Source organism: uncultured Microbulbifer sp. (assembly GCF_947498635.1).
In the GTDB taxonomy this organism is placed as follows: Bacteria; Pseudomonadota; Gammaproteobacteria; order Pseudomonadales; family Cellvibrionaceae; genus Microbulbifer; species Microbulbifer echini.
The window spans coordinates 1-56,461 of the sequence record NZ_CANMKV010000018.1; the positions used below are offsets into that span (position 1 = coordinate 1).

General features: G+C 55.2%; 57 protein-coding genes (1 of these 57 cut by a window edge). 27 read left to right on the forward strand and 30 right to left on the reverse strand.

Annotation, left to right across the window (positions count from 1 at the left end):
* Positions 1 to 162: 162 nt before the first annotated feature.
* Complete coding sequence (locus Q1A69_RS10925; protein WP_299585121.1) at positions 163 to 1,449, reverse strand: M48 family metalloprotease; 1,287 nt, start codon at positions 1,447 to 1,449, stop codon at positions 163 to 165.
* Between the two features lie 69 nt (positions 1,450 to 1,518).
* Between Q1A69_RS10925 and Q1A69_RS10930 the strand changes: the two genes are divergently transcribed.
* From Q1A69_RS10930 to Q1A69_RS10945, 4 genes are read left to right on the forward strand one after another with little or no spacing between them, the layout of a single operon-like run.
* Positions 1,519 to 1,998: a DUF4265 domain-containing protein gene (locus Q1A69_RS10930; protein WP_299585123.1), complete on the forward strand. Its 480-nt coding sequence runs from the start codon at positions 1,519 to 1,521 to the stop codon at positions 1,996 to 1,998.
* A gap of 60 nt (positions 1,999 to 2,058) precedes the next feature.
* Complete coding sequence (gene yaaA, locus Q1A69_RS10935; protein WP_299585125.1) at positions 2,059 to 2,835, forward strand: peroxide stress protein YaaA; 777 nt, start codon at positions 2,059 to 2,061, stop codon at positions 2,833 to 2,835.
* Positions 2,832 to 3,443 carry a DUF938 domain-containing protein gene (locus Q1A69_RS10940; RefSeq protein ID WP_299585127.1) on the forward strand — a complete coding sequence of 204 codons (612 nt, stop codon included), beginning with the start codon at positions 2,832 to 2,834 and terminating at the stop codon, positions 3,441 to 3,443. The genes yaaA and Q1A69_RS10940 overlap by 4 nt, the downstream gene beginning before the upstream one ends.
* A gap of 2 nt (positions 3,444 to 3,445) precedes the next feature.
* The gene (locus tag Q1A69_RS10945) at positions 3,446 to 3,805 is read left to right on the forward strand and encodes a hypothetical protein (protein WP_299585128.1); all 360 of its coding nucleotides are present in this window, start codon (positions 3,446 to 3,448) and stop codon (positions 3,803 to 3,805) included.
* Positions 3,806 to 3,827: 22 nt separating this feature from the next.
* On the opposite strand, the gene phoR is transcribed toward Q1A69_RS10945, so the two are convergent.
* The 4 genes from phoR to Q1A69_RS10965 all read right to left on the reverse strand — a co-directional run bounded on the left by phoR (position 3,828) and on the right by Q1A69_RS10965 (position 7,591).
* Positions 3,828 to 5,153 (reverse strand): phosphate regulon sensor histidine kinase PhoR, encoded by a 1,326-nt coding sequence (gene phoR, locus Q1A69_RS10950; protein ID WP_299585130.1) that lies wholly within the window; start codon positions 5,151 to 5,153, stop codon positions 3,828 to 3,830.
* A 137-nt stretch (positions 5,154 to 5,290) separates the two neighbouring features.
* Positions 5,291 to 5,995, reverse strand: coding sequence for a phosphate regulon transcriptional regulator PhoB (phoB, locus tag Q1A69_RS10955; protein WP_299585132.1), 705 nt, complete (start codon positions 5,993 to 5,995; stop codon positions 5,291 to 5,293).
* A 109-nt stretch (positions 5,996 to 6,104) separates the two neighbouring features.
* A complete protein-coding gene (gene ubiA, locus Q1A69_RS10960; protein WP_299585298.1) occupies positions 6,105 to 6,947 on the reverse strand; it encodes a 4-hydroxybenzoate octaprenyltransferase in 843 nt (280 codons plus the stop codon).
* 62 nt (positions 6,948 to 7,009) lie between these two features.
* Positions 7,010 to 7,591: a chorismate lyase gene (locus Q1A69_RS10965; protein ID WP_299585134.1), complete on the reverse strand. Its 582-nt coding sequence runs from the start codon at positions 7,589 to 7,591 to the stop codon at positions 7,010 to 7,012.
* A 147-nt stretch (positions 7,592 to 7,738) separates the two neighbouring features.
* Here Q1A69_RS10965 and Q1A69_RS10970 point away from each other — a divergent pair, with 147 nt between their 5' ends.
* Positions 7,739 to 9,058, forward strand: a complete 1,320-nt coding sequence (locus Q1A69_RS10970; protein WP_299585136.1) for a dicarboxylate/amino acid:cation symporter — start codon at positions 7,739 to 7,741, stop codon at positions 9,056 to 9,058.
* Positions 9,059 to 9,095: 37 nt separating this feature from the next.
* Here Q1A69_RS10970 and recG read toward each other — a convergent pair whose 3' ends face one another.
* Positions 9,096 to 11,198, reverse strand: a complete 2,103-nt coding sequence (gene recG, locus Q1A69_RS10975; RefSeq protein WP_299585138.1) for an ATP-dependent DNA helicase RecG — start codon at positions 11,196 to 11,198, stop codon at positions 9,096 to 9,098.
* The gene (locus tag Q1A69_RS10980) at positions 11,177 to 12,100 is read right to left on the reverse strand and encodes a hydrogen peroxide-inducible genes activator (protein WP_299585140.1); all 924 of its coding nucleotides are present in this window, start codon (positions 12,098 to 12,100) and stop codon (positions 11,177 to 11,179) included. Before Q1A69_RS10980 ends, recG begins: the two co-directional genes overlap by 22 nt.
* A 189-nt stretch (positions 12,101 to 12,289) precedes the next feature.
* Here Q1A69_RS10980 and Q1A69_RS10985 point away from each other — a divergent pair, with 189 nt between their 5' ends.
* Positions 12,290 to 12,550 carry a GlsB/YeaQ/YmgE family stress response membrane protein gene (locus Q1A69_RS10985; RefSeq protein ID WP_020413961.1) on the forward strand — a complete coding sequence of 87 codons (261 nt, stop codon included), beginning with the start codon at positions 12,290 to 12,292 and terminating at the stop codon, positions 12,548 to 12,550.
* A gap of 231 nt (positions 12,551 to 12,781) precedes the next feature.
* Positions 12,782 to 13,666 (forward strand): NAD-dependent epimerase/dehydratase family protein, encoded by an 885-nt coding sequence (locus Q1A69_RS10990; RefSeq protein WP_299585142.1) that lies wholly within the window; start codon positions 12,782 to 12,784, stop codon positions 13,664 to 13,666.
* A gap of 56 nt (positions 13,667 to 13,722) precedes the next feature.
* On the opposite strand, the gene Q1A69_RS10995 is transcribed toward Q1A69_RS10990, so the two are convergent.
* From Q1A69_RS10995 to Q1A69_RS11020, 6 genes are all read right to left on the reverse strand, one after another.
* The gene (locus Q1A69_RS10995) at positions 13,723 to 14,106 is read right to left on the reverse strand and encodes a Rid family detoxifying hydrolase (RefSeq protein ID WP_299585144.1); all 384 of its coding nucleotides are present in this window, start codon (positions 14,104 to 14,106) and stop codon (positions 13,723 to 13,725) included.
* Between the two features lie 117 nt (positions 14,107 to 14,223).
* A complete protein-coding gene (spoT, locus tag Q1A69_RS11000) occupies positions 14,224 to 16,341 on the reverse strand; it encodes a bifunctional GTP diphosphokinase/guanosine-3',5'-bis pyrophosphate 3'-pyrophosphohydrolase (protein WP_299585146.1) in 2,118 nt (705 codons plus the stop codon).
* A gap of 55 nt (positions 16,342 to 16,396) precedes the next feature.
* Complete coding sequence (rpoZ, locus tag Q1A69_RS11005; protein WP_299585148.1) at positions 16,397 to 16,660, reverse strand: DNA-directed RNA polymerase subunit omega; 264 nt, start codon at positions 16,658 to 16,660, stop codon at positions 16,397 to 16,399.
* 101 nt (positions 16,661 to 16,761) lie between these two features.
* Positions 16,762 to 17,382, reverse strand: a complete 621-nt coding sequence (gmk, locus tag Q1A69_RS11010; protein WP_299585150.1) for a guanylate kinase — start codon at positions 17,380 to 17,382, stop codon at positions 16,762 to 16,764.
* Between the two features lie 232 nt (positions 17,383 to 17,614).
* The gene (locus Q1A69_RS11015) at positions 17,615 to 18,859 is read right to left on the reverse strand and encodes a sterol desaturase family protein (RefSeq protein WP_299585152.1); all 1,245 of its coding nucleotides are present in this window, start codon (positions 18,857 to 18,859) and stop codon (positions 17,615 to 17,617) included.
* Between the two features lie 141 nt (positions 18,860 to 19,000).
* Positions 19,001 to 19,597 (reverse strand): TetR/AcrR family transcriptional regulator, encoded by a 597-nt coding sequence (locus Q1A69_RS11020; protein ID WP_299585154.1) that lies wholly within the window; start codon positions 19,595 to 19,597, stop codon positions 19,001 to 19,003.
* Between the two features lie 156 nt (positions 19,598 to 19,753).
* Here Q1A69_RS11020 and Q1A69_RS11025 point away from each other — a divergent pair, with 156 nt between their 5' ends.
* Positions 19,754 to 20,296 (forward strand): carboxymuconolactone decarboxylase family protein, encoded by a 543-nt coding sequence (locus Q1A69_RS11025; protein WP_299585156.1) that lies wholly within the window; start codon positions 19,754 to 19,756, stop codon positions 20,294 to 20,296.
* A gap of 83 nt (positions 20,297 to 20,379) precedes the next feature.
* Here Q1A69_RS11025 and Q1A69_RS11030 read toward each other — a convergent pair whose 3' ends face one another.
* The 3 genes from Q1A69_RS11030 to Q1A69_RS11040 all read right to left on the reverse strand — a co-directional run bounded on the left by Q1A69_RS11030 (position 20,380) and on the right by Q1A69_RS11040 (position 24,317).
* Complete coding sequence (locus Q1A69_RS11030) at positions 20,380 to 22,119, reverse strand: S8 family peptidase (RefSeq protein WP_299585158.1); 1,740 nt, start codon at positions 22,117 to 22,119, stop codon at positions 20,380 to 20,382.
* Positions 22,120 to 22,770: 651 nt separating this feature from the next.
* Positions 22,771 to 23,325 (reverse strand): rhomboid family intramembrane serine protease, encoded by a 555-nt coding sequence (locus tag Q1A69_RS11035; protein ID WP_299585160.1) that lies wholly within the window; start codon positions 23,323 to 23,325, stop codon positions 22,771 to 22,773.
* Positions 23,326 to 23,429: 104 nt separating this feature from the next.
* On the reverse strand, positions 23,430 to 24,317 hold the full coding sequence (locus tag Q1A69_RS11040; RefSeq protein WP_299585162.1) for a YicC/YloC family endoribonuclease: 888 nt from the start codon (positions 24,315 to 24,317) through the stop codon (positions 23,430 to 23,432).
* Between the two features lie 109 nt (positions 24,318 to 24,426).
* On the opposite strand from Q1A69_RS11040, the gene rph reads away from it, so the two are divergent.
* Entirely contained in the window at positions 24,427 to 25,146 is a 720-nt protein-coding gene (gene rph / locus Q1A69_RS11045; protein WP_299585164.1) for a ribonuclease PH, read from the forward strand.
* A 105-nt stretch (positions 25,147 to 25,251) separates the two neighbouring features.
* Here rph and Q1A69_RS11050 read toward each other — a convergent pair whose 3' ends face one another.
* A complete protein-coding gene (locus Q1A69_RS11050) occupies positions 25,252 to 26,019 on the reverse strand; it encodes an exodeoxyribonuclease III (protein WP_299585166.1) in 768 nt (255 codons plus the stop codon).
* 114 nt (positions 26,020 to 26,133) lie between these two features.
* Here Q1A69_RS11050 and pyrE point away from each other — a divergent pair, with 114 nt between their 5' ends.
* Both pyrE and Q1A69_RS11060 read left to right on the forward strand, forming a co-directional pair.
* Positions 26,134 to 26,784 carry an orotate phosphoribosyltransferase gene (gene pyrE, locus Q1A69_RS11055; RefSeq protein ID WP_299585168.1) on the forward strand — a complete coding sequence of 217 codons (651 nt, stop codon included), beginning with the start codon at positions 26,134 to 26,136 and terminating at the stop codon, positions 26,782 to 26,784.
* Positions 26,785 to 26,833: 49 nt separating this feature from the next.
* Positions 26,834 to 27,433: a hypothetical protein gene (locus tag Q1A69_RS11060; RefSeq protein WP_299585170.1), complete on the forward strand. Its 600-nt coding sequence runs from the start codon at positions 26,834 to 26,836 to the stop codon at positions 27,431 to 27,433.
* A 95-nt stretch (positions 27,434 to 27,528) separates the two neighbouring features.
* On the opposite strand, the gene slmA is transcribed toward Q1A69_RS11060, so the two are convergent.
* The 4 genes from slmA to coaBC all read right to left on the reverse strand — a co-directional run bounded on the left by slmA (position 27,529) and on the right by coaBC (position 32,946).
* On the reverse strand, positions 27,529 to 28,137 hold the full coding sequence (slmA, locus tag Q1A69_RS11065) for a nucleoid occlusion factor SlmA (RefSeq protein WP_299585172.1): 609 nt from the start codon (positions 28,135 to 28,137) through the stop codon (positions 27,529 to 27,531).
* Between the two features lie 128 nt (positions 28,138 to 28,265).
* On the reverse strand, positions 28,266 to 29,168 hold the full coding sequence (gene argB / locus Q1A69_RS11070; RefSeq protein ID WP_299585174.1) for an acetylglutamate kinase: 903 nt from the start codon (positions 29,166 to 29,168) through the stop codon (positions 28,266 to 28,268).
* Positions 29,169 to 29,328: 160 nt separating this feature from the next.
* Positions 29,329 to 31,710, reverse strand: coding sequence for a phosphomannomutase/phosphoglucomutase (locus Q1A69_RS11075; protein WP_299585176.1), 2,382 nt, complete (start codon positions 31,708 to 31,710; stop codon positions 29,329 to 29,331).
* Between the two features lie 24 nt (positions 31,711 to 31,734).
* Positions 31,735 to 32,946 (reverse strand): bifunctional phosphopantothenoylcysteine decarboxylase/phosphopantothenate--cysteine ligase CoaBC, encoded by a 1,212-nt coding sequence (coaBC, locus tag Q1A69_RS11080; RefSeq protein ID WP_299585178.1) that lies wholly within the window; start codon positions 32,944 to 32,946, stop codon positions 31,735 to 31,737.
* A gap of 152 nt (positions 32,947 to 33,098) precedes the next feature.
* Here coaBC and radC point away from each other — a divergent pair, with 152 nt between their 5' ends.
* The 7 genes from radC to Q1A69_RS11115 all read left to right on the forward strand — a co-directional run bounded on the left by radC (position 33,099) and on the right by Q1A69_RS11115 (position 37,804).
* On the forward strand, positions 33,099 to 33,773 hold the full coding sequence (gene radC / locus Q1A69_RS11085; protein ID WP_299585180.1) for a DNA repair protein RadC: 675 nt from the start codon (positions 33,099 to 33,101) through the stop codon (positions 33,771 to 33,773).
* Positions 33,774 to 33,988: 215 nt separating this feature from the next.
* Complete coding sequence (gene rpmB, locus Q1A69_RS11090; RefSeq protein WP_299585182.1) at positions 33,989 to 34,225, forward strand: 50S ribosomal protein L28; 237 nt, start codon at positions 33,989 to 33,991, stop codon at positions 34,223 to 34,225.
* Between the two features lie 36 nt (positions 34,226 to 34,261).
* Positions 34,262 to 34,417, forward strand: coding sequence for a 50S ribosomal protein L33 (rpmG, locus tag Q1A69_RS11095; protein ID WP_020413983.1), 156 nt, complete (start codon positions 34,262 to 34,264; stop codon positions 34,415 to 34,417).
* 90 nt (positions 34,418 to 34,507) lie between these two features.
* A complete protein-coding gene (mutM, locus tag Q1A69_RS11100) occupies positions 34,508 to 35,323 on the forward strand; it encodes a bifunctional DNA-formamidopyrimidine glycosylase/DNA-(apurinic or apyrimidinic site) lyase (RefSeq protein ID WP_299585184.1) in 816 nt (271 codons plus the stop codon).
* 62 nt (positions 35,324 to 35,385) lie between these two features.
* Positions 35,386 to 35,544, forward strand: a complete 159-nt coding sequence (locus Q1A69_RS11105; RefSeq protein WP_299585186.1) for a DUF5993 family protein — start codon at positions 35,386 to 35,388, stop codon at positions 35,542 to 35,544.
* Between the two features lie 13 nt (positions 35,545 to 35,557).
* Positions 35,558 to 36,103 (forward strand): disulfide bond formation protein B, encoded by a 546-nt coding sequence (locus tag Q1A69_RS11110; protein ID WP_299585188.1) that lies wholly within the window; start codon positions 35,558 to 35,560, stop codon positions 36,101 to 36,103.
* Between the two features lie 66 nt (positions 36,104 to 36,169).
* Complete coding sequence (locus Q1A69_RS11115; RefSeq protein WP_299585190.1) at positions 36,170 to 37,804, forward strand: amidohydrolase family protein; 1,635 nt, start codon at positions 36,170 to 36,172, stop codon at positions 37,802 to 37,804.
* Between the two features lie 53 nt (positions 37,805 to 37,857).
* On the opposite strand, the gene Q1A69_RS11120 is transcribed toward Q1A69_RS11115, so the two are convergent.
* The 4 genes from Q1A69_RS11120 to rsmD all read right to left on the reverse strand — a co-directional run bounded on the left by Q1A69_RS11120 (position 37,858) and on the right by rsmD (position 42,608).
* Positions 37,858 to 39,495, reverse strand: coding sequence for an NAD-dependent malic enzyme (locus Q1A69_RS11120; protein WP_299585192.1), 1,638 nt, complete (start codon positions 39,493 to 39,495; stop codon positions 37,858 to 37,860).
* A 160-nt stretch (positions 39,496 to 39,655) separates the two neighbouring features.
* Positions 39,656 to 41,374, reverse strand: coding sequence for a gamma-glutamyltransferase (gene ggt / locus Q1A69_RS11125; protein WP_299585194.1), 1,719 nt, complete (start codon positions 41,372 to 41,374; stop codon positions 39,656 to 39,658).
* 62 nt (positions 41,375 to 41,436) lie between these two features.
* A complete protein-coding gene (coaD, locus tag Q1A69_RS11130) occupies positions 41,437 to 41,913 on the reverse strand; it encodes a pantetheine-phosphate adenylyltransferase (protein ID WP_299585196.1) in 477 nt (158 codons plus the stop codon).
* Positions 41,914 to 42,008: 95 nt separating this feature from the next.
* Entirely contained in the window at positions 42,009 to 42,608 is a 600-nt protein-coding gene (gene rsmD / locus Q1A69_RS11135) for a 16S rRNA (guanine(966)-N(2))-methyltransferase RsmD (protein ID WP_299585198.1), read from the reverse strand.
* A gap of 271 nt (positions 42,609 to 42,879) precedes the next feature.
* On the opposite strand from rsmD, the gene ftsY reads away from it, so the two are divergent.
* From ftsY to trmB, 6 genes are all read left to right on the forward strand, one after another.
* Positions 42,880 to 43,998 carry a signal recognition particle-docking protein FtsY gene (gene ftsY / locus Q1A69_RS11140; RefSeq protein WP_299585300.1) on the forward strand — a complete coding sequence of 373 codons (1,119 nt, stop codon included), beginning with the start codon at positions 42,880 to 42,882 and terminating at the stop codon, positions 43,996 to 43,998.
* 32 nt (positions 43,999 to 44,030) lie between these two features.
* A complete protein-coding gene (gene ftsE / locus Q1A69_RS11145) occupies positions 44,031 to 44,717 on the forward strand; it encodes a cell division ATP-binding protein FtsE (protein ID WP_299585201.1) in 687 nt (228 codons plus the stop codon).
* Entirely contained in the window at positions 44,698 to 45,714 is a 1,017-nt protein-coding gene (gene ftsX, locus Q1A69_RS11150; RefSeq protein WP_299585203.1) for a permease-like cell division protein FtsX, read from the forward strand. The genes ftsE and ftsX overlap by 20 nt, the downstream gene beginning before the upstream one ends.
* A 223-nt stretch (positions 45,715 to 45,937) precedes the next feature.
* Positions 45,938 to 46,792 carry an RNA polymerase sigma factor RpoH gene (rpoH, locus tag Q1A69_RS11155; RefSeq protein WP_299585205.1) on the forward strand — a complete coding sequence of 285 codons (855 nt, stop codon included), beginning with the start codon at positions 45,938 to 45,940 and terminating at the stop codon, positions 46,790 to 46,792.
* A gap of 105 nt (positions 46,793 to 46,897) precedes the next feature.
* Complete coding sequence (locus Q1A69_RS11160; protein WP_299585207.1) at positions 46,898 to 47,275, forward strand: DUF423 domain-containing protein; 378 nt, start codon at positions 46,898 to 46,900, stop codon at positions 47,273 to 47,275.
* Positions 47,276 to 47,338: 63 nt separating this feature from the next.
* Entirely contained in the window at positions 47,339 to 48,130 is a 792-nt protein-coding gene (gene trmB, locus Q1A69_RS11165) for a tRNA (guanosine(46)-N7)-methyltransferase TrmB (RefSeq protein WP_299585209.1), read from the forward strand.
* 114 nt (positions 48,131 to 48,244) lie between these two features.
* Here the strand turns inward: trmB and Q1A69_RS11170 are convergent, their stop codons facing one another.
* Positions 48,245 to 49,249: a hypothetical protein gene (locus Q1A69_RS11170; protein WP_299585211.1), complete on the reverse strand. Its 1,005-nt coding sequence runs from the start codon at positions 49,247 to 49,249 to the stop codon at positions 48,245 to 48,247.
* Positions 49,250 to 49,455: 206 nt separating this feature from the next.
* On the opposite strand from Q1A69_RS11170, the gene Q1A69_RS11175 reads away from it, so the two are divergent.
* On the forward strand, positions 49,456 to 50,346 hold the full coding sequence (locus Q1A69_RS11175) for an outer membrane beta-barrel protein (RefSeq protein ID WP_299585302.1): 891 nt from the start codon (positions 49,456 to 49,458) through the stop codon (positions 50,344 to 50,346).
* Between the two features lie 88 nt (positions 50,347 to 50,434).
* On the opposite strand, the gene Q1A69_RS11180 is transcribed toward Q1A69_RS11175, so the two are convergent.
* Positions 50,435 to 52,351, reverse strand: coding sequence for an ATP-binding cassette domain-containing protein (locus Q1A69_RS11180; protein ID WP_299585213.1), 1,917 nt, complete (start codon positions 52,349 to 52,351; stop codon positions 50,435 to 50,437).
* 108 nt (positions 52,352 to 52,459) lie between these two features.
* On the opposite strand from Q1A69_RS11180, the gene Q1A69_RS11185 reads away from it, so the two are divergent.
* Entirely contained in the window at positions 52,460 to 52,960 is a 501-nt protein-coding gene (locus tag Q1A69_RS11185; RefSeq protein ID WP_299585215.1) for a TIGR02444 family protein, read from the forward strand.
* Between the two features lie 292 nt (positions 52,961 to 53,252).
* Here Q1A69_RS11185 and Q1A69_RS11190 read toward each other — a convergent pair whose 3' ends face one another.
* A complete protein-coding gene (locus tag Q1A69_RS11190; RefSeq protein ID WP_299585217.1) occupies positions 53,253 to 54,164 on the reverse strand; it encodes a hypothetical protein in 912 nt (303 codons plus the stop codon).
* Positions 54,165 to 54,612: 448 nt separating this feature from the next.
* On the opposite strand from Q1A69_RS11190, the gene Q1A69_RS11195 reads away from it, so the two are divergent.
* Positions 54,613 to 55,401 (forward strand): FKBP-type peptidyl-prolyl cis-trans isomerase, encoded by a 789-nt coding sequence (locus Q1A69_RS11195; protein WP_299585219.1) that lies wholly within the window; start codon positions 54,613 to 54,615, stop codon positions 55,399 to 55,401.
* A gap of 234 nt (positions 55,402 to 55,635) precedes the next feature.
* Here Q1A69_RS11195 and rsd read toward each other — a convergent pair whose 3' ends face one another.
* Complete coding sequence (gene rsd / locus Q1A69_RS11200; protein WP_299585221.1) at positions 55,636 to 56,097, reverse strand: sigma D regulator; 462 nt, start codon at positions 56,095 to 56,097, stop codon at positions 55,636 to 55,638.
* 168 nt (positions 56,098 to 56,265) lie between these two features.
* Positions 56,266 to 56,461, reverse strand: the final stretch of a protein-coding gene (locus tag Q1A69_RS11205; RefSeq protein ID WP_299585223.1) for an LrgB family protein. 494 nt of this gene lie beyond the right edge of the window; 196 of the gene's 690 nt are visible here — the last part of the coding sequence; the start codon falls outside the window, past its right edge; the stop codon is at positions 56,266 to 56,268.

Consider the following 56,461-nt stretch of genomic DNA (forward strand, 5'->3'; position numbering starts at 1 on the left):
ACGCAGATTTCAGGGAATGAAAATGGGGATAAATACGTATGGAAACCTGATTTTTGACTAAAAAACATTCATTTTTTTGCTGTGTGAAACCTAATGCAGAGTTAGAAAGCTATTTTTCAGAGTCTCCCTAAGTAAATCATTCAAGTTTTTTAAAATCCCTAGCTAACCCTTTCCTGTCAGGGTCTGAATTCTTGCCTGCGCCTTAGAACCAATCTCCCCTCCCGCCCCAGCTGCAGTTTGGTAGTGTTTGAAAGCACTTTGCTTGTTTCCCTGTTTTTCGTAGACCTCACCCAAGTAGTAGTGCGCATAGGCGGTATCCAGGTAGCGCAGCGAGCGGTTTAAGTCTCTCTCCGCCGCGGTGTAGTCTTTTAACTGCGCACTGGCCATGCCGCGCTTTAACCAATGGGAAAACAGTGCTGGATTTTTTTGTACCGCACGGTCGTAGGCTTGATGCGCCTTATCGAACTGATTTTTATGGGCGAGTAGATCCCCTTCCAGGGCGAAAAAATGAGCTTCTTTCGGCTGTTGCTTTTGGGCCTTGCGTGCCAAGTGTAATGCCGTGTCGAATTGTTTTTTGTTCGCCGCCTTTAATGCATCATCGTAATTTTTGTAGGCGTCGGCATCGCGCTTCAGCTGGGCTATCGCTTTTTGATAGGCAGCGCGATTGGTGACGCCGCCCTTGGGCAGTGATTTACTGTGTTCAATATTCGCACTCACGCGAGATTGTGATGGCGGGTGGCTGGCGAAGAGGGCTTCCAGGCTATTGCTTTGACGCCCTTTGGAAAGTTCGACGAACTTGCGTTGCAGGCGCACGGCGCCCTGGGAGTCGTAACCCGCTGCGGTCATATATTTCATGCCGTATTTATCCGACTCCAGCTCGTTGCCGCGGCCGTAGCGGGCGATGTAGGCGGATCCCCCCAGTTGGCTACCGGTAGAGATCAGATCTGCATAGGCGGAATCTTTGGCGGCGACGCCTAGGACTGCAAGTCCAGCACCGAGCACCTGTTGTTGGGACATGGCAGTGGCGGAGTGGCGCGCGGCGGCATGCACTATCTCATGGCCGAGCACTGCGGCGAGTTCGGCCTCATCCTCCAGCAATACCAATAAGCCCCGGTTTATCGCGATTTTGCCTCCTGGCAGTGCCCAGGCGTTGGGCACGGAATTGTTCAGCACCACAAATTCGTAAGGGAGTTGCGGCTGGTCGGAGACCTTTGCCAATTTTTGCCCGACTCGGTTCACATATTCCTGCAAGCTGGGGTCTATGGTGTATTGGCCGCCCTGTTGCTGTTGGTTTATCGGGTATTGCTGCTGTCCTAAGTTCAACTCTTGCTGAGTTGATAGGAGGGAGAGCTGTTGCTCCCCGGTAACTGGATTAGTGACACAACCATTGAGAACTGAGGTTGCTGTCAGCGCCATAGCCGCGAAGAAAGCCTGGTTGCGCGAGATCATTGCTTGCCTCCCTGTATAATGCCGGTTATTCAACGATCACCCATTGTACACAGTCCGGGAATAGAGGTTATGACGGCACTTCAGGTAATCGAATTATTTGCAGGCAACAACCCCGATGGCGAGCCGGTGGTGGAGCGCTTACAGGTGCGTGTCAACGAGGATGACAGCTGCCAGTTGGTGCGTTCTCCTGCATTTATAAAAGGCATCGCCAGTGGCGATAGCATTAAAGTCGATAAGGATACACAGCAGTTTGAACTGGTAAAGCGTTCCGGCAATTTGGCAATCCGCATCTTTTGTCGCGGAGACAGTGCCGAACTCTCTGACCGCTTGAGCCCGCAATTGGAGAAACTTGGAGGAGAGCTGGATCTGGAAGTTCCGCGTATGCTGGTATACAGCATCCATGTCAGCTGTGGTTTCGATAAGATTGAGAAGATTCTCAATAGTATCTGCGATGGGGCCAATAGCGTCTGGTACTACGGTAATGTTTATGATCCTAAGGATGGCCAGACACCGCTCAATTGGTGGCAAGACATCTTGAAACCCGAGTAGAAACAGAACGGGCCAGTAGAGTTAAAACCGGTAGCAAAGCAGCGATAAGTAAGGCATCCGATGTTAATAGTGATTTCTCCAGCCAAGACGCTGGATTATGAGAGCGATATTCCCGCGCTGGAAACTACCCAGCCGAACTTCCTCAAGGAGTCTGCCGCGTTAATTCAGGAATTGCGCGCACTGAGCCCACAACAGATCTCCAGTTTGATGAAGGTTTCCGACAAACTCGGTGTTTTGAATTACGACCGCTTCCAGACTTGGAGGCGCCCTTTCACCGATAAGAACGCACGACCGGCCCTGCTTGCCTTTAAGGGGGATGTCTATACGGGGTTGGCCGCTGAGACTATGGGGAAGCGGGATTTCAGCTATGCGCAAAAGCACTTGCGGATGCTTTCCGGACTCTACGGTCTGCTGCGCCCGCTGGACTTGATGCAGCCCTATCGCCTGGAAATGGGTACGAGGTTTGCCAATAGCCGCGGTAAGAATCTGTACGAATTTTGGGGCGAGGAGATCACAGAGGAACTCAATGAACAGCTGCACAAGTTAAAGAGCCGCGAACTAGTTAACCTCGCGTCCAATGAGTATTTCAAGTCTGTCAAACCCAAGGTACTCAATGCTGAGGTGATCACGCCTCACTTTAAAGACCTAAAAAATGGCCAGTACAAAATGATCAGCTTCTTCGCCAAAAAAGCGCGGGGTATGATGAGTCGCTGGGCTATTGATCAGCGAGTAAAGAAAGCGCAGGAACTCAAGGGCTTTGATGTGGCGGGCTATCAATTCAACCCGGACATGTCGAGTGAGCGCGATTGGGTTTTCACTCGGGATGAAGCGCAATGAGTGACGCGAGCTTGCCGGATGCGCCGGCCTGTGCGCGCAATCGTGATCCAATTTTATCCCACCTGCGTCGCTTGTTGGCCAATAGCCGCCAGGTGTTGGAGGTCGGTAGCGGTACGGGCCAACATGCAGTCTATTTTGCCCCGCGCCTTCCCCATTTGATTTGGCAGACCTCGGAGCGGGCTGAGATATTGCCCGGTGTGCGCGCCTGGCTGGATAGCGAACCCGCACCAAACCTGCGTCAACCCCTGACCTTGGATGTCGATGCGGAATGGCCCGAGCTCAGTTTCGATAGTGTCTTTACCGCGAATACTTTGCACATCATGTCGCGGGAGTCAGTGCAGCTTTTTTTCCGCAAGCTGGCCAGGATACTGCAGCCCGCTGGATTACTGGTTGTGTATGGCCCCTTCAAGATAGGTGGTGGCTTTATTGGGCCCACAAATGCCGATTTTGATGCGCAGCTTAAGGCGCGCAACCCAAACAGCGGTCTACGCGATCTGGAGTGGCTCGATCAACTGGCAGCTGAGGCGGGTATGTGTCGTGAAGAATTCAATTACTTGCCCGCCAACAATCAACTGGCCGTTTGGCGCAAAGATGATAATAAGGAGTGATTATGCCGGTGTGGTTTGAAGTATCCGTTGTTGTGGCATTTGCCATAGGGGCAGTGTTCTTTTTCGCTAAATACCGCGAAACCGCGGCCGCTCTACACGAGAGTGAGCGTATGAAAACGCGCCTCTCCAATGACCTGAATCGCTACAAGGACGTGCCGCGCCTGCGCGCTCTGCGCGAGGCGCTGTTGGGCGCTAAGCCCCTGCCCATAGATGATGATGGCAATGAGCATCTGTTGTTGCGGGATGGCGATTTGCAGTTGCACCATTTGATTCTGCGCCGGGAGAGCACACCGGTGCACGATGAAGAAGAGGCTACTTACCTTAAAAATGGTGAGCCGGTAAAACTATCGGAGTTTGAATAGTTTCAGGGGAGTGGGGAGCGGATCAGGAATCCGCCGCCATTTCCTGTACCAGTGCAGGCGTTTTTTCTAGCTTCCCGTAGGGAAAGTGCAGGGTGAAAGTACTGCCCTGGGCGGGGACGCTCTGCACACTCATCTCTGCGCCGTGGCGTATCAGCACATGCTTGACGATGGCGAGGCCCAGTCCGGTGCCACCGCTGTCCCGCGAACGACCGGGATCCACCCGGTAGAAGCGCTCCGTCAGGCGCGGAATATGAATCGGGTCTATACCGATGCCCTGATCCCGCACACTGAAGTGCCCGCCGCGATCGTCCAGCCACCAGCACAGCTGGATCTCCCCTTGTCCCGGACTGTATTTCACCGCATTTTGGGCCAGATTAGCAAAGGCGCTGTGTAATTCGCTGGCATCGCCGCGGAGGCTGCAATCCCCTTTGCAGTCCACACTGATCTGGTGGCGATCGCCACTAAAGCTGCGCGCCTCCCGCGCAACTCGCTCCATCAATTCGCGCACATTCACAGAGACATCACCGCTTTTACGCTCTGAAGTCTCCAGTCGTGCGAGTAACAGCAGATCGTTGACCAGGGTAGTCATGCGCGCGGCTTGCTCTTCCATCTGTTCCAGGGGGCGCCGCCAAGCGGGGGGCGCCATATCGCTGCTTTGCAGAGTCTCCAGATAACCCGCGATCACGGTCAGGGGGGTGCGCAGTTCATGGGAGACGTTGGCAACGAAGTCTCGGCGCATCTGCTCAAGGTTGTGTAATCGGGTGATGTCGCGGACGATCACCAGCGCTTCGTCCTTACCGTAACGGGTGACTTCCAGCTGCAGGTGCAGGGCTTCATTGCCCGGTGAGGGCAAAGTCAGTGGTTCGCGGGGGTTGCTGTCCTCGCTGTGCATATAGCTGACAAAGCCGGGATCGCGCACAAAGTTCACCAGGGATTGTCCCTGATCGCTGGATTGCAGGCCGAGCAGTTCGCCGGCGGCGGGATTCCACCAGGCCAAGTGGTCGCCATTTTCCAGTGCCACAATACCTTCGCGCAGGGCACTGGTACTGTCCTGAACCCGGCGCAGCATGACGTGTAGCTTCTGCCTTTCGCGGCGATGGCGGCGCTGCATGCGGTAGAAGTCGTCGTAGATGTCGCCCCAGATACCAAAAGCGGTGGGGGCTGGGCCGCGGCGGCCATTGGCCAACCAGCGATTGAAGCGGTGCTGTTGCAAGAGCACAGAGATCAGGTAGATTGCCAGCCCCGTAATCAAGGCGAGCGTCCACTCAGCGGTACTGAAGCCGAGGGTCAAGCAGCCCAGAGTAATGATTAAAAAGCGCGAAAATTCGCCAATACTGCGATCCAACATAGGCTTGCTGTGTTACCTGGCGGTCGTCGGGAGGGCTGAAGTCAACCCCCCGCACTCAGTACATCTTAGAAACCCGGCCTACTGTGAGTAAATGACCAAGGGTTGTCGCGAGAGTCAGTGTCGATCCTGAGGGATTGTCACACTTTTTCGACAGTTTGCACAGAAAACCGATAGCCGGTGCCGCGTACTGTTTGGATATATCGGTCGTGACCATCCAGTGCCAAAGCTTTGCGCAGACGCCGAATATGCACATCTACGGTGCGCTCCTCCACATAGACATTGCCGCCCCAGACGTGATCCAGCAACTGGGTGCGGGTATAGGCGCGCTCTTGGTGAGAGAGGAAAAAAGTCAGTAGGCGAAACTCGGTAGGACCCATCTCCACCGGCTGTCCTTTAATGGTGACTCTGTGACTCAGTGGATCGAGCAGTAATTCGCCGGCGCCGAGGGGGTCTTCCGGGGTGGCCGGACCCGCGCGGCGCAGCACCGCCTTAAGGCGTGCGACCAGCTCGCGGGGGGAGAAGGGCTTGGTGATGTAATCGTCGGCTCCCGTCTCTAACCCTTTGATTTTATTATCTTCTTCGCCTTTGGCGGTGAGCATGATAATGGGGATTGAGGTGGTCAGCTCGTCGCGCTTAAGGCGCCGAGCGAGCTCGACGCCGGATACATCGGGCAGCATCCAGTCGAGAAGAATCAGGTCTGGCTTTTCATCGATGACCAGGGCGTGGGCCTCCTGGGCGTTTTCCGCTTCCAGGCAGCGGTAATCCGCCATTTCCAGTGCCACACGCAACATATCGCGTACTGCGGTTTCGTCGTCGACAATCAGGATCGTTTTACTGTGCATTTGGCTGCCATACCCGTTCTGTTGTCAGAATTTCCCATTTATGGGCGGGGATTAAACGGGATTTATATGACAAATATATGACGGTCTCGTCTGAACCCCCAGACCGGGATCAACTCAGGACATAATGCAAAGATATTCCGGCAAACAGCGCCAACCCAACCCAATTGTTGTGGAGAAATGCCTTGAAACAGGCATCTCGGTCGCGATTGCGGATCATCCACTGTTGCTGGGCGAAAAGTACTGCTACTACAGCCATGGCCAAGTAGTAAACGGCGCTAAGGTCGAAGCGCTGACCGATCAACAGCAATGCCAGCAACACCAGCAGTTGCAGGGCCGCCGTCATGGCTCTATCCATTTCGCCGAACAGGATTGCCGTGGATTTAACGCCGATTTTAAGATCATCATCCCGGTCCACCATGGCGTAAAAGGTGTCGTAACACAGGGTCCATAACAGGTTGGCGGTATAGAGCAGCCAGGCCTGGGGCGGCACTTCGCCGGTGACCGCGGCAAATGCCATAGGAATCCCCATACTGAACGCCGCCCCTAATACCACCTGTGGCAGGTGCGTATGGCGCTTGGCGAAGGGGTAGCAAAAGGCCAGTAACAATGCTGGCAGCGACAATAAAATTGTGAGCGGATTAGTCGTGAGCACCAGCAGGAAGGCTGCCAGGCTGAGCCCGCCAAATAAGCCCAGGGCCGCTTTGGGTGTGATCTGGCCGGTAGCTAAGGGGCGCGTCACGGTGCGCTTTACATGACCGTCAATCTCCCGGTCGGCGAAGTCATTCACCGCGCAGCCGGCCGCACGCATCAGGATCACCCCCAGGGTGAATACCGCAAAGAGGTGGATTCCAGGCCAGCCACCTGCGGCGAGCCACAGCGCTGCCCAAGTGGGCCACAGCAACAGCAGGGAACCGATGGGCCTATCCATGCGCGCCAGCTGCCAGTAAGGCATGGCGGCGGGCCAGCGTGTGGCGATTTGTTGGCTGATCACGGTGGCTTCTCTCTCTGTGTCGTTTATTGGTTATTGGAAACTATGGGCGGACCTTCGGGGCGGAAATGCGAGAGGAAAGCTTCGGCGACCAGCAGGGGTTTATCCCGCAGCCAGAAAGTCGAGCGGCGTCCCCAGGCACAGTTGTCCTTGTCGCAGAGCCCCTTCAGTTGCAGGTCGGTGTTACGTCGCAACTGGTTCAATTCTATCTCGCCGCGGCGGATACCCGGCTCACTGAAAAGCAGCTCGCCCAGGGGGCGGTTATCCAGGCTGCGCAGATTGCGGGACTTCCCCTGCAAGCTGCGCAGGGGTAGGACACTGCGGGCGTAGACCCAGGGTTGGCCGCAGCCCAACAGTAATACTTCCCGCACCAGGGCGCGGCTGCGGCGCCTTAAATGCAATGCATGGCACTCCTCGGGGCGAGGCAGTTGCCAGCTCTGGCCGAGCACCTGCACACTAAAATCCCCTCCGCTTAAGTGCTTCAGTGCAGCCGTGAGTGAGCCGGTGTACGCCAGCCATGGCAGCAGGTATTGCGGTGGCTGGGGTTGGGCCGGCTCGAAGGGCTGCCCACGCCAATCACCCGCAGGTACAAATGGAGATTGGTGCAACGATAACTCCGTAGTCTGGAAAAGCCGCATTGTACCCTGCCCGCTGACGGCTGGCGCCTCCCCGTTGGATTTTTGCTCACTGGGGCGGCAATGGATATAGTGCTGCCTTTAATGAAAACAATGAATGCATAAAAAGAGAAGCTTGTTATGGGGCTTACGACCAAAATTCTCCTGGGGATGATTGCGGGCATCTTACTAGGGTGCCTGTTCAATTTCTTGAACATGAGCCAGTTGCTTGGCGAGGGTATAACCAGCGCCATTAATCTCTACCTCACCGAAGGCCTGCTCGATATTATTGGCCGTATCTTTATCGCCTCGTTGAAATTGATGGTAGTGCCACTGGTACTGGTTTCCCTGATTAGTGGCGCCTGTGCCCTATCGGAGGGCAGTCGAATCGGGCCACTGGCCGGAAAAACGGTCCTGCTCTATATGCTGACTACTGCAATCGCCATCACTTTGGCGCTGTGTTTGGCACTGATCTTCCAGCCAGGTGTTGGAGTGAGCGAGGCGGCGGCCACGGTGAACTCCAGTTTCCAGCCGAAGGAATCCCCGCCCCTTTCCGAAGTACTGGTCAATATCTTCCCTACCAATCCGGTAGCGGCTATGGCCGAGGGCAATATGTTGCAGATTATTGTGTTCGCCCTGCTGATGGGCTACGCAATCTCCCGCTGTGGTGAGCCGGGTCAGCGTATAGCCGCTTTCTTTAACGACCTCAATACGGTTGTTTTGCGCATGGTGGGGGTACTGATGGTGTTTGCTCCCTATGGCGTTTTTGCGCTGTTGGCGAAGACCTTTGCAGACCTTGGGTTCAGTGGCTTACTACAGTTGGGCAAGTACTTCTTGGTGGTATTGTGCGCCCTCCTACTTCATGCGCTGGGCGCTTACTCCATTCTTCTGAAGCTGTTGAGCGGGCTGAATCCGTTGGAGCTGTTTAAGAAAATGTGGTCCACCATGGTGTTCGCTTTCAGCACGGCCTCTTCTGCGGCGACCATTCCGGTGACCTTGTCGACAGTGGAGAAGCGTCTCGGAGTGGATAACAAGATAGCCGCTTTTACCGTTCCCCTGGGCGCGACAATTAATATGGATGGCACGGCAATTATGCAGGGTGTGGCCACCGTATTTATCGCCCAGTTCTATGGCATCGATATCGGTCTGACGGGTTATCTCACTGTTATTTTGACCGCAACCCTGGCCTCCATTGGCACCGCGGGTGTACCGGGTGTGGGTCTGATTATGCTCGGTATGGTGCTGCAGCAAGTGGGGCTGCCATTAGAAGGTATCGCCATTATTATCGGGGTCGACCGCCTGCTGGATATGGTGCGCACCGCGGTGAATATCACCGGCGATGCGGTGGTGAGCAGTGTGGTGGCGAAGAGTGAGGGCGCGCTAAATGAGGAAGTGTACTATGACTCCAACTACAACAGCGTAAATGCCAATGATCCACAGAGTACGATTGGCGCCCATTGACTCCGCTCAATAGTGCCCTGCGAACAGGGCGACGCCATCAAGCCTCGGCGAAACGGGGCTTGTTTTGCAGCCAGCGTTTGATCAGCAGGCGTTGCATCTCCTGATCGAGCACCGGGGATGCGGCAATTCTCTGTACCAGTGGCAACAGCTCGGCGTCTCGCTGCAGGTCGGCGATACGGTGCTGGATTTCGCCGGTCTGGCGGGTGCCGAGAATCTCACCGGGGCCGCGCAGGCGCAGATCTTCTTCGGCGATGGCGAAGCCGTCGCTGTGCTCGCGCAGCGCCTGCAAGCGCGCGCGCCCGTTTTGCGACAGCGGCGTACCGTAGAGCAGCACGCAGTGGCTGGCGATAGAGCCGCGCCCCACCCGACCGCGCAGCTGGTGTAATTGCGCCAGGCCGAGTCGCTCCGGATTCTCGATAATCATCAGGCTGGCATTGGGTACATCAACCCCCACTTCGATTACGGTGGTGGCCACCAACAGGTCGATTTCTCCCGCCTTGAAGGCGCTCATTACCTGCTCTTTCTGCTTCCCTTTGAGGCGCCCGTGTACCAGTGCCACGCTTGCGCCTTCGAGCATCTCCGCCAATTCCTCGGCGGTGGATTCTGCCGCCTGGGCCTGCAGGCTTTCGGACTCCTCGATCAGGGTGCAGACCCAGTAGGCCTGGCGCCCCTCGGCGATGGCACTGTGCACCCTTTCCATTACCTGATCGCGCCGGTCGTTGGAGATTGCCACGGTGTTGATGGGCTGGCGCCCCGGGGGGAGCTCATCGATGATGGAGCAATCCAGGTCGGCAAAGGCCGACATGGCCAGAGTACGCGGGATAGGCGTTGCGGTCATGATGAGCTGGTGGGGTTGCAGCCTGCCGGTGACACCGCTGGCGGCGCCCTTCTCGCGCAGTTCCAGGCGCTGGCGCACGCCGAAGCGGTGTTGTTCGTCGATAACCACCAGGACCAGGTTATGGAAAACCACCTCTTCCTGAAACAGCGCATGGGTGCCCACCACCAACTGGGCTTCGCCACTGGCAATCTTTGCCAGCTGCTCGCGCCGCTCCGCAACCTTCAGGCTGCCGGTGAGCTGGGCCACCTCTACACCAAGGGGCTCGAGCCAGTTATAGAAATTGATCCTGTGCTGCTCGGCGAGAATTTCTGTGGGTGCCATAACCGCTACCTGGGCCCCCGCGCCGATGCCCTTCAGCGCCGCCATAGCGGCCACCAGGGTTTTGCCTGCACCGACATCCCCTTGTAAAAGACGCATCATAGGGGTGCTCTGGGCGAGATCTTCGGCGATTTCTTTGCAAACGCGCTGCTGCGCGCCGGTAAGTGAGAATGGCAGTCGTGAGAGAAAATCCCTCTCCAGGGACTCATTCGCGGGTAGTGCGGGTGCCGCAACCCTGGCGCTGTTGCGACGCAGCTCCAGCAGGCTTAAGTGGTGGGCGAGTAACTCTTCCAGTGCCAGGCGCTGTTGGGCTGGGTGTATGCCAGCGGCGAGTTGTTCGAGCTGGGTCCCAGCAGGGGGGGAATGCAGGTATATCAGGGCGTCTCTGAGGGGGTAGCGCAATGTCTTGGGCAATAACTCTGCGGGGAGGAGTTCGGTAACTGCTCCGCCCTGTAAAAGTTTGATGGCTTGTTGCATCAGCCCGCGCATGCGCCCCTGGCTTACCCCTTCGGTTAAGGGGTAGATCGGGGTCAGGGTTTCCTCCGTGGTCGCGTTTTCACTACCGACCACTTCGGTTTCCGGGTGGTAGAGTTCCAGCCCGGCGGCGCCGCGGCGGGCTTCGCCGAAGCAGCGAAGGCGCACACCGCGCACAAACCGATTTTTCTGTGCCGCAGAAAAATGGAAAAAACGCAGGGTGATAGAGCCGCTCATATCCTGCAGTTTCACGACCAAGCTGCGTCGGCGGCCAAAGACGATATCCGCCGCGCTCACCTCCCCCTCAATTACCGCGTCCATGCCGGCGGTCAATCCGGCAATCGGTACTACGCGTGTGCGATCCTGGTAGCGCAGAGGCAGGTGAAACAGCAGGTCCTGCAGGGAGTGGATCTGCAGCTTGGCCAGCACCTGGGCAAACTTGTCCCCCACCCCTTTGAGGGCGGTGACCGACTGATCCGCAAGACTGCTTATGGCTCGATCAGATGACACTGGCTGATAGCCTCACGCAATATATCAATAGCACGGTGGCGTGGAAAACTGGCGCGCCAGGCCAGGGCAACGGTGCGGCGTGGGCCGGGCGCAGTAAAGGGGCGAGTCTCCAGTAGACCGCTGGCGTATTGTGAGGCATTGGCTGCGGAGAAGGGTAGTATCGTGATGCCGAGCCCAGATGCCACCATGTGTCTCAGGGTCTCCAGTGAGCTGCCGTCGGCCGCCGTGCGAATACCGCCACCACCACTCTCTTTCTCCATGGTTACCTGCAAATGCGGGCAGGCCTCTAGCACCTGGTCGCGGAAACAGTGGCCCTCACCGAGCAGGAGTACATTGTCTTCGGTGAGTTGTTTGGGGTCGATATGTTCATATTGGGCGAGAGGGTGTCCCGCCGGCATCAACACTACGAAGGGCTCGTCATACAGGGGCTGGGTGACGACATCGGGCTCGGTAAAAGGAAGCGCGATAATAATGGCATCCAGCTCTCCCTTGCGCAGTCGCTGGCGCAGAATTGCCGTGTACCCCTCTTCCACGTACAGGGGCATATCGGGCGCCAAGTGCTGTAACTGCGGGATAAAGTGTGGGAATAAATAGGGTCCGATGGTAAAGATGGCCCCGACCGAAAGGGGGCTCGCCAACTGGTCCCTGCCCTCGCTGGCGATATCTTTGATGGTCGCGGACTGCTCCAGGACCAATTGGGCCTGGGCCACGATGCGTTCCCCCAGTGGGGTGGCCTGTACCCGGGTCTTGGAGCGTTCGAAGAGAGCTACACCTAGCTCTTTTTCCAGCTTTTTTACCGCGATAGATAGGGTTGGTTGGCTGACGAAACAGCGCTCGGCCGCGCGGCCAAAGTGTTGTTCCTGAGCGAGGGTAACGATATAGCGCAGTTCATTGAGAGTCATGGTAAAGACAATTAGCTGGTCTGATTTGATAGCTATTATTCATAAATAATAGCCTCTGGCCAATAGTGCGCTTGAACCTGTCTCCTAAAGCACAAAGTTGGAAAAAAATACCAATTGTGGGCGCGCATATGGGATTGAGGCGCAAAATTTTGCTATATCTTATGGGGGGCAACAGAATGGAGAAACGCCATGGGAGTTTTATCCTGGATTATCCTTGGACTGATAGCCGGCGCCTTAGCAAAATGGATTATGCCGGGTAAAGATCCCGGTGGTTGGATAGTGACCATGGTGATTGGCATTATCGGTGCCTTTATTGGCGGTTGGCTGGGTGCTCTGATCGGGTTCGGTGGACCCGTGACCGGTTTCGGGTTTGGCGACATAATAACAGCCACCATTGGTGCGATTATCTTTCTCGCTGTCTACCGCCTACTCAAACGACGCGGTAATTAGTTCAACACCAGAGAGGCAGAATGAAATGGCGAGGCACAAGTTGCCCCGCACCAGTATTCATGGATGGTTATGCCGCAATCGTTTGCGGATCAATTTTGGGGTGTCGCTCAATCCTTGAGTGAACAGGATCAGGGTTCCTCTGGCTGGGTTTCTCCAGTGGGACTCAACAGCATAAAATCAAGGGAATATGGTAATTGACGCTATCCCAGGCGTCGGATTGCCGGGAACTATATGACAGAAAAAGAGAAGCTTTGGATCCTTGGGTGTGGTGACCTCGGGGCGCGTTTGGCGCTGAATATAGATCGCAAGCAATACAGCGTGTATGGAATGCGCCGCAACCCGCTTGTAGCGCTGGCCAGTAAACGTCGCGCAGATGCGGTCAACTGGCGTCGAGGGGATGCTACCCGAGTGGGGGATATCGAGCGTTTGTTGGCGGATGGTGCAGATATTGTTCTCGCCACATTCACCCCCGATGAGCACACTCCCGGCGGTTACCAGCGCGCCTATGTGGAGACAGCTCGGGCGCTGAGTGAGGCCATTCCCCGCCTGCCGAAGCCACCGCGCCTGGTGATTTGGGCATCCTCGACCCGGGTGTATGGTCAAAGTGGTGACGATTTCCTGGATGAACAGACGCCACCTGCCCCGAGCGGTTTTCAAGGGGAGGCTCTGCTCGCGGCGGAGGATATTATCCGCTCCGCCCTACCCGCGGCGTGCATTGTGCGCTTTGCCGGAATCTATGGGCCTGGGCGCGACCGCCTACTCTCCCAGGTGCGTGCCGGGCGCTGCGCGCCGCCCCAGCCACCGCAATTCAGCAATCGTATACACGTGGATGACTGCATTGGTTTCCTGCTGCACTTGGTTGAGCGGCACAAGCAGGGCTGGGCACCAGAGCCCCTGTATATCGGTGCCGACAGCAAGCCGGTGCCCATGTATGAATTGCAGCAGTGGTTGGTTAAAGCGATGGGGTACACCAGTGCCCATTTGCGCGAAATCGTACAAACCAGTGAGCGCCGCTCGAAAAAACTCAGTAACCAGCGCATGCTCGCCAGTGGCTACCAGCTCAAATATCCCGATTACAAAGTGGGTTACAGCGCGCTGCTGGAGGCGGAGGGGTGAGAGAAAAAGCGTAGTCCGACAGAGGAGCCGGGCGCCGGCCCGGCTTTAGTTGCTGGTTAAGGCACCATGACCCCTTCGGCCTCAAATTGGGCCCCCAGTGGCAACTCTTTGACCACCACGGTGGCGCGTGCCGGGTAGGGTTCTTGAAAAAGTTCTGCCATCACTTCATTAACCGCGGCAAAATTCTTGCTGTCGGTAATGTAGAGGTTGAGTTTCACAATATGCTGCAGGGAGCCATCTGCGGCCTCACAGACGGCATTAAGGTTGCGGAATACCTGATGTGCCTCATCGGCGAAGCTGCCGGAAATCATCTGCTGGGTCTTAGGGTCCAGTCCTATCTGCCCGGACAGATACACCGTATTGTTGACCTTTACCGCCTGTGAGTAGGTTCCGGCTGCCGCCGGAGCCTTGTCTGTTTTGATGATCGCGCGGTTTGGCATGAGGCACTCCATTACTTATTACTATTTGCGGAAGGAAAGCGGGTAAATATAGCCTGCTTTGCGGCAGATGACAGCAGCAGTAGAGCCGGGTAAATGTGGGTAGCTAGTTTCGGCCGGTTACGGTCGCGAGATGCGGATGACCGACGGCAGATTGCGCAGCCTTTTCATCACCCGCGCCAGGTGAACACGGCCGCTGACTTCCAGGGTCAGAGAAATCACGCTGTTGTGCGCGTCCTTCTCGTCCACGTTGATCTGTTCAATACTCGCACCCTCTTCGGTGATACGGGTGGCCAGACGCGCGATAATGCCGCGCTCGGATTCCACCTCCACGCGCACGTCACCGAGGAACTCCCCGCGTACATCTGGCGACCAGTTCACCAGCATCAGGTTTTCCGGGTGTTCGCGGAATTCATTGGTATTGCGACAGGTATCCCGATGTACCACGACACCTTTGCCCGAGCTGATATGGCCGATAATCGTATCCCCGGGAATTGGCCGACAGCAGCGTGCAAAGCTGATCATCATGCCCTCCTGGGCGTCGATGGTCAGCGGTGAGGAGATATTGCTCGCTTCCGCCTCTTCGCTGTGTACAGGTGCCAGCAGTTTGGCTGCGGAGAAGGCAACCTTGTTGCCTAAGCCTATCTCCTCCAGCAGTTTTTCCAGGGTTGCACACTTGGCTTCCTGCAGGCCCTGCTCAATCTGTTCTGGCGTCAGCTCTTCGAGGCGTGTATTGAACTTACCCAGGGCCTTTTCCAGCAGGCGCCGCCCGAGGGCAATGGAGTCGTGGTGGCGCTGGTGCTTGAGGAAGTGGCGAATGGCGCTGCGCGCCTTGGCGGTGACGACAAAGTTGAGCCAGTTGGGATTTGGCTGGGCGTTTCTGCGGGTGAGAATTTCCACTTTTTGCCCACTGGCGAGCGGTTGCGAAAGCGGTGCCAGGCGCTGGTTGATACGCACTGCAACACAGGAATTACCGATGTCTGTATGCACCGAGTAGGCGAAATCTACCGCGGTGGCGCCGGCGGGCAGGTCGACAATCTGTCCCTTGGGGGTGAAGACATAGACTTCGTCAGGGAACAGATCAATTTTGACGTTTTCGATAAACTCGAGGGAATCGCCGGCGCGCTGTTGCATCTCCAGCAGCCCCTGCACCCAGCGGCGTGCGCGTACCTGGCTGGTGCCGCCGGTGTTGATTACCTCGTCACCAGAGGCCTTGTACAGCCAGTGGGCGGCGATGCCGCTGTTGGCCATCTCGTCCATTTCCTTGGTGCGGATCTGCACTTCGATGGGTACCCCGTGCATACCCAGTAACACGGTGTGCAGCGACTGGTAGCCGTTGGATTTGGGGATGGCGACATAGTCCTTGAACTCGGAAATGACCGGCTTGTATAAGCTGTGCATCACACCGAGTACCCGGTAACAGGTGTCCACGCTATCCACAATAATGCGGAAGGCGTACACATCCATAATTTCCTTAAAGGACTTCTTCTTGGTGCGCATCTTTTGGTAGATGCTGAACAGGTGTTTCTCGCGGCCGATCACCAGGGAGCTGATGCCCTCCCGCTGCAGACGCAGTTCTATGGCGTTTTGGATTTTTTCCAGCAGCTCTTTGCGATTACCGCGCGCGGCCACAAGTGCGGCACGCAGGCGACTGGCACGCAGTGGATGGGTGGCAAAAAAGGCGCGATCTTCAAATTCGATACGTACATCGTTCATGCCCAGGCGGTGAGCGATAGGGGCGTAGATTTCCAGGGTTTCGCGGGCGATGCGCTGGCGTTTTTGCGGCTTTAGCGCGCCGAGAGTGCGCATATTGTGCAGACGATCGGCCAGTTTAACCAGAATCACGCGGATATCGCGCGCCATGGCCAGTGCCATTTTCTGGAAGTTCTCTGCTTGCTTCTCCGCGGCGCTATCGGTTTCAAACTGGGTCAGTTTGGAGACGCCGTCGACGATCTCGGCAACCTCACCACCAAACTGTTCTTCCAGCGCGGCCTTGGGTATACCGGTGTCTTCGATCACATCGTGGAGCATGGCCGCCGCCAGGCTCTCGTGATCCATATGCATGCCCGCGAGGATAGTGGCCACTGCCAATGGGTGGGTCACATAGGGCTCACCCGAACGGCGCTGTTGGCCGTCGTGGGCTTGCTCCGCATAGAAATAGGCGCGACGGACTATCTGAATTTGCTCGGGAGGCAGGTATGAGGAGAGGCGGTGGGCCAGACTATCGATGGTGTGCAATGCCGCGTGCGCCTCTCATATAACTCACAAAACTCTCAGTCAGAACGGACTGAAATCAAATATCCTGGTCGGACAGATAGGCCGGAGCTGCCATTGGTGCGGGGGCCTCTTCGCGATCTGGTTGGTCGAGGATGCTCGCATCCACCAAGCCCTCCTCGATTTCGCGCAGTGCGAGTACCGTGGGCTTGTCGTTCTCTTCTGGAACCATCGGATCGTGGCCGCCGGTAGCGATCTGGCGGGCGCGCTTGCTGCCCACGATAACGAGTTCGAAGCGGTTGTCTACGTGCTCCAGGCAATCTTCAACAGTAATACGTGCCATAAACTTTCGGTTCCATTCACTGTGCCCGGGGAGGGCGAATTCTGTTCGGAGGGCCGGTTATTTTACCGGACCGCGGAGTGTACGCAATTCGATCAACCGCCTCAATGGCGTAGCAGTGCCTGCAAGAGCGCACCGTGGCGCTTTTGTTGCTGTAGCAGGCGCTGGCGCTGGGCGGTGAAGATGGAGCGCAGTTCGGTCAAGGCTTGTTCGAAGTCGTCGTTGATGACCAGATAATCAGCTTCTACGTAGTGTGCCATTTCATCGATGGCCTGGTCCATACGGCGTTCGATGACCATTTCATCATCCTGACCGCGGCCGGTGAGGCGATCGCGCAGGGCCTCCTGGGAAGGCGGTAAAATAAAGATACCGATGGTTTCCGGGTGCAGCCGGCGCACTTGTGTAGCGCCCTGCCAGTCGATTTCCAGGATTACATCGCGGCCGCTGGCGAGAATTTCTTCGATACTGCCCTTGGACGTTCCGTAGTAGTTATCACCATACACCTGGGCATGCTCGAAAAAAGCATTTTGATCAAGCATCGCCAGAAACTCTTCCCGCCCCACGAAGTGATAGTCGACACCATTTACCTCGCCAGGGCGCATGGGCCGAGTGGTGTGGGAAATAGAAACGGTGACCTGGGTGTCGCTATCCACCAGCGCTTTCACAAGGCTGGTTTTCCCCGCACCGGAGGGAGCGGATACGGTATAGAGGGTTCCTGTTTGCACAACTGATCCTGTTCGAGGGCAAAGCGTGCATTATAACCGAAGCGGCTACCCGAGCGGAGGCTAGCAGTCGCGGAAGATTGGGTGAAAGGCTAAACCCCGGCCGGAGTTGGGGGGTAGGTGTTGGGAGTTTCAGGAGGCGCTACAAACTGCCACCTGAACCCGGCCGGGATCGCCCAGCGGGAGTTTGTTCAGCCACCACCAAAAATCTGCGGCTGAGACTCACCCCTTGTTGCTAATCGCAAACGACAGCGACTGTATCCTCTTTACCACTGATTGCCAACCACCCCCAGGCCAGAGCACTGATAGTGATATAGGTGGCCAAAATTGGGACAAATTGTGCATTTAACAGTGTCAGCCCCCCGGCATAGAGTGCCAATCGCAGAGGCTCCAGGTACTTTGTCAGTGGGTGGTTGTCGAGGATACGGCCGTTGATCACCAAGCTAAAAACCAAGAGGGCAACAATTGTCAGCAGCGCGCCTGAGGCTAGGCTTTGGTAGTACCACAATAGAGCCAGGGTGGCGGTGGAATAGCATAGATGTTGAGCAAAGGCGTAAAAGCGCAGGCCCCGGCGGATCTGCGGATCAAAGCGCTGGAAGTGCGCCAGGTCGGTGGAGGGTACCGGCATTGCCGCCTCGGCGTCGGCGGGCCGGTAACCGGTGGGGCGGAACCAAAGGGTAAATTTGTCCCACCAGTTTTTTGTGTACCAGGCGTCCTGGGCCATACGTTTCAGATGCTGCAGGTTGGCTGCAAGCGGATCGAAAGTGTTGAGGGGTTTGCGCACACCATAAATACAGGGTTCCTGCTCCAATTCTTCCTGGTAGGTGCCAAACAGCCGGTCCCATAAAATCAGGATGCCGCCGTAGTTTTTATCCACATATACTTGGTTTTGTGCGTGATGCACACGGTGGTTGGAAGGGGTAATCAGCAGCCATTCCATCCAGCGAATCTTGGGGATTTTTTGCGTATGTACCCAGAACTGGTAGATCAGATCGATGGCACCGGCCGCGATCACCATCTCCGCGGGTAGGCCAATGAGTAGGAGGGGCAGGTAGAAAACCCAATCCAGTTGCAAACCACCGCTGGATTGGCGCAGAGCGGTGGTCAGGTTGTAGTCCTCGCTCTGATGATGCACTAAGTGTTCTGCCCAGAATACATTCACTTCGTGACAGAGGCGATGCTTCCAGTAATAGCAAAAATCGTAGGCCAGGACGGCCAGTAACAGATGCCATCCATTGTTCAGGGACCAGTTGAAGCCGACGGCTTGATAATAGGGCTGTAACAGTTGAAAAAGCGGAAGGTAAATTATCAGAAATAGGCTTTTGTAAGTCAGTCCGAGTGTGCGGCTGAGGATACCCGTACTTAAATTACCCAGGGCGTCATTGAGGCGATAAACCCCCCACCCTTTCCAGCGGTCCAGGGCGAGCTCTGTGAGCACGGCGATCAGAAAAAAAGGGATAGCGAAGGTAATTAGATCCACGGCGACCTCTTATTGTTATTGCGCTTTGGTCTACCTCGAACTGTGCCACACAGATCCACTCGGACAAATATTCACAGGAGCTGGATTCCGAAATCCGTCAGTGTTCGCTCGCAAAAATCAGTCTCCCCGCCATAAATCTCTTTAACCTGTTGTTCGTGCAGTGGCCGAATCGAACAACTTCAAGATCATGTGTTCAACTGCTGCACGGTCAGCAGTGGCACGGAGAAAGGTGCGCAGCCCGATCATCTGGACCTGCAATTGTCGGGCAAGCAGGTCTGAATCTGTATCTTCCGACAGCTCCCCATTGGCCATCGCCTCTTCTACATATTGGCGGAATTTGGCCCCATGTGCAGCCAAGAGGGTGCGAGCTTCGCCCAGTAGCTCCTCCTCACTCTCGTCCAGTTCAGAGATGGCCTTGGCCAGCAAGCAGAGCTCATTCGGGGTATCAGCGTCGCCGTCCAATAGTATGTGACGAAAATAAGTGCGCAAGCCACCTATGGTGGTTTTTCCTCCGTCCATACACTGCTGAAGAAGTTCAGTGCGATTCTGGGCATAAAAGCGAAGAGCTTCTTTGAAAAGTCCCGACTTACTGCCGAAAGCAGCATAAATGCTGCCGGGACGCAGGTTGGTGGCCTGCTGTAAGTCACGGGTTGAGGTGGCGTGAAATCCCCTTTGCCAGAATAGCCAGGTTGCCTTTTGTAGAACCTCCTGACGATTGAATTTCGCGGTATTGGCCATACTGCCTCCAATTGAGCGACTGCTCAAATTCTACCCTGCTGGGGGTAATACGCCAATTACCATTTGTTATTGAACGACCGCTCAAAATTCTATAGCCTGAGCTTAGTTGATCGATCGCTCAATTATTTAACCCAGAGAGAGAAGGTAGGTTTAGCGATGAAAGAGTTCCAAGTTTATGATCTCGACAGTGCGCCAGAAGGCAGTAAACCCTTGTTACAGAAATCCATCAAAGCTTTTGGGTCTATCCCCAACCTGCACGGGGTGATGGCGGAGTCGCCCCAGGCCCTGGCGGCCTACCAGGACCTGCATCAGCACTTCATTGATAGTTCATTTAATGCTGAGGAGATGACGGTGGTGTGGCAAACCATCAATGTTGAACACAATTGCCATTACTGTGTTCCGGCGCATAGTGCAATTGCCAAGGCTATGAAAGTGGATGATGCAATTAACGAAGCGTTGCGTAACAAAACTCCTCTACCTACCAAAAAGCTCGAGGTGTTGAGAGATACTACTTTGGCGATTGTACGTGAGCGCGGAGTGGTATCTGATCAGGTATTGGAGCGCTTTTATGGTGCCGGTTATAACCGGCAAAATATGCTGGACATTATTGTCGGCGTTGCGCAGAAAGTGATGAGCAATTACATCAATCACCTTGCCGATACACCGGTAGATGCCCAATTTGTTTCTTTTGTACGTTAATTTGGCTGGTGCTGTTGTGGGAGAGTGAGAAAAAGGCCGGCCTATGCCGGCCTTTTTCTATGGCGGTAAGTTCAGTTTGCCACTTAAGGTGCGGCTTCGGCTTCTAGAGTTGCACCTGTATAGGATCTGTAGCCGTATACGGTGATAGTCCAGGTACCTGACTGAGGATTACTGATGGTGCAGCTCTCATTATTGTTCGAATTCCCGGAAGTGCATGCCCATTGTGAAGAATTGCTATGCCCCACGTACAAGTCTGCATCACCCTCGCCACCGTACATCTGCACGTTCAGGGAGGAGGTGCCTGATCCCACTTCGATAGTGAAGTCCCTCCGGCTGCGCCAGCCGCCGGAGAGGTTGGTTTCCGTCCAGCTGGCACCAGTGCCATCACCGCCATCACCGTCACCATCACCACCACTATTGCCGCCAGTGGCCATGGCCACTGCCGCTGCGGCATCGACAATACCTGCACCGCAGCCGCTGCAGGAGGCCGGGAAGCTACGTGCTGTGGTGGTCAGAATAGACTCGACGTCGTCCGGGGTGAGGCTGGAATTCACTGAATAGAGCAGCGCGGCGGCACCGGCCACGTGAGGCGCGGCCATACTGGTGCCCTGCATGTAAACGTAGCTATCGCTACCGGCGACGGTAGCACCGCTATTGTGCGTGGAGAGGATCCCATCGGGGTCGTTAGAAAAACTCTGTGCCCCCCCCGGTGCCGCAATGTCAACCACGCTGCCGTAATTAGAGAAGTAAGAGCGACCGCCATTACGATTGGTGGACGCAATTGTAATCACCCCATTACAGCTCGCGGGGCTGTATTGGCTCGCGTTATCCGTTTCATTACCAGCGGCAACAACTACGGTAGCGCCGAGACCGCGCGCGGTATTAATGGCATTTTGCGTGGTGGTGTCGCAGCTACCGCCACCGCCGAGGCTCAGGTTGAGTACCTGGGCTGGGTTGGTGTTGGTTGGCAGACCACTGACAGAACCGCCGGCACCCCAGATGATGCCGTCGGCGATATCCGAGGTATAGCCACCGCAGCGGCCGAGCACGCGAATGGGGACAATCTTAGCTTTGTAGGCGACGCCTGCAATGCCCATATTATTGTTGGAGACCCCTGCGATAGTGCCGGCTACATGGGTGCCGTGCCAGCTGCTGTCACTTTCAGAGGGGATACGCGGATCGTCGCCACAGGCCTTATCGGTGTACCAGTCGCCCGGATCGGTGGCATCGCTATCGCGACCGTCGCCATCCACGGAGACAAAGGTGTCGGAAATCATGTCGTAGCCCGGCAGTATATTGCCTACCAGATCGGGGTGAGGGCGGTAACCAGTATCGAGGACAGCGACAACAGCACCTTCGCCCTGGGTTACATCCCAGGCGGCGGGTAGGTTCAAGCCACCGGTGGATTCGAAGTAATGCCATTGATTGAGGTAGCTGGGGTCGTTAGGCACCGCCATAGCGCGCATAATCCGGTCCGGCTCGGCATACTCCACATCCGGGTCCTGTTTGAGGCGGCTAATAATCGCGTTGATTTCCGCCTTATTTTTGCGTCCTTCCAGGCGCATTACTTGTGCTCCAGTGGCCATGCGGCGCAGGTGGCGCATCTTGTGACCGGCACGACGTGAGGCCTTGTCCACCGTCTCCTTGGCCATGGTCGCGGTCCGACCGGCCTTGGCGCTCTCTTTATATTTGACGATGATCCGATCGGTGAACAGCTGATTGTCGGTTTCCTGAGCCTGGGCGGCGAAGGGGGTCGTACACAACAGTGAGAATATGCTCGCTAGGGCCGTCTTTTGCAGCAAACCTTTCAGTGGTGATGTCATTATTGTTATTTCTCCAAAATTGTTGTTAACCGGTTGTCGGCCGCTATTGCGGCAAACCGGTCACTCCTGAGTAGCCTTCCGGGTAACAGAAAAAAATCTATCAACCGAGCGCTCCAAATAAACCCAAAATGGGGAATTGGCAGCTAAAGAAAGCAATTTTGGTACCAGAATTTCAATCTGGTACGAATGTATAACGATGTCGAAATCATTGTCCTCAGCCGAGACACGACAACTTATGTGTCTTAAAGCGACAAATTTATAAAATTTGAGAAATAAGTCCGATATTGAAAATTTATCTATCGGAAAAATGTGTCGTAGTTCGCAGGGGACGTGTTGAGGGGAGCGTGAAAAACCCTAAAAGAAAACGATCAAAATTTTTCTTTTAGGTAGGAATTCACGTTTTGTCTTTGGGGGCTTTGTAACCCTGGATGTTTCGATCTACGGGATCAAGGCCTTTTTTTCTGCATCGGTGCCTGGCGGAGAGAGGATGAGCTTTTCATCAGGAGATAAAGGGCGTTTGGATGTTTCTTAAAAATGCCATTGGAGCATTCATATTTTTTCTGTTGGAAAATTATATGAATTCTACGGAGTGCCCGCTGCGTGTGACGACCCTAAATGTTGAATAGCTCGTGATTCAGGTTTGGGTTCAATTTACCGGGCCATGCTGTAACTAGGGGCGTGTGCCCAAAATTTCGCAGCTAATACGCCGAAAATAAAACCAAAGAGGTGCGATTCCCAAGAGATATAATTTCCTTGCGGTAGCACGCCAAAAATAAGGCCGCCATAAACCAATCCTACAAAAATCGATATGATTAATCGACTGAAGTGCTTACTGATAAATCCGGCCAGTAGTAAAAACCCTAAGTAGCCATAGACTACGGAACTTGATCCCAAGTGGTTTCCGCCTCTAGCAAAAAGCCAAACGGCAAGCCCGGTGGCAACAATAATGGTCAGTGTCACTTTCAGGTAGGTTTTAACTCCGTACTGTAATACTAAAAAGCTAAAAACACACAGGGTAAATATGTTTGATAGAAAGTGCCAAATACTACCGTGCAGCAAGGGAGCGGAAAAAATATGGGGTAGATGATTGAGAGATCTTGGGATCAGACCAAAATAGTTTAGCGATCGGCCAGTCAGTATATTGACTATTTCAATCGTGGCTAATACTAAAAATATAGCCCCAACCCATTTAATATTCTTTCGCATACGTTTTGCTATTTATTTAGAGGCGGGATAGATAGTGGAAAGGTTCTCTCGAAGAGTGTGAGTTTGGGGCTTTCATTTGTATTCTGAAAGCCCCTATTACTTTCTTACTCAATATTCTGCACTTGCTCGCGCATCTGCTCAATCAGCACTTTCAGCTCTACGGCGGCTTGGGTCGTGTCAGTCACAATGGATTTTGACGAAAGGGTATTGGCCTCGCGATTAAATTCCTGCATCAGGAAATCCAGGCGGCGACCAATGGCGCCGCCACCGGCGAGTACACGGCGGGTTTCTGCTGTGTGGGCACTGAGACGATCCAGCTCCTCATCCACATCGGCCTTTTGCGCGAGAAGTACAATCTCCTGCTCCAGGCGGTCTTTGTCCAGGTCGACAGAGAGTTCCTCCAGGCGGGTGCGCAGTTTTTCCCGCTGAGCTTCCAAAATTTGTGGCAACAGCTGGCGCACCAGGGCAACCTGCTCCTCGATACCTTTGAGGCGGGCTTCGATAAACTTGGCCAGTTCTGCGCCCTCGCGCTCGCGGTTTGCACGCAGCTGTTCCAGCGCCTCGCGAAAGGCGTGCAATATTGTGGCGGACTGTTGCTTGGTATCGGCTTCCGGTTCGCTGATCACGCCGGGCCACTGCAGGATTTGTAAAGGGTTGAGTGGTTGGGTGTCCTCACTGGCGGCCACCTGTTTGGCGGCGTGAACCAGTGCCTGTGCCAGTGGCTGGTTGATTTCGAGGCCAGTGCTTTCCACGCTGTTGGCTTTTACCGTAAGGGTGAGTTCCAATTTTCCGCGGGATAAATTTTTGCGCAAAATATCGCGCAGCTGAGCTTCCAGGGGACGCGCGACTTCGGGTAGGCGAAAATGGGGTTCCAGGTAGCGGTGGTTAACCGAGCGCAGCTCCCAAATGGCGGTTCCAGTGGCATAGGTGGCTTCGGCGCGGCCGAAAGCTGTCATGCTTCGCACCTTGTTCTGTTCCCGGTTATTGGCCATTGCTGATCCCCTGCAGGCGTATTTATCGGCCCGGCATGATAGCACAGCGTTCGGATATCTATGTGGGGGTATATAATGCTGGGCTTTCATTCATTGTCTGAGGTGAGCTATGCAGCGTCCCAGTGGTCGCGCAGCCGCGCAATTGCGTCCGATTAAAATAACCCGAAACTATACCCGCCACGCCGAAGGCTCTGTGCTGGTGGAGTTCGGCGATACTAAAGTCCTTTGCAATGCCTCAGTATCGAGTGAAGTGCCGCGCTTTTTACGCGGTCAGGGCAGCGGCTGGATCACCGCTGAGTACGGCATGTTACCGCGCTCTACGGGCTCGCGAATGCCCCGTGAAGCTGCCAAGGGCAAACAGAGTGGCCGCACCGTAGAAATTCAGCGCCTGATTGGCCGCTCTCTGCGTGCGGCGGTGGACTTGGAAAAACTCGGCGAAAACCAGATCACCATAGACTGCGATGTGATCCAGGCCGATGGCGGTACTCGTACTGCGGCGATCACGGGCGCTTGTGTGGCACTGGTAGATGCGCTGCGACACATGCAAAGGGAAAAATCCCTCGATAAAGATCCATTACTCAATCTGGTCGCTGCTGTTTCTGTAGGTATTTACGATGGCGAGCCGGTGCTGGATTTGGATTATCCGGAGGACAGCACGGCCGATACCGACATGAATCTGGTGATGGCGGCGGACGGTGGCATGATCGAGGTTCAGGGGACGGCGGAGGGCAAGCCTTTCACCGAGAAGGAATTTGCGCAGATGCTGGGGCTGGGCAAGGCGGGTATTGATGAATTGATCGCCCTTCAGCAAGAGGCGCTGGATCAATAGTAAGTTGGCGGTACGCCATTACCCCTTTGGGGATAACACAATCCGCTGATTGGCTCTGCGAATCAGCGGATTGAAGGCGCCCGGAGCGCCCTGACCCCAGAATAGTTACACTTCGATATCGTAATCCATCATCACTGGCAGGTGACTTGAAAAATTTACGTTTTTATTGATCGCGCCGTATTCGATACGGTTTTTCAGGCCGTGTGACACGATCTGCATATCGGTGCGCCAGCCATCGCCCTCGCCCACCACACCGCTGGGCCACCAGCTAAATTCATCAGTGTCTTTGACTACGCGGCGGAAGGCATCGACATAGCCGATTTCATTGAACAGTTGGTCCAGCCAGCGTTGTTCATGGCGCATAAAGCCGGGATTGTCCTGGTGATCGGACCAGTTCTGCACATCGGCGCGGCGGTGTGCCATGCCCCAGTTACCGCAGAAAATAAAATCCCGGCGCTTGCGACTGATTTTATGGAGATGCGCCTGCATATCGTCGAAAAACTGAACTTTTTTCTCCAGCGATGCCTCGTCGGTGGCCACTGGGGCGAGTAGGGATCCGACACTCAAGCGCTCAAAGTCCGCCTGTAAATAACGCCCGTACATATCCTCGCCATTGGCAAAACCCATGCCGAAAATAATCGCTTTGGGTTGGCTGCGAGTATAGATCGCCACGCCGTTTTCATGGGGCGTTCCCGAGTCGAAGAAATAGCTGTAATAGCCATCGGGGTGGAATATCGGGTGGTCGAGATCGGGCTCCAGGGCACGGAGGTCCTGTAGGCAGATGATATCTGCATCCTGCTCGGCCAACCAATCGTAAAGGCCGCGTTGTGCGGCCTGATGAATGCCGTCAACAGACAAGCTCACTATTCGCATTATTAGCCCCTTACCAGCGGACTGTGTATCATTAGAAACATTATTTGCATGCCTATCCCCGGAAATGCTACGGGGAGGTCTCCCTTCACCTTAGCTAATAGTTAACAATTTTCCATGCAGCAATATCAGCGCAATTTTATCCAACTGGCCCTGGATCATCAGGTGTTGTGTTTTGGTGACTTCACTCTGAAGTCAGGCCGTCAAAGCCCTTATTTTTTCAATGCCGGCCGTTTCCACACCGGTGCGGCATTGGCCGCACTTGGGCAGGCCTATGCCGAGGCGATTATCGCTTCGGGAGTGGAATTTGACGTCATTTTTGGGCCGGCTTACAAGGGTATCCCGCTGGGTGCGGTGACTGCCGTGGCATTGGCACAAAAGGGCATTGATAAGCCTTTCTGTTACAACCGCAAAGAGGCCAAGGATCACGGCGAAGGCGGAACCTTAGTGGGTGCGCCGCTTAATGGCAAGGTTTTGATTATCGACGATGTAATTACCGCGGGCACTGCCGTGCGTGAAGTAATGCAAATTATCGAATCCCATAGTGCCGAGGCGGCCGGAGTGGTGATTGGTTTGAACCGCCAGGAAAAAGCCAGTGAGGATTGTGAATTCTCCGCTATTCAGCAGGTCGAGCGACAGTTTAATATCCCGGTAGTCAGCATTGTGCAGCTGGACAACATTATCAGTTTCCTCGAGCAGGAATCTCAAGACAGCGAGACTCTGCAAAAAATTGTGAATTATCGGCAGCGTTACGGCGTAACGGGTTAATAAAATAGTCCACCGTCCTAACGGGCCGCACCACTTAGTGAGAAGAGCGATGCGAATCGCCCCTATAGCGCGCTTACTGTTCACCGTTACTCTGCTGCTTAGCACCCTGGCGAATGCCGCGGGTAGTGGGCAGGTGCTCTACCGCTATACCGATGAGCAGGGCATTACGGTGCTCAATGAAGCGATCCCACCGGGGTATGTGGCCCGGGGCTACGAGATTCTCAATTTCTCTGGCCGGGTGATCGAGGTGGTTCCGCCGCAACTGAGTCCGGAAGAGTACGAGGCGCAGCGCCAACAGCAAGCGCGTGAAGAAGCGGATCGCAAGTTGCTCAAGCGCTACAACAGCCTTGCCGACATAGAGAGTGCGCGCAAACGCAAGCTGGCAATTGTCGAGCAGGATATGGCAATTATGCACTCAAATATCACCAGCCTCAGTCGCCAGGTCGCCCAGGAAGAGGCGCAGGCAGCACGCACTCAGCGCGGGGGCCGCGAGGTGGCCCCTGAGCTTCTACAGCGTATCGCCGATTTGCAAAAAGAAGTTTCCGTTTTGCGTGAGAGACTCCAGCGGAGGGCTGAGGAGGAGAGTTCCATCGCGGCGGAGTTCGACAAGGCCGCGGCCCGCTACGCGGAAATCACCTCCAGGACCTGAGTATTTGCGGACTTTCCCTTGCATTGCACAAGTGCGTGTCCGCTTATCCCTATCCCACTGAATTGTTAACGAGTGCAGTCGCGCAGCCAGTTATGTTACCTGGCTGCAGCGACGGTTTCGCGGAAAAAGCCGGAGGTCAGTACCGGCCACTGCTCGGCCCAGTACTCGGTGGGTTTGCGTTTAAAACCGCTGCGCACATATTGCACGATGCGACCCTCAGCGCTGGCCAGCAACAGGTTGGCGGCACCACCCAGGGGCAGTGTCGGGCGCAGGTGCTCGCGCAGTTCCGCCTCGCGCAGAATCTGGCGAATCTGGGTTTCCAGACGATCGAATAGTTGCAGGATACGCCCGTGCAGGCGCTCGGTCTCGCCGGTTAACGCATCGCCCGTCAGCAGGCGAGTAATGCCCGGATTGCGCTCACAGAATGCCAAGAGAAGGTGCAGGATTTTCTGGCAACGCTCCAGCGCCGAGGGCTCCTCCTGTAGGATCAGTGCGATACGGCTGAAAATGGTCTCCTCGATAAATTCTATTAGACCTTCAAACATTTTTGATTTACTGGGGAAGTGGCGGTATAGCGCCGCTTCAGAAAAGCCAACTTCCTTGGCTAGGGCTGCAGTTGTAATACGTGCGCCGGGACTGGCCTCCAGCATATGTGCCAGAGCTTCCAGTATTTGTTGACGCCGATTGATTTTTTCGCTGCTCATTGACTGCCTTTAGTCCACTTGGGGGGGCGGACGGTGGTTTTTGCTCTTGTCGCCTTAATATTACGGCGGCGGAATCCTACCCATTCGTACGTCTGTCTTCAATTGCCAAGCGCAAATACGCGGCGGCTTTATGTCTCACTATTGGTAATCAATGTGCCGACCCCGGTATCGGTAAATATTTCCAGCAGCACTGCGTGGGGTACCCGCCCGTCAATGATGTGGGCAGAAGTAACCCCGCCTTTAACGGCATCCAAAGCACAGGTAATCTTGGGTAACATGCCACCGTAAATGGTCCCGTCTTCAATCAGGCCCTCTACCTGGGGCGTGGTCAGGCCGGTGAGAACCTCCCCCTCTTTGTCTTGCAGCCCTGCCACGTTGGTCAGCAGCATCAACTTTTCAGCTTGCAGGCACTCGGCAATCTTGCCGGCCACCAAATCGGCATTAATGTTGTAGGAAACTCCCTCTTTGTCGACGCCAATGGGAGCGATCACCGGAATAAAGTCACCTCGGGTGAGCATGTTGATTACGTCGGTATTGACCTTTTCCACTTCGCCGACCTGGCCGATATCAATAATTTCAGAGGCGTGTAGACCTGCGCTCTCATTTTTTCGGGAGAGCTTGCGCGCCTCAATCAACAAGCCGTCTTTACCGGTCACGCCCACAGCGCGGCCACCATTTTTGTTGATCAGATTGACGATTTGCTTGTTGACGGTGCCTCCCAGAACCATTTCCACCACGTCCATCGTCTCGCTGTCCGTCACCCGCATGCCGTCGACAAAGCGAGATTCGATATTGAGCTTGTTCAACAGTTGTCCAATTTGTGGGCCGCCCCCATGTACCACCACAGGATTCATACCAACCAGCTTCATCAGGATAATGTCGCGGGCAAAACTGTTTTGCAGCTCGGAATCCACCATGGCGTTACCACCAAACTTCACCACTACGGTTTTATTGGTAAATTGCTGGATATAGGGCAGGGCCTCGTTCAAGACCTGGGCGACGCGCAGTGCGGACTTCTTATCGAGGGACATGGCAATTCCTTTCTGGTGGAGTGCGAATGGGTGGACTCTCCCTGCCACCGACTCGACGTAAAGATACCGCGCAGCTGTGCGGATTTTCTTGAGCAAAATACACCGATGTTGAACCGGTGGCGGCACCTGCCTGTGCCGCGTGGGATTGAAAAAGCACTCGCTAGTCGAGCAATTCCCAGTTGGGAACCACAACCGTTGGAGCAATTTTCTTTAATTGTTCCATGACTATTTGGCGAATGCGCTCCAGGGCTTCTTTATTCTCTGCCTCGAAGCGTAGCGTCAGGGCGCTAGTGGTGTTGGAGGCGCGAACCAGCCCCCAGCCATCGGAAAATTCGATGCGCAGACCATCAATGGTATTGATATCCGCATTGGCGAAATCGCCCTGCTCGCGCAGCTGCTCAATCAGTGAAAATTTCTCCTGCTCGTCGACCGGTAGCAGTATTTCCGGAGTGCTCTCCATTGTTGGTAGGGAGTCGAGGAGTTCATCCAGGCTCTGTTCGCGTAGGGCCATGATTTCGAGAAGGCGCGCAGCTGCGTAAATGCCATCGTCAAAACCAAACCAGCGGTCGCGGATAAAAATGTGCCCGGAAAGCTCGCCGCCGAGGATTGCTTTGGTTTCGAGCATTTTGGTTTTCATTGGAGCGTGGCCGGTTTTCCACATTACCGGGCGGCCACCGTATTGGCTCACCAGTTGCTCGAGGCTGCGGCTGCTCTTCACATCGAAGACAATATTTTCTCCGGGGTGGCGCCCCAGGATATCCCGTGCCAGCAGCATGACCAGTTGATCTGCCCAGGCGATGCGCCCACTACAGGAGATCAGAGTCACGCGATCGCCATCGCCATCCAGGGCTACGCCGAGGTCCGCACCGGTTTCGGCCACCTTGTCGATCAGCGCCTTAAGATTTTCTGGGCGCGAAGGGTCGGGTGGGTGATTGGGAAAGTCCCCGTCCACTTCGCAAAAGAGTGGTGTTACCGCGCAGCCTAGTTGCTCGAACAGGCGCGGCGCCAGTGCCGAGGTGGCACCGTTGCCCGCATCCACCACCAGGTGCGGTTGCCCGGCCAGGGCTACGTTGTTGAAGATCTCATCGATATACTTGTCGGTAATATCCTGTTCGCGATTACTGCCTTCACCACTCTGGAAGGGCCCCTGCTGCATCAGCTGGTGCAGGCCCTGGAGCTTTTCCTCAGCCAGTGGGCGGCCTTTGAGTACGATCTTGAAGCCATTGTACTCGGCTGGGTTGTGGCTCGCGGTTACCATGACGCCGCTGCTGGTGTTCTTTCCTTTGGCGCAGGCGTAGTAGAGCAGCGGAGACGGTACCAGGCCCAAATCGATGCTGTTGCAGCCGCTATCGAGAATCCCCTCCTTCAAGCAGCTGCTGAGCAGTGCACTGCTGTTGCGGCCGTCTCGCCCCACCAGCAGAATTTTTTCGCCGGCGTGTTGCGCCAGCGTGCCGAGGGCGCGCCCCAGTTGGTAGGCAAAGGGCTCGTCGAGCTCATCACCGGCGATGCCGCGAATATCGTATGCGCGAAAAACCTGCAGGGGAAACTCGGGGGTGAGAGGATGCCGTGGCTTGCCCGAGGCCTCGGGGGCGTTTTCAGCGGCACGGCTGTCAACACCCTGCGGCGGGGCCTCTGGGGCGATGCTGGGCGCTGAAGCCAGGCCCTCGGGCAGGGCTTCTCCCTCCAGCGGGTCGCTGGGCACTGGAAGTTTTTCGCCGCTGGCTTTTGCATCGCGTTGGCTGCGTTCCCAGGGCGCGCGGCGGTCGCGGGGCAGGAAGCGAATTAACAGCAGTAGGGTTAGCAGCAACCCGGCGCCGGCGGCAAGATAAATCCACAGTAACGGCAGGCTGTGCTGCTGGGTAAACGCGCTGGAGGGGCTGAATTGCACTCGCAGATAACTATTTTGAAGAGCTACCGAGCTGTTGAACCCACTGCCCTGCCCGCTGCGCCAAAGGGTTTGCTCCGCGGCGTCAGGGAATTTTTGAATGAGTTGGATTTGCCCGTGGCTTTTATCGAGAGCCTCCAAAAACCTCTGTAAAATGCGGAAGGGCTGGCTGACCAGTAGTTGCTCACCGGCCAAGTTCATTACATTGTGCAGTTGCCAGCTGTTATCGATGCCGGTGCGCAGTATTTCCAGTGGTTGTTGGGCGCCCTGTCGAGCGCGTTTGAGCAGGTCCACCAGGGCGAAGTTCAGGGTTGGGTTTGCGCCTGCGCCCACGCGAACTTGCGGTGTTGAAAATACCTGTGTCCTCGACTGTTCTGGCCACTGTGCTGTTTGCAGCAAGTTCTCAACGGTTTGCCCGCTTTCCTCGATTCGCTGCAGTTGCCGTGCGCGCTCGCTCAGGCGTGCGTTCACACTCTGCGCAAATGCTGCCCCCTGTACCTGGGCTGCCGCCTGCACCTGGGCCTGGTTGTAGGGACTGACGATATGCTCGATGATTAAATAGGCTCCACAGAGCCAGGCGACAGCGGCCAGCAGAGAAGGTAGTAACAGCCCTTTGTGCAATAGCGTGTCGCCTTGAATTTTTTTGTTGGAAGCCACGGATTTTCCTGTCGATAACTCTTTTTACGGCTGCGCTTTTGCGGCAATTATCTCAATTAATTGCCGAGCCAGGTCGGCCTTTAGGGCCTGGGGCAAGTGTGTACTGCTATGGCGATCGATCACAGTGACCGCATTGCGATCACTGTTAAAGCCGCTGTTAGTGCTGCTCACATCATTGGCGATAATCATATCGAGGTTTTTGCGCTGTAGTTTGTCCTGCGCATAGTGTTCAACCTGTTGGGTCTCCGCGGCAAAGCCGACAGTGAAGGGGCGCCGCTGGCTGCGCGCGGCGATACCGGCGACGATATCCGGGTTTTTTACCAGGGCGATGGCGCTCTCGTCGCAGCCTTCGCGCTTTTTGATTTTCTGTTCTGCCATAGTGGCGGGGCGAAAGTCGGCGACGGCGGCGGCACCGATAAAAATATCGCAGAGATCGGCCGCGCGCTCGGCGGCTGCGCGCATATCCCGCGCATCGACTACGTCGACCCGCTTCACCTGCGCGGGGGTAGCGAGATTTACGGGCCCTGCAATGAGGGTCACTTGAGCGCCGGCTCTCTGGGCAGCCTCGGCCAGGGCGAAGCCCATTTTACCGGAGCTGTGGTTACTCAGATAGCGCACAGGGTCGAGGGCTTCGCGGGTCGGACCGGCAGTGATTACCACGCTTTTACCGCGCAGGCAGTCGCTGCTGCCGCTGAGCAGGGATTCGGCCTGTTGAGCCAGGTCGGCGGGCTCGAGCATGCGCCCAGGGCCAACATCGCCGCAGGCCTGGCTGCCGGCTGCGGGTCCCCACAGTTGCACCCCGCGCTCGCGCAGGGTCTGCGCATTGACGGCGGTGGCCGGGTGGCGCCACATGGCCTGGTTCATGGCTGGGGCCAGAGCTACGGGCGCCTCGCTGGCGAGGCACAGGGTCGTGAGCAGGTCGTCGGCCATACCGCAGGCCAGTTTTGCCATGACCTGGGCGCTGGCGGGGGCGATCAAGATCAGCTCGGCCCATTTGGCCAGCTCGATATGTCCCATGGCGGCCTCCGCTGCCGGGTCGAGGAGGTCGGTGTGTACCGGGTTGCCGGACAGGGCCTGGAAGGTTAGCGGCTGCACAAACTCACGTGCGCCGGCGCTCATCACCACCCTCACCTGGGCGCCGCGATCTTTCAGGCGGCGAACCAGGTCGGCGCTCTTGTAGGCGGCAATACCGCCACTGATACCCAAAAGTAGGCGTTTATCGGCCAGCGAGGACATAGATACAGTTTCCGATTGTATGCGAGCGGGTTAGATTAGCATTTATGCGTCTGCACTTCCTAAGGCGGAGAATAGACGCGAAAAACGTGGTTGGGGTGTTGGGGGGAGAGTGTTCACAGAAAAAGGGTGTCAGGGAAGACGGAGATAGGCCTATGAAGATCAAGGATTGGCCGGCGGCAGAAAGGCCCAGGGAGAAACTGCTGGCGAAGGGCGCCGGAGCGCTGTCGGATGCGGAATTACTGGCCATATTTCTGCGTGTGGGTCTACCGGGAGTTTCCGCGGTAGACCTGGCGCGCGGCCTATTGAGCGAGTTTGGTGGCTTGCGCGCACTGCTGGAAGTGAATAGAGAGCAGTTTTGCCGCGCACGCGGGCTGGGAGACGCCAAATTTGTGCAACTGCAGGCGGCGCTGGAGATGGCGCGGCGTCACCTCGCCGAGGTCGTGCAGCAGGGCAGCGCGCTATGCAGCCCCGCAGCGGTACGCGACTATCTGGCCATGCAGTTGCGCCACCGGCGCCGGGAGGTTTTTTGCTGCCTGTATCTCGATACCCAACACCGCGTTATTACCTTCGAGGAATTATTCGAGGGCACGCTCAATGCAGCCAGTGTCTACCCCCGTGAGGTGGTGCAGGCCGCCCTTTACCGGGGTGCGGCGGCGGTGATTTTGGCGCACAACCACCCCTCGGGGGTCAGCGAGCCCAGCCAGGCAGATATTTGGATTACCGAGCGTTTGGTCCAGGCCCTGGAGCTGGTGGATGTCAAAGTGTTGGATCACCTGATCGTGGGCGAGGGCAGGGCCCTCTCCTTTGCCGAGCAGGGACTGCTGTAGTCTGGTCGCGATTGATACAGAAGTGCTGTACAAAACTTGCTCCCTAGGGGCTCTTTTGGTATAAAACGCCGCTCTTTGCGGCCGGGCCAGATTCTGCACAGGTTCCGCCGCCATCCAGGAACCGGATTAGAATCCCGATTTTTAAGTTCCCGCACTACCTTTCCCTCTTCAGGATTGGAGCCAAGCGGGCACAAGCGTTTTGAAGAGGCCAACAGATGTCCAAGGTATGTCAGGTAACCGGTAAGCGTCCGGTAACCGGAAACAATGTATCCCACGCCAAGAACCGCACCAAGCGTCGCTTTGTGCCAAACCTGCACAGCCACCGTTTCTGGGTTGAATCCGAGAAGCGCTTCGTGAAACTTCGTGTTTCTGCGAAAGGTATGCGCGTTATCGATAAGAAAGGTATCGATACTGTTTTGGCTGAGCTGCGCACCCGCGGCGAAAAAGTGTAACTGGCTGTATCCAGCTAACTGATTGGAGATTGAGCAATGCGTGAGAAGATTCGTCTGAATTCCAGCGCCGGTACTGGCCACTTCTACACCACTACCAAGAACAAGCGCAACATGCCTGAGAAGATGGAGATTAAAAAGTACGATCCCGTTGTTCGCAAGCACGTTATGTACAAGGAAGGCAAAATCAAGTAATTGCCCTTCGCGTACTCGTAGAAAAAGCCCGGTATACGCCGGGCTTTTTTGTTTCCGATTGCCGGGGCACCCCGCGCCGTAAGATAAAAGATGCCTGAACTTCCCGAAGTAGAAACTACATGTCGCGGCCTTGCACCTCACCTGGAGGGACACAAGGTGCGATCTGTACAGGTGCGCCAGCCGCGCCTGCGCTGGCCGGTGGACCCGGACTTCGCCAAGCACATAAAGAACGCGCGTATTCTCAAGCTGGAGCGTCGCGCCAAGTATCTGTTGGTTCACACCGATAGGGGTTGCGCTATCTGGCATTTGGGTATGTCCGGGAGCCTGCGCCTGATCCAAAGCGAGGAGCGGGCCGAGAAGCACGACCATATCGACTGGCGCCTCGACAGTGGTCTGGTCCTGCGTTATAGAGACCCGCGCCGTTTTGGTGCGCTGCTATGGACTGCGGGAGACCCGCTGAGCCACGATCTGCTCAGCCATTTGGGCCCCGAGCCTCTGTCGGAGGCGTTTACTGGCGACCACCTGTTCTCATCTTCCCGCAGGCGCAAGCAGTCGGTGAAAACCTTCATCATGGATGGTCGTATTGTGGTGGGAGTGGGAAACATTTATGCCAGTGAATCTCTGTTCCTGGCGGGTATCCGTCCCGATCGCGAGGCCGGATCCATATCCCGGGCCCGCTATCTGCGCCTGGCTGAGGTAATCCAACAGGTATTGAGGCGCGCTATTGCCCAGGGCGGCACCACCCTGAGGGACTTTATCGGTGGCGATGGCCAGCCGGGTTATTTTGCCCAGGAACTCAATGTCTACGGCCGCGCGGGACTGCCCTGCCCCACTTGTGGGCGCCCGGTGCGCGATATCACTCTGGGGCAGCGCAATACCTTCTTCTGCGTCCACTGCCAGCGCTGAATTGGGGCGGTGATGGGGAGTTACTACTAGTATCAAAGTATTGCTGTCTGTGGAGATGGCCTGTGGTATTGGTACTGCCTTTTCTCACCGTTCTGATTGCCGCCTGGTATATATGGAAGCGCCGCCAGCGCACCGCCACCGTGTGGTGGCTGCTAACCATGGTGATCTACATCATCTGGTTCATTTATCAGTCGACCAATACGCTGAATCTCTCCTTCTAGTCAGAGTGTCGCTATGGTGTATATGGTTCGAAGACTCGATGCCCTAGCCCTCCTCGTGCTTACGGCGGTCCTCTGGGGCGCGTTTCTTATTGAACTGTATCAGCATCAACTGCCCTGCCCTTTGTGCCTGTTACAGCGCGTCGCTTTTACGATGGCGGGTTTGGGCCTGCTGATGAATCTGCGTTTCGGCGTGCGCCCTGCCCACTATGGGGTTGTGATTCTGTCGAGTATTGCCGGCTTGGTCGCTGCTGGGCGCCAGGTGCTGTTACATATCGTGCCCGGTGATCCCGGTTTTGGAGAGCCCTTTCTCGGCCGGCACCTCTATACCTGGGCGGCCCTGGCATTCTTTGGCTTACTCGCTTACTGCGGAGTCGCGTTAATGCTGGGCTTTTTGCGGCGCAATCTCTCCCCGCGCCGATTTACCTTCCCTGAGAAATTTATTGCCATAGCGTTTCTTACTATCGCTATGGCGAATTTGGTTAGTACTCTGCTTGAGTGTGGTCTCGGCCCCTGTGTCAGCGGCTCATTCGGCTATCACTGGCTCTGGCCCATAGGGTGAGCGGCCGGTGAAGCGGTTATCTCATTGTGCGAGTGGACATGCCTGAGTTTTTGTTTGGGAAGGGATATGCGCCTGCTGTGTTTTTTATCGATATTTTTACTGTTGTCTTGCGACCCCCGGGAAAAGCGCGCGGCTCTCGACAGTACTCTCACACAGCCCGCGCAGCTTATTTTGCGCAATGCCACAATTTATACCGTGGACAGGGCCCGATCCCTGGCATCGGCTATAGCGATCAGAGATGGACGTATTGCCTTTGTCGGCAGTGAGAAAGGTGTAGAAGCATACATCGGGCCAAAAACAAACATTAAGGACCTGGATGGCAAGCTGGTATTGCCGGGTTTTTTCCAGCGGGTAAAAGTCCGTGGTAGTGCCGGGAAAATTAATTTGTTTTCAGGCAAATCTATAGAGGACTATTGCCTGTCGGTATCGCGCTATATTCGGGAAAATCCCCAACAGCAGGTAATTGTTGGGGAGGGCTGGAATATGCAAGCCTTTTCCGGCGAGCCTCCACACAAGGGAATCCTCGATCAAATCAATGATCTTATCCCTATTATTTTATTTTCCTCAGATGGCAATAATATCTGGACAAATTCGGAGGGATTGGCCGCTGCTGGAATCGACAGTGATACTGAGAATCCGCGTGGTGGAGTTATAGAAAAAAATGAACACGGTCTCGCCACTGGTTGGTTGCACGGACGCGGTGCTAAGGACCTATTGCAGAGATTAATACCAGAAAATTCAAGTAGTAACTATCGTGATGATCTGTTGCGTATACAGCGTTTGGCAACTAGGAATGGGATTACCACGCTTTATGAAGCAGCTTTGCACTCTGTGGATGAGATTTCGTGGAAAAATTATAAGGATCAATTATCAACAATCGGTGCGATGGATATACGCCTGCGCACTTCTTGGCCGGTTTCCGCGGATTTTACCGATAAAGAATTCTTACTACTTCAGCAGAGAATCGGACAAATACGCAGTGATGACTTCAGTGTTGATTCAGTCAGTTTTATCGGTTGGGCTGCGGAAATTGCTGAGACGCAGAATGTGAAGGATCGAGCTGCATCACAGGATTACTCGCAGGGGGTGGTGGCTGATTTGGCGCGTCGAGCCAATCACTTTAATCTGCCACTACAGATAGTGGTTTCAGGGAAAGAGTTTACGGCAAGCGCTTTGGAAGCATTGGAATCACTCAAGCCGTTAGGTAGCGATTCCATTCTGCGTAATGTCATTATCAATGCTTCTTTTGATCGTGTTGATTTACAGAGATTAGCACAGGCGAATACTGTCCTATTTATTCAGCCGGAAACCATGTTTGCACACAACATGGCGCTGTTCAGAGTGTCGCAGGAAGATGAATTGAAAGTCCAAAAAAAATATTTCCCATTGGGTTTTTCTCTGTTGTCTGCAGATTTATCCGCGAACCATGCAATGGTGAATCCTCTTGAGGTTATTAAACAGGGATTGGTTTATAAAATTCCTGTCTCTGAAATGATCGCGGCATTTACTATTAATGCCGCCTATGCTGGCGGCCTGGAAAAAGAAACGGGAAGTTTGGAGGCTGGCAAATGGGCTGATTTTATCGTTTTGGATCGGAATATGTTTGGGCTGGAGGAAAGTGAGCAGAGAGGTTTGAAAGTACTTGAAACTTTTTACAAGGGACAATTAGTTTTCGATATAAATAATGAATATGAAAATTAATTTTCGCATGAAATAAAAATGCTAAAGATATTCATGCCGAAGAGCCATTTTTGTTAACAATAAGGGGGATATTCAGCCTTGTAGCTGTGCTCCTGAATAAACTTCAGCATATCTTGCGGTGGCTCCATGTCACTGATCCCAAGTTCAAAAATTTTACGGCCTACTCTTGCGGCGGTATTGAACGAAATCTGTAATATTTGTGACTGTGGTGGGAATAGGCAGCCTTTCTGCAAAAGCGCCTGGTCCACTTGCTCGGCCACGCCGCGGGCTGCCTCAATAAACAGCGCATCCGGTACCCGGTTTGCTCGAGTGACATAAATGGCCATCGCCACAGCTGGGAAAATATAGAAATTATTGGCTTGGCCCGGCAAATAGGTTTTGCCATTCAGAGAGACTTCGGGGAATTGCACTCCGGCCGCATAAATAGCCCGTCCCTGGCTCCAGCTATAGGCCTGCTCGGCAGTGCACTCGGCATGCTCAGTGGGATTGGAGAGTGCGAAGATGATTGGCCGCGGGTTGAGTGCGGCCATGGTTTCCACCACCTCCTGGGTAAATAATTGGCCGGCAGTGCTGACGCCAATCAACGTGGTGGGCTTGTGAATTTTTATAGCCTCGACCAATTGCATGGTGGGTGCTTGGTCGCAGGCGTAGGGCTTCTGAAAATCGAAAAGATCCTTGCGGCTTTTTACCAGGAGTCCTTTTTCATCGAACATAATGATATGGTTCTGCGCGTCTTCCCTGCTGAGCCCTTCATTAATCAGTTCGCTGACAAATAAATCGGCAAGCCCTATACCGGCGGAGCCCGCTCCGGCGAAGAAGATTTTTTCACCCTTTAACGTGCCCTGTTTGATTTTCAGGGCGTTAATCATACCGGCCAGGGCTATGCCCGCGGTGCCCTGAATATCATCGTTATAGCAGCAAATTCTGTCACGATAGCGCTGCAGCAGGTGGACGGCATCACTACCGGTCCAGTCCTCAAAGTGCAGACAGCAGTGCGGGTAGCGCTGCTGTACCGTTTCCACAAACTCATCCACAAAGCGATATAGCGTCTCCGTATCCGGGCGTTTGCGGCGCAGGCCCACATAAAGGGGGTCTGCCAGTACTTGTTCATTATTGCTACCGGCATCCAAAAATAGCGGCAGTAAATGCTCTGGGGGCATACCGCCTGCGGCGGTATAAAGTTGCAACTTACCGATCGGTATTCCCATGCCGTTTGCGCCGATGTCTCCGAGCCCCAGAATTCGTCCACCATTGGTGACACAAATAAAACGTATATCCCGGTCCGGCCAGTGGGACAGGTACTTGGCGACACTGTCCTTTTGTGCAATCGACAGGTAGACACCCCTGACCCTGCGAATGATATGGCTGAATTTGGTGCAGGCTTCGCCGATGGTGGGGTCGTAAATAATGGGCAGGAAGCGCACCGGATCGGACATGACCACCCGGTAAAAGAGGGTTTCATTGGTGTCCAGCAGGCCCGTCAGGTAGACAAAACGATCGATATTCGAGTGCTTGTGATCCAGTTGCATCAATACCCGTTGCACCTGGACTTCGATGGTTTCCACGGCGTCGGGGATTAAGCCACGCAAACCAAACCTGTCGCGCTCGGCTGTGCTAAAGGCGGTGCCTTTGTTGAGGGTGGGGTTGTGCAGGAGTTCGATGCCTGTGGCATGCACTTTGCGTTGATCCAAGAGAGTCCCCTCCAATTACACCGTGGGTTTGCGCTAGCTAGGGGGAAGTATAGGCGGCTGCCACGATGCCTATGTGCTCACCTGCGGGGGTAGCATATGAGGGGATTGCATTTGGAGAGGAGGCTTGCAGGGGGCGAAGGATACGCCCCCTGCGTGAAAGTCAGTGCCCCAGGGCACTGCCTTCGCGGCGGGGATCGGCGCCGCCATAGAGTTTGTTGTCTTTCAGTGCGATGGCGTGAATGCCGCTGTTTAGATCCCTTTCAATGACCCGGTGACCGCGCGCCTCGAGTTTGTCGATCGTGTCCCGGCTGAAGAAGCCTGGCTCCAGTTCTACGCGCCGCCCGATGGCGCCAATATTACCTGCGGCGATGGCCTCGGCAATGGGGATATTCAAGCCCAGGTGATAGAGGATGGTGCGGGCGGTGTAGTCGATGATACGTGAGCCTCCAGGAGAGCCGACCAATAGGCGCAGACTGCCGTCTTTGTTAAAAACCGCCGTCGGCGACATAGACGAGCGCGGTCGTTTGCCGGACTGAATACGATTCGCCACCAACTGGCCGCTGGCGTTGCGGGGAGTGAAAGAAAAGTCGGTCAACTGGTTATTCAGCAGAAACCCCTTTACCAGCAAACGCGAGCCAAAGCCGGTTTCAATGCTGCTGGTCATGCTCACGCCATTGCCGTAGCGGTCCACAATCACCAGGTGGCTGGTATTGGGCATCTCCGGGGATTCCGCCATCAGGCGTTCGGCAGTATCGGTATTGGGGTTACCGGGTTTGGCTGTGCTGGCGCTGTCGGGATCAATCAGCATCGCGCGCTTACTCAGGTAAGCGGGAGAGACCAGGGCCTTACTGGGCACACTGACAAAATCGGCATCGGCGGAATAGGTGTTACGATCGGCAAAGGCCAATTCGGAGGCCTCGATAAACAAGTGGGTGAGCAGGTCATCTCCGACCTCCATTTTGGCGAAGGGAAACTGCTGCAGCATACCCAGTATTCCCCCCACCGTGGTGGCGCCGGAGGAGGGCGCATCCGCACCGCAAATTTGATAATCGAGGAAGTTTGAGCAGAGCGGCTGGCGCTGCTTGGCTCGGTAATTTGCCATGTCCTCCAGGCTGAGTAGGCCGGGATTGCCGGTATCATTCTGTACGGCGTTGACGATGGCCTCGGCGATATTGCCTTTGTAAAAGGTGTCGGCACCGCCCTTGGCAATTGCCCGCAATGTGCGGGCATATTCTGGGTTTTTCAGTCTGTGCCCCACCGGTACCGGGTTGCCATCGCTGTCAAAGAAGTAGCTGGCAATCGCCGGCCTCGCGGCCACTTTAGGCATTTTGCGCAACAACTGGTGCAGCCGCGGTGAAACTTCAAAACCATTCTCGGCTAGCGCTATAGCCGGCTGGAATAGGGTTTCCCACGACAGTTTGCCGTCGCGTTGGTGGGCCATTTCCAGCATGCGAATGACCCCGGGAACCCCCACGGAGTAGCCGCCGATGACCGCCTGTATAAAGGAGCGCGGTCTGCCTTCGTGCATAAAGTAGTTTTCATCCACTGCCGCTGGTGCGGTTTCCCGCCCATCGTAGTAACGCAGCTGCTTTTCGTTTGCGTCATAGCTCAGCATAAATGCGCCGCCACCGATGCCCGATGACTGAGGTTCTACCAGCCCCAGTACCATCTGCGCGGTGATCGCTGCGTCAACGGCGCTGCCGCCCTGGGCGAGGATCTGCTTGGCGGAACGGCTTGCGTGGGGGTTGGCGGTGACCGCCATATACGAGTTGGCGCTGGCGGATTTTATCGCGCTACGGCCGGTATTGACTTCCGGTTGTGGTTCATCGGCCATGGCCGGGGTCAGAATGATGGCGAAGGCGAGGAGAAGGTGACGCACAAAACACTCCGCGGATTGTGGAAAAATCCGCTCGAGTGTATCAGAAATAGCCAATTGCGGGCCTAGCGGAATTTCTCCTTGAGTGCCGCCTGTACCGGGGCCGGAACAAACTTGGTCACATCCCCGCCAAGGGAGGCAATTTCCCGCACTAGGGAGGAGGAAATGTAGGATAAATGTTCTGCCGGGGTCAGGAACAGGCTTTCCATATTGGGCGCCAGTTGACGGTTCATATTGGCCAGCTGGAATTCATACTCAAAGTCGGATACTGCGCGCAGGCCGCGCAGTACACCGTAGGCATCCACCTGGCGTACCAGGTCAGCTAACAAGATATCGAAGCCGATCACCTCTACATTGGGCAGGTGGCCGAGCACTCGCTGGGAGAGCTCTACACGCTCATCCAGAGTAAAAAGTGGATTCTTGCGATTGCTAGCGGCGACGGCCACGATGACATGGTCAAACAGGCGACAGGCCCGCTGCACCAGATCTAGGTGACCATTGGTGATGGGATCGAAAGTTCCGGGGTAGACAACTTTTTTCATACGCCAAGGCTTAATGCGGGCCGAAAGGGATGCGAATGGTAAACAATTTACGGCTAAGGCTCAAAACCGAATGTGTCCAGCGGCCCGAGGTCCGGTCAGTATTCCGCGGAGTGGGTGGGGCTGTTGCTGTACAGTCGCATACAGACTTGGCCCGCGCGTTTTTCTTTAATGGGTGACCAGCTGGGGGGGGTAGACAATAGGGTGTTGCGGGGAGTCTCGATATAAATTAGAGCCCCCTGTGAGAGCTGGCCCGCGAGGGCACTGAGGCTCTCCTGCCAAAGGTCGTCCGCAAAGGGCGGGTCTACAAAAACGATATCGTAGGGTTTCCCGGCGTCGCTGAGAAAATCCGTTGCCCGGCAGTTATGCACCTGGCCGTCCGTCGCTTCGAGTAGTTGCAGTTGTTGTTTTAGGGTACGCGCCGCCTGGGGGTTCAGCTCGATGAAATCCACCGAAGCGGCGCCGCGTGATAGAGCCTCCAGACCCAGGGCGCCGGAGCCGGCGAAGAGATCCAGACAGTGTGCGCCGGGCAGGTAAAACTGCAGCCAGTTAAATAGGGTTTCGCGCAGCCGGTCGCCGGTGGGCCTCAGGCCTTCCACCTGGGCGAACTGCAATTTGCGTCCGCGCCACTGCCCTCCAATGATGCGCAACTGGGATAGGGGTTGTGGGCTTTGCTTGCGGGATGAACTTCTGGCCAAGGTAACTCTCTACTGGGGGCTTAGCGATGCTAAGATTAGCGTCTTTCTCCCAGCGGTACACCCGGATAAACGAATGATCTTTGATTTCCTGCGCAAAAAGAAAAAGCGTAAGCCCGAACAAAGCGAGCCCCAGCGGGAGCAGGCTGAAGCCATCGGCGCACCCGAGGAGGCACCGGCCGAGGAATGGCAGGAGCCATCGGTTGCTGAGGAAGAGCTCCCCGCCACTCCCTTGCCTATAGTAGAGCCCTTACAAGAGCCAGCCGCTGTGGAGGTGAAGCCCACCGCAGATGTGCAGGAATTACCTTCAAGTAGCACGGAACCTGCGCCCGCAGCCAGTGATATCGCTGTGCAACCCGCCGAGTCCACAGTCGTGGTTGGCCAGGAACTGGAGCCCGCACCCCGAGTAGCGGAGCCTGTACCCAAGCCCACTTCCGTTCAGGAAAAAACGACAGAGAAAAAGAAAGAAGGCTTCTTCGCCCGTATTCGCCGCGGTCTCAGCCGCACCAGCGATCAGTTTGTCGAGGGCATGGGTAACCTGTTCCTCGGTGCCAAAGAAATCGATGAAGACCTTCTGGAAGAACTGGAAACCCAGCTATTAATGGCGGATGTCGGTGTTGAGGCCACCAGCGAAATTGTCGAGCGCCTCACCGAGCGTGTGTCGCGCCGCGAGCTGGCTAATGGCGATGCGCTGTACAAGGCGCTGCAGCAGGAATTGGCCGAGTTACTCAACAGCGTTGATGCGCCGCTGGTGGTGGACACCAGTAAGAAGCCCTATGTGATTCTAGTGGTAGGGGTCAACGGGGTCGGTAAGACGACGACCATCGGCAAGCTGGCGCATCGCTTCCTAGCTGAGGGTAAGTCGGTGATGCTCGCCGCGGGTGATACGTTCCGTGCGGCGGCGGTAGAACAGCTGCAAGTTTGGGGGCAGCGCCACAGTGTCCCGGTGGTGGCTCAGCACACCGGTGCCGATAGCGCCTCGGTGATTTACGATGCCGTGCAGTCGGCTCAGGCCCGCGGTGTGGATGTGGTGATTGCAGATACCGCCGGGCGGCTGCACACCAAATCCAATCTGATGGAGGAGCTGACCAAGGTGCGCCGCGTGATGGGCAAACTGGACCCCAGCGCACCCCACGAGGTACTGCTGGTGCTGGATGCTGGCACTGGGCAAAACGCGATCAATCAGGCCGCCCAATTTCGCGAATCGGCCGGTGTCACCGGGTTGGTACTCACCAAGCTCGACGGTACCGCTAAGGGCGGGGTGATCTTCGCCCTGGCGCGGCGTTTTGGAATTCCGGTGCGTTTTATCGGCGTGGGCGAACAGGCAGAAGATCTACAGCCCTTCCGCGCGCGCGAATTTGTTTCGGCGCTGTTTGGTCGCGACACGGCCTGATCGGCTTCACAGGGAATAACAAGAACTCCATCGTGATCACCTTCGACAATGTGAACAAGCGCTACGCATCGGGGCAGGATGCTCTGGTGCGTATTAGTTTGGAAATTCCACGCGGCGATATGGTGTTTCTCACCGGCCACTCCGGTGCCGGTAAGAGCACCTTGCTAAGATTGCTCACTGCTATCGAACGGCCAACCAAGGGCTCTATCCTGGTGGCCGGGCAGAACCTCAACCGCCTGCGCAATAGCCAGATTCCCTATTACCGACGCAATCTGGGTATTGTGTTTCAAAACCATCAGCTGCTGTTCGATCGCAGTGTTTTCGATAATATCGCCCTGCCCCTGGCTGTGGCTGGTTGCAGTAAGCGTGAGGTGGGTCGCCGTGTGCGTGCCGCGCTGGATAAAGTGGGACTGTTGCAGAAGGAAAAAGAAAACCCCATCACCCTGTCCGGTGGTGAGCAGCAGCGTGTGGGCATCGCCCGTGCGGTGGTCAATAAGCCGGCAATACTGGTGGCAGATGAGCCCACCGGCAACCTGGATCCGCAGTTGTCCCAGGAGATAATGCAGCTATTTCGCGACTTTAACGCGGTGGGGGTTACCGTATTGGTAGCCAGTCATGACCTGGAACTGATTGCGCGTATGCGCCGGCGGGTATTGACCCTACAAGCTGGCCAGTTGATTTATGACGGAGTCCCAAGTCGTGAAGCACACCCAGTCTAGAGTTCGGCGCCCTGCCAGCAGTGGCCCCGAAAAGCGATCGCGCAGTAGTGGCGCGGTGGCTGCCCGCACCGGTATAGGGGATCGATGGCAGGCCTGGATCGACCATCATCGCCATGTGGCGCGCGAATCTTTACATCGTTTTTTGGCGACCCCCATGGCCAGTGCGATGACCGCATTGGTCATCGCTATCGCTCTGGCCCTGCCGGCGGCCCTGCAACTTGGGCTCGCAAACTTTCAGCGCGCGGTGGCCGGCTGGGACGGGCAGCCTCAGATTTCTGTATTCCTGCACAAAGACGCGAGGGCGGCGGTAGTGGAGTCCTTCGCCACTAAGCTGCGCGGTGATCCCGCGATTGCAGAGGTGACCTACATCTCTTCGGAAGAAGCCCTGGCGGAGTTCGAACAGGCATCCGGGCTCGGCGATCTGCTAGTCGGGCTCGACGCCAACCCGCTGCCGGCGGTGTTGCTGCTGCGTCCGCGGGATACCGGGAACAGCGAAAAGATGCAGGCCCTGGTGGAAAACCTGCGCGATCACGCCCTGAGTGACTCTGTAGTTCTCGATCTGGCCTGGGTGCAGCGCCTTACTCAGCTCACCGAATTGGGACAGCGGTTGTCCGCGGGGCTCGCGCTGTTGCTGGCACTGGGGGTGATCTTGGTGGTGGTTAACACCATACGTCTGCATATCGAGAGCCGCCGTGAGGAGATCCTGGTGGTAAAACTGGTGGGTGGTACCAATGCCTTCGTGCGCAGACCCTTCCTGTACAGTGGCCTCTGCTATGGGGCATTCGGCGGTCTGCTGGCCTGGTGCCTGCTACTGGGCGCGGTCCTGTTACTGTCCGGGCCTATTTCGAGCCTGTCCTCCAGCTATGGCAGTAGCTATACCCTCGCAGGCCCTGGAATCAGCTACTTCACCGGCCTTATCGGGGGAGCCGCCCTGCTCGGGCTGCTGGGGGCCTGGCTGGCGGCAAGCCGCCATCTGCGTGCGATAGAACCAAGCTGAGCTTCGGGTTAAGCCAAGAAGCGTAAAGCTGCGCTAAAATGGGGAACCTCGGGGGCATTAGGGCCCTCTAAAGTCTCCGAATACAATGGAATACGGCACTTGGCGGCGGACTTTCTTATCCGCTGGTGCAAGTGCTACACTGAGTCCAGCCTGTCGCCGGATACAGTGTTCGATGACAGTGGCCAGTGGAAGCGGCCGACTAATAATGAGAGGAGAGACCTGAATGGGAACCAGCCTACAGCCAGTGCATACGCTGTCTCCGGGCGCCAACCTGGGAGCTTACATCCAGACGGTCAGCAGCTTTGATGTGCTGTCCGCCGAGGAAGAAAAGCGCCTGGCAGAGGACCTCTATTATCGCGAAGATATCAACGCCGCACGACAACTCGTCATGTCCCACCTGCGCTTTGTCGTGCATATTGCCAAGTCCTATTCCGGCTATGGCCTCAACCAGTCTGACCTAGTGCAGGAAGGCAATGTTGGGCTGATGAAGGCGGTAAAGCGCTTCAACCCGGAAAAAGGGGTGCGCCTAGTCTCCTTTGCGGTTCACTGGATCAAAGCGGAAATTCACGAATTTATTCTGCGCAACTGGCGTATCGTGAAGATTGCCACCACCAAGGCGCAGCGCAAACTGTTCTTTAACCTGCGTGGACAAAAGAAGAAGTTGGCTTGGCTCAGTAACGCTGAAGCCAAGGCTGTGGCAAAAGATTTGAACGTGGATGTCGCCCAGGTCCAAGAAATGGAGGGTCGCCTCGCCGCCCATGATGCTGCATTCGATGCGGGAGTGGATGACGATGACGACACCGCCTGGCAGGCGCCGGCGCACTACCTGGAGGACCGCAGTTTCGACCCGGCGGCACAGCTGGAGCGTGATAACTGGCAGGAAACCAACTTCAACAGCCTAGCGATGGCTATGGAACAGCTCGATGAGCGCAGCCGCGATATTATACAGGCGCGCTGGTTGACCGAGGAAAAGTCCACTCTGCATGAGCTGGCAGACAAGTATGGCGTTTCCGCCGAGCGTATTCGCCAGTTGGAAAAGAACGCCATGAAAAAAGTGCGCGCGGCCATGGAGGCCTGATTTCGCCCACTGGCAGTTCGGAAAAAACCGCGCAGTAGCGCGGTTTTTTTATTTCTGTAATGACCGGCCCGCTGCATGCCCTGGGCACTAGAAGAGAGACGATTCATGGCCAAAGTTTATCTGTTGCTCGCCGCGCTGTTTGGCGCCAGCGGCGTTGCCCTCGGTGCTTTTGGCGCCCACGGGTTGCGCGGTAAAGTAACCGACTCGCTGCTGGAGGCCTATAAGACCGGAGTGCAATATCAGATGATTCACGCTCTGGCATTGCTGGGTGTGGCACTACTCATACAGAGCTGGGGTGACCGTTTGTCGCTGACCTTGAGTGGCGCTTTCTTCGTATTTGGCCTGGTATTCTTTTCTGGCAGCCTCTATGCGCTCGCTCTGGGTGGGCCGCGTTGGCTGGGGCCAATTACACCAATAGGCGGGTTACTGATGATCGCCGGCTGGGTGGCGCTTTTTATCGCTGCCGCCAGCACCTCCAGATAGCTGGGCAATGGCCCGCCTGAATTTGATTGATAGAAAACCGTTTCGCATAAGAGGTCGCGAACAATGCAAGACGAATCCGCGGAAGAGTTTCCCTACCGCACCGAATACAAAAAAAAATCTATCCGCAGCTACGTGATTCGTGCGGGGCGGATGACCGAGGGGCAGCGCCGCGCCTTTGATACCTATTGGGAGCAGTATGGGCTGTCGCTCTTCGACGGCCCCTTGAATCCACTCGAAGCCTTTGGCCGCGAGGCCCCACTCGCGCTGGAAATCGGTTTTGGGATGGGTGACTCCCTGCTCGCCATGGCACAGGCGGAGCCCGACAAGAACTTTATCGGCATTGAAGTTCACCCCCCCGGAGTCGGTAGCCTCATTAATAACGCCGGTAAAGCCGGGGTTGAGAACCTGAAGATCTATATGGCCGATGCGGTAGATGTTCTGAATGACTGTATTGGCGACGCCACTCTGGACAGGTTCCAGCTGTATTTTCCCGACCCCTGGCATAAAAAAAAGCACAATAAGCGCCGTATCGTACAGGCGGAATTTGTGCGCCTAATCTGCAGCAAACTGAAAACAGGTGGTGCGATGCATATGGCAACGGACTGGCAGAACTACGCCGAGCATATGCTGGAGGTATTGCAGGCGGAGCCGTTACTGGAGAATACATCTTCCTCTAACGATTATGTTGAACGCCCTGAGTGGCGCCCGGAAACCAAATTTGAGCGCCGCGGCCAGCGCCTAGGGCATGGCGTTTGGGATCTTGTCTACCGCCGTCGGCCGGGAGAGGCCAGCATACTGGAGCCTGTCGAGGTCACAGCCAAGGATTCAGGCACCCCGGTATCCGAGGCCGAGTAGTGCCCCAGTTACCGAGAGATAGTTATCCGACCAATTAATTGGTTTACGAATTAGTGCGATACAGGGGGGTGCAGCGGCCGGTCACCGGCCGGCTGTGCCCAATGGGGGGTCGCTTTAAACGTATTGCTGCCAGTTCCTCTTAAAAGCTTCCCAGCGTTGTTTGTCGGCGCTGATGCGGATATTTCTGACTGAATTTTCGTTGTAGTACATCCAATCAGACAGCACGATATTGCTCTGACTGCCGGCATAGTAGCGCATGCGGAAACGGCGAATATATTGATTGGGGATTGCCATAAAGGCCACTTCACGGCCGGGAGTGACATTGGCGACCTCTACACATTCATGCCCGCTCTTATCGAACTCATAGATAAATCCGGCGATGGCCTTATCCAGTTTGTCGGTATGGTGCAAGTAGTAGTAGCGCACGGGACAATAGGTCTTATTATGCCAGGCAAAGCGTGCTACCACGTTGGCGTTGTTGGTACTGGATATAACCTGGCAGGAAGCGCCGCTACCGAGATGGGGGTCATGCCGATGGCTGTTGTCCATTTTTGGGAAAAAGCCCCCGGATTGCCATAGCATCTGCGGCGGTCGAGTATCGCCACGATACAGGCGTCCCGGCGTCATATGCAGATTAAATCCCGAACGGCTAAAACGGTATCGATAGAGATTGAACGGGACATCGTTGTGGTTTTGTATATTACCCAGTGCCAGGGGTTCTGATAGCGCGGCCTCACTGGCCTGGCGATACCAACAATAAGCGCCACCCAGCAGTGTGGTAACGGCTGTCTGACGCCGCTGTATTCCATTCGAGTGGAGCTGTTGCACGGGGTTGGAGGGGTTGAACCCGGTCAGCCAGGTGTACATTGACTCAACTAGGCTCTGGGATACATTGGATATACGGGTGTAATCCAAGGTCTGGATCTGTGCGGCCTGATTTACCAGTTGATCGATGCGCGTTAGTCCATCTTTACTGCGGCTGTATTTCCAACTGCAGCTGGAGTCGCGCAGAAAATCGGTGGCATATTCCCGAATTGTTTTTGGTGGGCGGCATGAGGTTTGTATAAGCTCGGGTCTTACCAGGTTTCTTACGTAGTTATCGATGTTTGGCGCCAGCATCGGTGATCTCTCCGCTATTTATAGGTATCTTTTTTATTTCCCGTCTATGATTTTCATATTGGGCGCGGCATTAAATAGGAGTTTTGTCGGAAAGTGCAGAACAAATAACACAAATATAATCAAATAAATTTGGTTTTTATGCAGTTCATAAAGTGAATAAAAATTGATAGTGGGGGATGATTTAAAAAGGAATTCCGGTGTCATCAATGGGAAAGCGCCACAGCCCCCTTCCAACCCTCTGCAGTGTTACATTTCTTCTTGTTGTTAGTAGTGTTGAAGTGTCTGCAGATTTTGTCGGAACATTAAATCTCTATGCCAATGGCGGCAAACACTGGTTTAACAGTGATCGTTTAAATGGAACGCCTTTTTATGGGCTAACTCTTCAGGATACGACCGGTGGTGGCGGTGGCCTGGGATTCAATATGACCAACTATTGGGCGATGGAGGGCGTAGTAGATTACTTTGTGGTTGGGATAGAAGAAATTCCCGAAAAGGTCGAGGTATATAATTATCACCTGGACCTTCTTTATCAATTCGGTGGACAGTTTTGCGGAGATTTTTGCTGGCAACCCTATGTGGCCTTCGGGGTAGGGGAGATACGTATCAATTATGATGACGCGCCAAAAAAACATTATAAAGATGAGGATGGCAAGTATCGCTACGACTGTGAGTATAAATATCGGCACGACTATAAATATCCCGATGGCCACTACTACCCTAAGTATGTTTGCAATTGGCATGATCGCCAAACCATGATCAATCTCGGCCTGGGAGTAAAGTACAGTCTCGGGCCCCGCTGGCAAGCCCGTGCAGATGTGCGTCTATTTCAAGGGGTAGATGAAGGGGGATTGGATGGCTTTGCTAGTGTTGCGATTGGTTATCAGTGGCTAGAGTATCCGGATTTTTGGTATGACGAAGATGCGGATAGTGTTATTGATGCCACCGATCAGTGTCCGCAGACACCGGTAGCGGTCGATGTTGGGCCCGATGGCTGCCCCATTGATTCAGATTTCGATGGCGTTCCCACTTATATTGATCAGTGTCCAAACACGCCAATTGGTATCGCCGTCGATGAATACGGGTGTATACGCAGGTAATTTGTGAGCTGTATAGGCGCTCTAAGAGCGCCGCTTCGCCGGGCGGGAAAGGGCCTGTAGAAACGGCAAGGGCCGACAACGGTTAAAATTACTCTCCGCGCAGTTGCTCCAATTGTTCGGAAATCTCCAACCACTCCATTTCCAAAAGGTCGAGAATTTCACGCTGCTCGGACTGTTCTTTATTGAGACGTTCAATCTCTTCTTGTTGGCCTCCGCTATAGAGTTGTTCGTCAGCAAGTTTGTTCTGGACCTGTTGAAGTCTTTCTTCAGCTGCAGTTATTTTGCGCTCGATATTTTTTAACTTATTTGTTAAAGGTTTTAACTGATCACGCAGTGCGGCTGCGGCGCGGCGCTGAGCTTTTTTATCCTCGGTGGGTTTTCCCGGGTTCTCACCGACGTCCACCGACTTCTCTTCGCGACGTTTCTCGCGATTAAAACCCAGCAGCCATTGCTTGTAGTCGTTGAGATCACCGCTATAGGGTTCGGCGCGGCCGTTGGCGACGAGAATAAATTCATCGGCGGTGTTGGCGAGTAGGTGGCGATCATGGGATACCAAAATGACAGCGCCGGGAAACTCTGCCAGTGCCATGGTCAGGGCGTGACGCATTTCCAGATCGAGGTGGTTGGTGGGTTCATCAAGCAGTAACAGATTGGGTTTCTGCCAGGCCAGAATGGCCAAGGCTAGTCGCGCCTTCTCCCCTCCGGAAAAGCCTGCCACCGTTTCAAACACTCGGTCCCCGATAAAGCCATAGCCGCCGAGAAAATCGCGCAGAGATTGCTCACTGGCCTCGGGGCTCAACCGCTGCAGGTGCAGCATAGGGGAGGCTTTTCCGTCGAGGGCCTCCAGCTGGTGCTGGGCAAAATACCCGATTGCCAGATGCTCACCGCACAGACGTTCGCCGCCTAAGGGCTCAAGCTCGCCGGCGAGCGTTTTGATCAGTGACGACTTACCAGCGCCGTTGGGACCGAGCAGGCCGATACGACGACCGGGTTGAATACCCAACTGTACTTTCTTTACAACCACTTTCTCGGCATAGCCGATATCGGCTTCGCGCAGGTCGATCAGCGGGTTGGACGTTTTCTCAGCAGATGGCAGAGTGAAGTGAAAGGGTGAGTCCACATGGGCCGGGGCGATCTGGGCCATGCGGTCTAGTGCTTTCAAACGGCTTTGAGCCTGCTTCGCCTTGCTGGCTTTGGCGCGGAAGCGTCGCACAAAATCCTCCATGTGCGAGCGCTCAACTTGTTGCTTCTCGTATTGTATTTGCTGCTGTGCCAGGCGCTCGGCGCGGGTGCGCTCGAAGGCGCTGTAATTGCCACTGTAGAGTACAAGCTTTTGTTGCTCAAAACTGACAATACCGTCGACCACCGCATCGAGAAAATCACGGTCGTGGGAAATAATTAACAAGGTGCCGGGAAAGCGTTGCAGCCATTGCTCCAGCCACAGGGTGGCATCGAGATCCAAGTGGTTAGTGGGCTCGTCTAAGAGCATCAGGTCAGCGGGACACATTAGCGCCCGGGCGAGATTGAGGCGTATGCGCCAGCCCCCGGAAAAACTACGCACTGGGCGCTGTTGCTCGGCATGGGAGAAACCGAGCCCATCGAGGAGCTGTGCTGCGCGCGCAGGCCCGCTGTAGCCATCGATATTCGCCATACGCTCGTGCAGCTCAGCAAGCTTGTGCCCATCAGACTCGCCACTGCTCTCCGCCTGTGCCAGTTGCTCTTGCAGCTGGCGCAGTTCTCGATCGCCATCGAGCACGTAATCGAGGGCCGACTGCTCGCTGGCTTCGACCTCCTGGGCCATATGGGCAATCCGCCAACCACTGGGTATATCCACCTGCCCGGCGTCGCTCTCAAGTTGGCCGAGCAGCAGCTTGAAAAGTGTTGACTTGCCGCAGCCATTCGCGCCGATGATTCCCACTTTATGGCCGGGGAAGATACGGCAGTCCGCACCATTTAATAGGTCGCGTTCACCCCGATGCAGGGAGACACCTTGCAAATTGATCACTGGAAAAACCTCTTATGAACAGGCCGATGAGTGCTAGGCTATTCGACGTATTTGAACGCAATGGCCGTCGCTGTAACGCGCCGATCCGCAAAAGGTCTGGATTCTAACGTGACAGATAAAGCACCTCCATCCTCTTCCCAGGAAAACCCGCTGTGGCAATTCAGTTTGGACTTCTATCGGCATGAAGGGGTCGAGGCCTTCCTGCTCGGCTGCCAGGACGAAAAGGGGGCCGATGTGTGCCTAATGCTATGGGCCAGTTACGCCACCGTGTGCGGCCATCAGTTGAGCGAAGAGGGCTGGAGGGTGGCCGATCGCGGTCTGGCACCGCGCAGGCGTATGATTATCACTGTGCGTCATCTGCGTCGCCTGATGGGGCGGTTGCGCCCACATACTTTGCGGGTGTATGAAATGTGTAAGCGCTACGAGCTGAATCTGGAGCGCTTGCAGTTGGCGGCGCTGTGGAAAATCTGTATGGAGGAGTGGCCGGGGGACCGACCGGCCCTGCAGCTTGCGGGCCAGCAGTATGGATTGTTACAAAAAGAGCTGGGCCATTGGGCACACCTGATCGAGGGTTTTATGGCCTCGGCTGAAAACCCCGATGCGGTTTAAGTGCGGGTACAAATAATTCACGGTCAGGGCTTGGGGCGAAAGTAAAGATTGTTTTAGTGCAGGTTGCGCTTAATACTCTGCTGAGCGGGTAAGCGGCAATAAGATTCCTGGGCGGGTTAGTTTTCCCTTCCGTCTTTTTCGTCTCTCGTCACGTTGTGGAGAGAATTCTGACCGGGCGATAGTGTTTTTGAAATAAAAGAGCGCAGGTCGGTTGAATATGCCGACCTGCGCCCCTCTTTTAAACGGCGTTCACCGACCTGGCAACATTGGGTGCCGGCTGGAGACGTAGCGCCTAGTCTCCACGGTGCCTCTCTGTGGAAAACAGGCTGTTGGCCGGTGTGGCCGGGGTAATGGTGGGTGCCTGATCAAGGGGCTTTTGTTGTTCGTCGGAAGCCTGGTCCGTTGTTTCTACTGAAGGCTGGGCCTGGATGACAGTTTCACTGGGCTCAGCCTGCTTGGATTTTTCCTCTTGTGAGCTTGGCGCCTGGGCGTTTGCCTGCTCAGGTTTAATGGTTTGCAAAGGTTTTTCAGGTGTTTTTGTGGCGGCCTGCTTAGCGGCGGGTTTTGTCTCTTTTTGTGTTTTCGCGGGTGCCGCTTTTGCAGAGGTCTTTTCTGCTGCTTTGACAGCCGTTTTCTTCGGGGCCTTAGTGGCGCTGACCTTTTTCTTAACGACCTTCTTCTCTGTGGTTTTTTCGGCCGTAGGTTTTTTTGTGGACTTTGTAGCAGCTGCCTTTAGGGATTTGCCACTACTTTTTGTTGTGGCTTTTTTGGGCGCAGAGACTTTTCTCGCTTTAGGTTGAGCTTTGAGCAGCGCCTTCTCCGCTTTGGCTGCAGTCTTGCGAATAGACTCCGCAGCTTTCAATTCGGCTTTAGCCTTGGCCTGTATGTATTTCGCATCGGCGAGAAGCTGCTTGGCTTGTTGGAGTGCTTCGCTAAATTTTGCAACGTTGCTTTTGGCTGTCTCCACACGCTTTTGGTTTGCAGCGGTCTTGGTAATTTTGGCTTTTGCGTGGGCCTCACTCAGTTTGGCTTTGGCCTTGGTCTGCTTGTCTTTTGCCGAGGTCAGGGTTTTTTCGGCTTTGAGTACCGCTTTGCCGGCATCGGCGACTTTCTTATTGCGGGCTTTGTCTAATTTTGCGGTGAGTTTGGAAATTTGTGCTTCCAGCTCTGCGACCAGATTGACAGCTTTTTGTTTGGCAGCCATGAGTAAATGTCCTGACGTTTATTATCGATTGGCACTTCCGGGCGGTGCGCTTATCTTCCTTAAATACGATGGATACCGTTCTAACTAGAGATCTGCGCACTGTCCCAAACTGAAAAGCACCTCAAACAGTCTGAAACAATAACCGGTTACTGGCCGATAATAGCGCTGTTTTTATAAAAAATGTATGCCGTGAACAGCGAAAAAAGCACTGGCTGCGTATTTTTTACAGTGTGACAGGAACCTGCATGGGGAATGTGGTGTCCTGCACAGTGTGCGCGTCACCAGTATGCACTTGGAGTCGCCTTAGGTTAGACTTGAGCGCACTAGCGGAAACCCTGCACCTAGGTGGCTTAGGGCCTATACAGAGCTGCTTGAGATACCGCTGATGGCGTTGGACCAAGGTCAAGCGCGAATCTATAAACGCAATACGGACAAAGAGACAACACCCATGAATAAATACCCTTTGGCTGCAGCAATTGCCCTCGGCCTGGCGCTGACCGGCTGTAACGAACAGGGACAGAAGCAAGAAAAAGAAGTTGCTCTGGACACTCAAGAGAAGAAGGTCAGCTATATCATTGCCGAAGATATGGCCAAGCGCCTTCAGGCTCAGGATGTAAAGCTGGACCCTAAAGTGGTCATGATGGCACTGAATGATGTTTCTAGTGGCCGCGAAACTCGCTTGTCCGAAGAAGAGAAGCAGCAGACTATTACCGCTTTCCAGGAGCAGATGCAGAAGAAGCAGCAGGAAATGCTGGCCGAGCAGGAGAAAGAATTTAAAGAGAGCGCCGATAAAAATCTGCAGGAAGGTAAGACGTTCCTCGAAGAAAATGCTAAAAAGGACGGTGTGATCACCACCGATTCTGGCCTGCAGTACAAAGTGATTAAAGAAGGTTCCGGCAGCAAGCCGAGTGACAGCAGCACCGTTGAGGTGGACTACAAGGGTACTTTGATCAATGGTGAGGAGTTTGATAGCTCTTACGCGCGTGGCGAGCCGGTCCAGTTCCCGGTCAACGGCGTTATCAAAGGTTGGACTGAGGCTTTGCAGCTGATGAAAGAAGGCTCCAAGTGGGAACTTTATATTCCCTCTGAGCTGGCTTATGGACCCGGTGGTGCAGGCGGCAAGATTGGCCCCAATGCCACCCTGATTTTTGAGGTGGAGCTGCATAAAGCCAATGTCGCTGGCGAAGCAGGCACCGAGAAAAAAGAAGAAAAGAAAGAAGAAGCCAAATCTGAATAATCTGACTTTTCAGACTTTGCTGAAAAAAAGGGCGCCTGTAGGGCGCCCTTTTTTATTTTGCAGCTACATGAATTCGCGGGTTAATTATTGAATTAAATCATTTTTGATTATTAACCGGGCCATAAAATGGCTGAACACTCACCATAATTTATGGCTACTCACTACCGCAAAGAGACGAGGGGCTAGGTCTGCTAGTCAGGCAAAACTAGTAGAAACGGATTGGGCCTATCTAAGCTAAACCGTTTTGTGTGCGGTGTGTAACAGAGCGATCATTGAATCTTCGGAGCTAAAGCGGGTTTCCAGTGCCTCTCCCAATTCGGAGAGATCCGGCGCCAGGCTGGATAGATCATCCGTTTCCAGATATTTATCGTTGAAGTCTACGGCGATGTCCGTGGTTGTATCAATATCCCGGTAGAGTTCACAGGCTTTTTGCAGACCGGATTTATCATCAAAGGCTTGGCCTTCGCGCATAAGCTGCTCATACACCTCAAAGTGACCGGCGGACACATAGTCCACCAGCAGCTGGCACAACTGGCGCACCCGGTCTTCGGTCTCGGGGTCATCTTCACTAAATTCTTTTTTTTCGGAAAGGTGGTAGAAGCTCACCAGCAGGTTTTGTCGCGATTGAAGCCAGCGGTCAATAATCTCGCTGACACCACCCCAGCGCTCACGCGCCGACTTACAATTTTCCAGCATCGCCAAGATGTCCTTTTGTTACGGTTGCCACAGCGGCAGCGTATTGCCGATCTCGAAGGCCCTAAGGAAGATAGGAGATTCCCCCGCCTGCGGCAAGGAGGAGAGCGCATAGTACGCCAGAATACTGTGACTGACGTGGGAATTCCGCAGCCGGTGCTGACAGGCGCCTTAAGCCCCGATAATTAGTGGCAATATCAATGCACTCAAGGCGCCACAAAGCCCCATGGCGAGGGCGGCGCAAGCGCCACAGAGAGCGCTTATTTCCAGTGCTCGCGCTGTGCCCACGGCGTGCGCATTGATACCGAGTACCACGCCGAGAATGCGGTCGTCGCGTATTCCCAGGCCGCGTAAAAGCGGCGGTCCT

Coding starts and splice junctions, on each gene's coding strand:
- Q1A69_RS10995 (WP_299585144.1), bottom strand. CDS start 14,106: ATGCCAAACCGCGCGATCATCAAAACAGACAAGGCTCCGGCGGCAGCC.
- Q1A69_RS11195 (WP_299585219.1), top strand. CDS start 54,613: ATGAATAAATACCCTTTGGCTGCAGCAATTGCCCTCGGCCTGGCGCTG.
- Q1A69_RS11030 (WP_299585158.1), bottom strand. CDS start 22,119: ATGACATCACCACTGAAAGGTTTGCTGCAAAAGACGGCCCTAGCGAGC.
- Q1A69_RS10940 (WP_299585127.1), top strand. CDS start 2,832: ATGAGTGACGCGAGCTTGCCGGATGCGCCGGCCTGTGCGCGCAATCGT.
- Q1A69_RS11115 (WP_299585190.1), top strand. CDS start 36,170: ATGCGCCTGCTGTGTTTTTTATCGATATTTTTACTGTTGTCTTGCGAC.
- Q1A69_RS11160 (WP_299585207.1), top strand. CDS start 46,898: ATGGCCAAAGTTTATCTGTTGCTCGCCGCGCTGTTTGGCGCCAGCGGC.
- Q1A69_RS10945 (WP_299585128.1), top strand. CDS start 3,446: ATGCCGGTGTGGTTTGAAGTATCCGTTGTTGTGGCATTTGCCATAGGG.
- Q1A69_RS10925 (WP_299585121.1), bottom strand. CDS start 1,449: ATGATCTCGCGCAACCAGGCTTTCTTCGCGGCTATGGCGCTGACAGCA.
- yaaA (WP_299585125.1), top strand. CDS start 2,059: ATGTTAATAGTGATTTCTCCAGCCAAGACGCTGGATTATGAGAGCGAT.
- Q1A69_RS11025 (WP_299585156.1), top strand. CDS start 19,754: ATGAAAGAGTTCCAAGTTTATGATCTCGACAGTGCGCCAGAAGGCAGT.
- argB (WP_299585174.1), bottom strand. CDS start 29,168: ATGTCCCTCGATAAGAAGTCCGCACTGCGCGTCGCCCAGGTCTTGAAC.
- phoB (WP_299585132.1), bottom strand. CDS start 5,995: ATGCACAGTAAAACGATCCTGATTGTCGACGACGAAACCGCAGTACGC.
- Q1A69_RS10990 (WP_299585142.1), top strand. CDS start 12,782: ATGACAGAAAAAGAGAAGCTTTGGATCCTTGGGTGTGGTGACCTCGGG.
- ubiA (WP_299585298.1), bottom strand. CDS start 6,947: ATGCCTTACTGGCAGCTGGCGCGCATGGATAGGCCCATCGGTTCCCTG.
- coaD (WP_299585196.1), bottom strand. CDS start 41,913: ATGAAAAAAGTTGTCTACCCCGGAACTTTCGATCCCATCACCAATGGT.
- rph (WP_299585164.1), top strand. CDS start 24,427: ATGCAGCGTCCCAGTGGTCGCGCAGCCGCGCAATTGCGTCCGATTAAA.
- radC (WP_299585180.1), top strand. CDS start 33,099: ATGAAGATCAAGGATTGGCCGGCGGCAGAAAGGCCCAGGGAGAAACTG.
- Q1A69_RS11170 (WP_299585211.1), bottom strand. CDS start 49,249: ATGCTGGCGCCAAACATCGATAACTACGTAAGAAACCTGGTAAGACCC.
- phoR (WP_299585130.1), bottom strand. CDS start 5,153: ATGTTGGATCGCAGTATTGGCGAATTTTCGCGCTTTTTAATCATTACT.
- Q1A69_RS10985 (WP_020413961.1), top strand. CDS start 12,290: ATGGGAGTTTTATCCTGGATTATCCTTGGACTGATAGCCGGCGCCTTA.
- pyrE (WP_299585168.1), top strand. CDS start 26,134: ATGCAGCAATATCAGCGCAATTTTATCCAACTGGCCCTGGATCATCAG.
- slmA (WP_299585172.1), bottom strand. CDS start 28,137: ATGAGCAGCGAAAAAATCAATCGGCGTCAACAAATACTGGAAGCTCTG.
- Q1A69_RS10980 (WP_299585140.1), bottom strand. CDS start 12,100: ATGACTCTCAATGAACTGCGCTATATCGTTACCCTCGCTCAGGAACAA.
- Q1A69_RS10970 (WP_299585136.1), top strand. CDS start 7,739: ATGGGGCTTACGACCAAAATTCTCCTGGGGATGATTGCGGGCATCTTA.
- mutM (WP_299585184.1), top strand. CDS start 34,508: ATGCCTGAACTTCCCGAAGTAGAAACTACATGTCGCGGCCTTGCACCT.
- rpoH (WP_299585205.1), top strand. CDS start 45,938: ATGGGAACCAGCCTACAGCCAGTGCATACGCTGTCTCCGGGCGCCAAC.
- coaBC (WP_299585178.1), bottom strand. CDS start 32,946: ATGTCCTCGCTGGCCGATAAACGCCTACTTTTGGGTATCAGTGGCGGT.
- Q1A69_RS10930 (WP_299585123.1), top strand. CDS start 1,519: ATGACGGCACTTCAGGTAATCGAATTATTTGCAGGCAACAACCCCGAT.
- Q1A69_RS11190 (WP_299585217.1), bottom strand. CDS start 54,164: ATGGCTGCCAAACAAAAAGCTGTCAATCTGGTCGCAGAGCTGGAAGCA.
- Q1A69_RS11050 (WP_299585166.1), bottom strand. CDS start 26,019: ATGCGAATAGTGAGCTTGTCTGTTGACGGCATTCATCAGGCCGCACAA.
- Q1A69_RS11040 (WP_299585162.1), bottom strand. CDS start 24,317: ATGGCCAATAACCGGGAACAGAACAAGGTGCGAAGCATGACAGCTTTC.
- trmB (WP_299585209.1), top strand. CDS start 47,339: ATGCAAGACGAATCCGCGGAAGAGTTTCCCTACCGCACCGAATACAAA.
- Q1A69_RS11175 (WP_299585302.1), top strand. CDS start 49,456: ATGGGAAAGCGCCACAGCCCCCTTCCAACCCTCTGCAGTGTTACATTT.
- Q1A69_RS11020 (WP_299585154.1), bottom strand. CDS start 19,597: ATGGCCAATACCGCGAAATTCAATCGTCAGGAGGTTCTACAAAAGGCA.
- rpmG (WP_020413983.1), top strand. CDS start 34,262: ATGCGTGAGAAGATTCGTCTGAATTCCAGCGCCGGTACTGGCCACTTC.
- rpoZ (WP_299585148.1), bottom strand. CDS start 16,660: ATGGCACGTATTACTGTTGAAGATTGCCTGGAGCACGTAGACAACCGC.
- Q1A69_RS11035 (WP_299585160.1), bottom strand. CDS start 23,325: ATGCGAAAGAATATTAAATGGGTTGGGGCTATATTTTTAGTATTAGCC.
- Q1A69_RS11060 (WP_299585170.1), top strand. CDS start 26,834: ATGCGAATCGCCCCTATAGCGCGCTTACTGTTCACCGTTACTCTGCTG.
- rsd (WP_299585221.1), bottom strand. CDS start 56,097: ATGCTGGAAAATTGTAAGTCGGCGCGTGAGCGCTGGGGTGGTGTCAGC.
- Q1A69_RS11110 (WP_299585188.1), top strand. CDS start 35,558: ATGGTGTATATGGTTCGAAGACTCGATGCCCTAGCCCTCCTCGTGCTT.
- rpmB (WP_299585182.1), top strand. CDS start 33,989: ATGTCCAAGGTATGTCAGGTAACCGGTAAGCGTCCGGTAACCGGAAAC.